The sequence below is a fragment of the Acidobacteriota bacterium genome, assembly GCA_016184105.1.
GTDB lineage: Bacteria > Acidobacteriota > Vicinamibacteria > Vicinamibacterales > 2-12-FULL-66-21 > JACPDI01.
The window spans coordinates 57672-113597 of sequence record JACPDI010000009.1 but is presented as its reverse complement, the minus strand read 5'-3'; the positions used below and the strand labels follow the sequence as shown (position 1 = coordinate 113597).

Annotated in this window: 44 protein-coding genes (1 of these 44 cut by a window edge); 11 read left to right on the top strand and 33 right to left on the bottom strand. The window is 68.7% G+C overall.

Annotation, left to right across the window (positions count from 1 at the left end; all coding sequences use genetic code 11):
* Positions 1–117: 117 nt before the first annotated feature.
* The 5 genes from HYU53_02900 to HYU53_02880 form a co-directional block, all read right to left on the bottom strand.
* On the bottom strand, positions 118–1347 hold the full coding sequence (locus HYU53_02900) for a c-type cytochrome (GenBank protein MBI2220137.1): 1230 nt from the start codon (positions 1345–1347) through the stop codon (positions 118–120).
* A gap of 1 nt (position 1348) precedes the next feature.
* Positions 1349–2695, bottom strand: coding sequence for a cytochrome b N-terminal domain-containing protein (locus HYU53_02895; protein ID MBI2220136.1), 1347 nt, complete (start codon positions 2693–2695; stop codon positions 1349–1351).
* A gap of 8 nt (positions 2696–2703) precedes the next feature.
* Positions 2704–3264, bottom strand: coding sequence for a Rieske 2Fe-2S domain-containing protein (locus tag HYU53_02890; GenBank protein MBI2220135.1), 561 nt, complete (start codon positions 3262–3264; stop codon positions 2704–2706).
* A complete protein-coding gene (locus HYU53_02885) occupies positions 3257–5221 on the bottom strand; it encodes an FAD-dependent oxidoreductase (GenBank protein MBI2220134.1) in 1965 nt (654 codons plus the stop codon). The genes HYU53_02890 and HYU53_02885 overlap by 8 nt, the downstream gene beginning before the upstream one ends.
* A 119-nt stretch (positions 5222–5340) precedes the next feature.
* Positions 5341–6030, bottom strand: coding sequence for a Crp/Fnr family transcriptional regulator (locus HYU53_02880; GenBank protein MBI2220133.1), 690 nt, complete (start codon positions 6028–6030; stop codon positions 5341–5343).
* Positions 6031–6133: 103 nt separating this feature from the next.
* Between HYU53_02880 and HYU53_02875 the strand changes: the two genes are divergently transcribed.
* Positions 6134–6514 (top strand): hypothetical protein, encoded by a 381-nt coding sequence (locus HYU53_02875; GenBank protein MBI2220132.1) that lies wholly within the window; start codon positions 6134–6136, stop codon positions 6512–6514.
* Positions 6515–6581: 67 nt separating this feature from the next.
* On the opposite strand, the gene HYU53_02870 is transcribed toward HYU53_02875, so the two are convergent.
* The 3 genes from HYU53_02870 to HYU53_02860 are packed head-to-tail and all read right to left on the bottom strand — an operon-like array spanning position 6582 to position 9062.
* Positions 6582–7955 carry a hypothetical protein gene (locus HYU53_02870; protein ID MBI2220131.1) on the bottom strand — a complete coding sequence of 458 codons (1374 nt, stop codon included), beginning with the start codon at positions 7953–7955 and terminating at the stop codon, positions 6582–6584.
* On the bottom strand, positions 7952–8467 hold the full coding sequence (locus HYU53_02865; protein ID MBI2220130.1) for a hypothetical protein: 516 nt from the start codon (positions 8465–8467) through the stop codon (positions 7952–7954). The genes HYU53_02870 and HYU53_02865 overlap by 4 nt, the downstream gene beginning before the upstream one ends.
* Positions 8468–8510: 43 nt before the next feature.
* Positions 8511–9062: a sigma-70 family RNA polymerase sigma factor gene (locus HYU53_02860; GenBank protein ID MBI2220129.1), complete on the bottom strand. Its 552-nt coding sequence runs from the start codon at positions 9060–9062 to the stop codon at positions 8511–8513.
* 83 nt (positions 9063–9145) lie between these two features.
* On the opposite strand from HYU53_02860, the gene HYU53_02855 reads away from it, so the two are divergent.
* Together HYU53_02855 and HYU53_02850 are read left to right on the top strand one after the other, a co-directional pair.
* Positions 9146–10438 (top strand): amidohydrolase family protein, encoded by a 1293-nt coding sequence (locus HYU53_02855; protein MBI2220128.1) that lies wholly within the window; start codon positions 9146–9148, stop codon positions 10436–10438.
* Between the two features lie 10 nt (positions 10439–10448).
* Entirely contained in the window at positions 10449–10781 is a 333-nt protein-coding gene (locus tag HYU53_02850) for a hypothetical protein (GenBank protein MBI2220127.1), read from the top strand.
* A gap of 10 nt (positions 10782–10791) precedes the next feature.
* Here HYU53_02850 and HYU53_02845 read toward each other — a convergent pair whose 3' ends face one another.
* From HYU53_02845 to HYU53_02780, 14 genes are all read right to left on the bottom strand, one after another.
* On the bottom strand, positions 10792–11730 hold the full coding sequence (locus HYU53_02845) for an RluA family pseudouridine synthase (GenBank protein ID MBI2220126.1): 939 nt from the start codon (positions 11728–11730) through the stop codon (positions 10792–10794).
* A 61-nt stretch (positions 11731–11791) separates the two neighbouring features.
* Complete coding sequence (locus HYU53_02840; protein ID MBI2220125.1) at positions 11792–12937, bottom strand: hypothetical protein; 1146 nt, start codon at positions 12935–12937, stop codon at positions 11792–11794.
* Positions 12934–13512 carry a cytochrome c gene (locus HYU53_02835; GenBank protein ID MBI2220124.1) on the bottom strand — a complete coding sequence of 193 codons (579 nt, stop codon included), beginning with the start codon at positions 13510–13512 and terminating at the stop codon, positions 12934–12936. Before HYU53_02835 ends, HYU53_02840 begins: the two co-directional genes overlap by 4 nt.
* Positions 13509–14045 (bottom strand): DUF3341 domain-containing protein, encoded by a 537-nt coding sequence (locus tag HYU53_02830; GenBank protein MBI2220123.1) that lies wholly within the window; start codon positions 14043–14045, stop codon positions 13509–13511. Before HYU53_02830 ends, HYU53_02835 begins: the two co-directional genes overlap by 4 nt.
* A complete protein-coding gene (gene nrfD, locus HYU53_02825) occupies positions 14042–15496 on the bottom strand; it encodes a polysulfide reductase NrfD (GenBank protein MBI2220122.1) in 1455 nt (484 codons plus the stop codon). The genes HYU53_02830 and nrfD overlap by 4 nt, the downstream gene beginning before the upstream one ends.
* A complete protein-coding gene (locus HYU53_02820) occupies positions 15489–18434 on the bottom strand; it encodes a TAT-variant-translocated molybdopterin oxidoreductase (GenBank protein ID MBI2220121.1) in 2946 nt (981 codons plus the stop codon). Before HYU53_02820 ends, nrfD begins: the two co-directional genes overlap by 8 nt.
* A gap of 6 nt (positions 18435–18440) precedes the next feature.
* Positions 18441–19094, bottom strand: a complete 654-nt coding sequence (locus HYU53_02815; GenBank protein ID MBI2220120.1) for a cytochrome c3 family protein — start codon at positions 19092–19094, stop codon at positions 18441–18443.
* 1 nt (position 19095) lies between these two features.
* Positions 19096–20421, bottom strand: a complete 1326-nt coding sequence (locus HYU53_02810; GenBank protein MBI2220119.1) for an MFS transporter — start codon at positions 20419–20421, stop codon at positions 19096–19098.
* The gene (gene narI, locus HYU53_02805) at positions 20418–21101 is read right to left on the bottom strand and encodes a respiratory nitrate reductase subunit gamma (GenBank protein MBI2220118.1); all 684 of its coding nucleotides are present in this window, start codon (positions 21099–21101) and stop codon (positions 20418–20420) included. The genes HYU53_02810 and narI overlap by 4 nt, the downstream gene beginning before the upstream one ends.
* Complete coding sequence (locus tag HYU53_02800) at positions 21094–21609, bottom strand: hypothetical protein (GenBank protein ID MBI2220117.1); 516 nt, start codon at positions 21607–21609, stop codon at positions 21094–21096. The genes narI and HYU53_02800 overlap by 8 nt, the downstream gene beginning before the upstream one ends.
* A complete protein-coding gene (gene narH, locus HYU53_02795) occupies positions 21609–23099 on the bottom strand; it encodes a nitrate reductase subunit beta (protein MBI2220116.1) in 1491 nt (496 codons plus the stop codon). The genes HYU53_02800 and narH overlap by 1 nt, the downstream gene beginning before the upstream one ends.
* Positions 23100–23110: 11 nt before the next feature.
* Positions 23111–26746 carry a nitrate reductase subunit alpha gene (locus HYU53_02790; GenBank protein ID MBI2220115.1) on the bottom strand — a complete coding sequence of 1212 codons (3636 nt, stop codon included), beginning with the start codon at positions 26744–26746 and terminating at the stop codon, positions 23111–23113.
* The gene (locus HYU53_02785) at positions 26746–27588 is read right to left on the bottom strand and encodes a c-type cytochrome (GenBank protein ID MBI2220114.1); all 843 of its coding nucleotides are present in this window, start codon (positions 27586–27588) and stop codon (positions 26746–26748) included. The genes HYU53_02790 and HYU53_02785 overlap by 1 nt, the downstream gene beginning before the upstream one ends.
* Positions 27585–28019, bottom strand: coding sequence for an Rrf2 family transcriptional regulator (locus tag HYU53_02780; GenBank protein ID MBI2220113.1), 435 nt, complete (start codon positions 28017–28019; stop codon positions 27585–27587). Before HYU53_02780 ends, HYU53_02785 begins: the two co-directional genes overlap by 4 nt.
* A 176-nt stretch (positions 28020–28195) precedes the next feature.
* Here HYU53_02780 and HYU53_02775 point away from each other — a divergent pair, with 176 nt between their 5' ends.
* Entirely contained in the window at positions 28196–28381 is a 186-nt protein-coding gene (locus HYU53_02775; protein MBI2220112.1) for a PspC domain-containing protein, read from the top strand.
* 142 nt (positions 28382–28523) lie between these two features.
* Here HYU53_02775 and HYU53_02770 read toward each other — a convergent pair whose 3' ends face one another.
* A complete protein-coding gene (locus HYU53_02770; GenBank protein ID MBI2220111.1) occupies positions 28524–29120 on the bottom strand; it encodes a TetR/AcrR family transcriptional regulator in 597 nt (198 codons plus the stop codon).
* 128 nt (positions 29121–29248) lie between these two features.
* Here HYU53_02770 and HYU53_02765 point away from each other — a divergent pair, with 128 nt between their 5' ends.
* On the top strand, positions 29249–30844 hold the full coding sequence (locus HYU53_02765; protein ID MBI2220110.1) for an alpha,alpha-trehalase: 1596 nt from the start codon (positions 29249–29251) through the stop codon (positions 30842–30844).
* 61 nt (positions 30845–30905) lie between these two features.
* Here HYU53_02765 and HYU53_02760 read toward each other — a convergent pair whose 3' ends face one another.
* Positions 30906–34313, bottom strand: a complete 3408-nt coding sequence (locus HYU53_02760; protein MBI2220109.1) for a TonB-dependent receptor — start codon at positions 34311–34313, stop codon at positions 30906–30908.
* A 133-nt stretch (positions 34314–34446) separates the two neighbouring features.
* Between HYU53_02760 and HYU53_02755 the strand changes: the two genes are divergently transcribed.
* A complete protein-coding gene (locus HYU53_02755; GenBank protein MBI2220108.1) occupies positions 34447–37152 on the top strand; it encodes an amylo-alpha-1,6-glucosidase in 2706 nt (901 codons plus the stop codon).
* On the opposite strand, the gene HYU53_02750 is transcribed toward HYU53_02755, so the two are convergent.
* From HYU53_02750 to HYU53_02735, 4 genes are read right to left on the bottom strand one after another with little or no spacing between them, the layout of a single operon-like run.
* On the bottom strand, positions 37136–38872 hold the full coding sequence (locus HYU53_02750; protein MBI2220107.1) for a CRTAC1 family protein: 1737 nt from the start codon (positions 38870–38872) through the stop codon (positions 37136–37138). The two genes, HYU53_02755 and HYU53_02750, sit on opposite strands and share 17 nt — an antisense overlap.
* Entirely contained in the window at positions 38869–39921 is a 1053-nt protein-coding gene (locus HYU53_02745; protein MBI2220106.1) for a tetratricopeptide repeat protein, read from the bottom strand. Before HYU53_02745 ends, HYU53_02750 begins: the two co-directional genes overlap by 4 nt.
* On the bottom strand, positions 39918–41669 hold the full coding sequence (locus tag HYU53_02740; protein ID MBI2220105.1) for a CRTAC1 family protein: 1752 nt from the start codon (positions 41667–41669) through the stop codon (positions 39918–39920). Before HYU53_02740 ends, HYU53_02745 begins: the two co-directional genes overlap by 4 nt.
* Positions 41657–43096 carry a tetratricopeptide repeat protein gene (locus HYU53_02735; protein MBI2220104.1) on the bottom strand — a complete coding sequence of 480 codons (1440 nt, stop codon included), beginning with the start codon at positions 43094–43096 and terminating at the stop codon, positions 41657–41659. The genes HYU53_02740 and HYU53_02735 overlap by 13 nt, the downstream gene beginning before the upstream one ends.
* 199 nt (positions 43097–43295) lie before the next feature.
* On the opposite strand from HYU53_02735, the gene HYU53_02730 reads away from it, so the two are divergent.
* Positions 43296–44117: a hypothetical protein gene (locus HYU53_02730; protein ID MBI2220103.1), complete on the top strand. Its 822-nt coding sequence runs from the start codon at positions 43296–43298 to the stop codon at positions 44115–44117.
* Positions 44118–44278: 161 nt separating this feature from the next.
* Here the strand turns inward: HYU53_02730 and HYU53_02725 are convergent, their stop codons facing one another.
* A complete protein-coding gene (locus HYU53_02725) occupies positions 44279–44755 on the bottom strand; it encodes a hypothetical protein (GenBank protein ID MBI2220102.1) in 477 nt (158 codons plus the stop codon).
* 346 nt (positions 44756–45101) lie between these two features.
* On the opposite strand from HYU53_02725, the gene HYU53_02720 reads away from it, so the two are divergent.
* From HYU53_02720 to HYU53_02710, 3 genes are all read left to right on the top strand, one after another.
* Positions 45102–45647, top strand: coding sequence for a CHRD domain-containing protein (locus tag HYU53_02720; protein ID MBI2220101.1), 546 nt, complete (start codon positions 45102–45104; stop codon positions 45645–45647).
* A 331-nt stretch (positions 45648–45978) separates the two neighbouring features.
* Positions 45979–47655 (top strand): c-type cytochrome, encoded by a 1677-nt coding sequence (locus HYU53_02715; GenBank protein MBI2220100.1) that lies wholly within the window; start codon positions 45979–45981, stop codon positions 47653–47655.
* Positions 47652–48773, top strand: a complete 1122-nt coding sequence (locus HYU53_02710; GenBank protein ID MBI2220099.1) for a hypothetical protein — start codon at positions 47652–47654, stop codon at positions 48771–48773. Before HYU53_02715 ends, HYU53_02710 begins: the two co-directional genes overlap by 4 nt.
* Here HYU53_02710 and HYU53_02705 read toward each other — a convergent pair.
* From HYU53_02705 to HYU53_02690, 4 genes are all read right to left on the bottom strand, one after another.
* Positions 48770–49252, bottom strand: coding sequence for a hypothetical protein (locus tag HYU53_02705; GenBank protein MBI2220098.1), 483 nt, complete (start codon positions 49250–49252; stop codon positions 48770–48772). The two genes, HYU53_02710 and HYU53_02705, sit on opposite strands and share 4 nt — an antisense overlap.
* Positions 49249–51060: a glycoside hydrolase family 15 protein gene (locus HYU53_02700; GenBank protein MBI2220097.1), complete on the bottom strand. Its 1812-nt coding sequence runs from the start codon at positions 51058–51060 to the stop codon at positions 49249–49251. The genes HYU53_02705 and HYU53_02700 overlap by 4 nt, the downstream gene beginning before the upstream one ends.
* A 139-nt stretch (positions 51061–51199) precedes the next feature.
* Complete coding sequence (locus HYU53_02695; GenBank protein ID MBI2220096.1) at positions 51200–53224, bottom strand: PKD domain-containing protein; 2025 nt, start codon at positions 53222–53224, stop codon at positions 51200–51202.
* Positions 53225–53457: 233 nt separating this feature from the next.
* A complete protein-coding gene (locus HYU53_02690; protein ID MBI2220095.1) occupies positions 53458–55632 on the bottom strand; it encodes a carbohydrate binding family 9 domain-containing protein in 2175 nt (724 codons plus the stop codon).
* A gap of 203 nt (positions 55633–55835) precedes the next feature.
* Here HYU53_02690 and HYU53_02685 point away from each other — a divergent pair, with 203 nt between their 5' ends.
* On the top strand, positions 55836–55926 hold the 5' portion of the coding sequence (locus HYU53_02685) for a hypothetical protein (GenBank protein MBI2220094.1). 503 nt of this gene lie beyond the right edge of the window; 91 of the gene's 594 nt are visible here — the first part of the coding sequence; it begins with the start codon at positions 55836–55838; the stop codon falls past the right edge of the window.

Sequence of the window (55926 nt, the reverse complement as noted above, 5' to 3'; positions counted from 1 at the left end):
CACGCCGCCGTCCGCGTTCGGATGAAACTCATACGCCTCTCCACAATCCCGGCGCGAGGATGAAACGGCGGGTGCGGGCAGGCCGGGGGATGCCCGCACGGCCGATGCGCACACCGCTCAGTGGCTGACGGCGAGCGGATCCTGCCCGCCGGCCTTCAACCGTTCGTACTCCGCGAAGGCCTGCCGCATCCTGGCGACGGCGTCCTTGCGCTGCTCGGTGTTGAGGATGATCTGGCGCGACAGCACGACGGACATCGTCCCCGTCGGGTTCATGAAGAAATCGTCGAGCGTCCGGCCGAAGCGCGACTGCACGTCGGCGGCCGCGATCGACAGGTCCGGGCCGATCTGCGCCGGGCTCTTCACGCCGTAGACCGAGATCGAGTGACACACGAAGCAGCCGGTCCTGACGAACCAGCCGCCCGGGCCGGACAGCATCTTGTCTTCGGCCTCGCGCTCCTCGGCGGTCTGCGGTTCGGTGCGCGGCGCGCCCGGCACGTACGCGGCCGGCAGCTTCACGTCGCGCCACGAGAGCACGAGCATGGAGAGCGCCTGGGCGTCCTTCGTGGACAGGTGGAAGTTCGGCATCACCGTGTCCTGCACGAGCGCGCGCGGGTCCTTGAAATGCGCCACGTGCCAGGCGAACGCGGTCTTCTGCGCGGACAGCCGGCCGTACTCGTACTGCTCCGGCGCCTTGTCCCCCACCGCGGTCAGGTCCGGCCCGATCGTGCCCCCGCGCCCGTTGATCACGTGACACGCGCGGCAGCCCTTCTCCTGGACCAGCGCCTTCGCGCGGTTGATCATGCCGGCCCCCTTCGTCTCCCGGTCGTACCGGTGGCAGACGTTGCAGTTCATCTGCAGGAAGGCGCTCTTGTCGTCGACGAGCGAATACTCTTCTCCGAGGATCGATCCGAGCAGCGGCTCCTCCCAGTGCGCCAGTTCGCCGTGTGCTTCGTCCACGTCAATCGCCCAGCCCTGGCCGCCATGACAGGCGGAGCAACCGAACTTCTCGACGGGATGGTTCTTCAGCGGCTCCGGAGGATGCGTGCGGAACGGCTCCTCGGCCCCTTCGAGCCCCTTCCAGGCGGTCGCCTGGTGGCACGTGATGCAGCGGTCCGCGCGCCCGAGGTCCTTGACCCACACCTGCTGGATCCCGGTGCGCACGCCGGCCGCCTGCTCGTGACCGAACTTTTCTTCGACCAGGTTCCTGAACGCGTACTGGTAGTACTTGTAGTCGTGCTGCCGGTCGCTCCACGCGAAGAACGCGGTCGAGGCGACGAGCACCAGCCCGATCACCGCCAGCACGGGACGGTCGAGTCGTGGATAGGGAGAGTCCGTCCTCTTTTCCATCTCAAATCCTCGCGGGAATCTCGGGCCACGCTTCCCACGGCCAATAGAAGTTCCAGTACGGGCCGCGCAGGTACGTCCCGACGATGGTGAGCGCCAGGATCGCGAGCAGGACGGCCAGGAAGACGAGGGTCTGCCGCCGCCGCTCGCGCGCGAACCACACGCCCACCACGTCCGCGCTCGTGCGGTCCAGCCACGGCCAGGCGGTCAGCACGCCGACCAGCAATCCAGGGAGAATCACGCCGCCGATAAAGGCCCCGTTGATCGTGAACGACCGGAGCTTGATGGTGGTGTCGGTCACGATCTCCTGCAGCCAGAGGAAGTACCAGGGCGCCTTGGCCGGGTTCGGCGTGACCAGCGGATTCGCCGGCTCCTCCAGCGGAGAGGCAATCAGTGACGCCAGGATGCTGACAAGCGCGAAGGTGCCGAGCGTCACGATGATCGCGCGGCGAGTCAGGTCCGGAACGGCGTTCACGCTGGCGCCGGGGACCTCGAGCGACGATGACGTGATGGCCGGCGCCGTGCCGCGCGCGACGCCGAGCAGCGTGTAGGTCTTGGTTGGCGTGGCAGGCTCGACGCGCGGCAGCGGCAGCAGCGCCTCGCGGTCTGCCTTCGCCAGGCCCCCGTCCTTGCGGACGCGCCACATGTGGTAGGCGAAGAGCACGCCGAGCGCGCCCGGCAGCATGATGCAGTGCAGCACGTAGAAACGGATCAGGGTGGCCTGCTCGATTTCGCGCCCGCCGATCATCAGCTCGCGCATCTGCGGGCCGACGTACGGAATGGACGAGGCGATGTTGGTGCCCACGGTCACCGCCCAGTAGGCGAGCTGGTCCCACGGCAGCAGGTAGCCGGTGAAGGAGAGGAACAGCGTCAGCAGCAGCATGACGACGCCGAGCACCCAGTTCCATTCGCGGCGCTGGCTGCGTCCGATGCCGTTCCGGTACGCGGCGGTCAGGAACACGCGCACGAGGTGCAGCGCCACCGCCACGACCATCAGGTGGGCCGAGATCCGATGCACCGCACGGATCCACCATCCGAAGGTCACGACGTATTCGATGTCCTTGACCGATGCGTAGGCTCGCTCGACCGAGGGCACGTACAGAAACAGGAGCGGCAGCCCGGACAGGATGAGCAGGAAGAAGAGCGCCGCCGATGCCGTTCCGAGCCAGAACGAATAGGTCCAGTCGAGCGACGGCTTGTACACCTTCGCCGGAAACCAGTGGAGCAGCAGGTTCGAGACGATTGCGTCGCCCGCTTCGCGGTCGGACTGCGGCCGATAGCTCCACAGCGCCTGCGGGTGGACGCCAGGGGCGGACGGCGTGGACGGCGTTCGTTTCAGCGCAAAAGCCATGGCAGTCCTCAGGCAAGCGTCAGGCGAAAGTCACGATCGACTTCGTCTGCCAGGTCGACGACGAGCTGCCCGTCGTCGGGCGCGACCGACAGGCGGTACCACGCAAGCGGCCGCGGCGCCGGGCCACTCGAGTTCACGCCGTCGCCCGAATACGTGGATCCGTGACAGGGGCAGGCGAAACGATGCGTCAGGCGGAGCGCCGAGCCGCCGACCTCGCGCGTTTCCGGCTGCGAGAGCGCCTCGGCGCGCACCGTGCACCCGAGGTGCGTGCAGACGGCCGAGATCGCGTGGTACGTGTTCCCTTCGCGAAACACGTACAGCCGCTGATCGGGCAGGAACTTGAGGCCGTCGGGAAACTCCCGCGCCGCGCCAAGCTTGACGGTCGTCGGCGCGTCGTAGGAGACGTTGGGCACGAGCGCCCGCAGTGACGCCGCGCCCTGCGCGCCGACGGCGACGACCCCGGCGCCAATCCCGAGCCTCAGCAGGAAATCCCGCCGATCGGGTCTGGCATCGCGGCTGTCCGTTTCCGGCGCCGTGGGTGACGGGCTGTTTGGATCGGTATCAGACATGGCCTTCGCCTCTCGACACAACGGTCATCACGGCCGGCGCCAGGCGCTCCGTGATCGTGAATCGCTCCATCGTCATGGCATCCGTGGGACAGCGGATGGCGCACAGGCCGCACCGGATGCACCGCTCGTCGTCCTTGAGCATCGCGGAGAGCGGCAGCCCGTTCGCCCCGGCGCGTCCCTGCAGGGCCGCGCGCGTCGCATCATCCAGGTCGAGGTCTTCAAGGGGGACGAGGTAGAGGCAGTACTCCGGACAGATGTCCACGCACCGGTTGCAGAGCACGCATTTCTCGGGGTCGTAGATCGTCTGCACATGGCAGACCAGGCAGCGGGCCGCCTGGATGCGCGCCGCCTCCTCGTCGTACCCGGTTTCCACCTCCGCGATGCCGGTGCGGCGGCCGACGTCGAGCGTGGGAGGCGCCACGCGGTCGGACTTCTCGAAGCCGGCGATCATGCGGTAGTGCGGCGTGTGGATCTTCTCGATGTCGATGGCGGCGCGCAGTTGCGGCCGCTGCGGCGACAGGTACTCGTGGATCGATCGCGCCGCGCGCTTGCCGTTGGCAACCGCTTCGATCAGATTGCGCGGCCCGAACGCCACGTCGCCGCCGGCGAACACGCCCGGCGCCGTGGTGGCGAGGGTGGCCGGATCCACCTTGATCGTGCCGCCGGGCGTCAGCGCAACGCCGTCGCCGGGAGCAAGGAACGAGAGATCCGCCTTCTGGCCGATCGCGAGGATGCAGGCGTCGGCGTCGATCGTGACCACGTCCGAGTCGTCGTAGGCGGGCGCGAACCGGCCGTCGGCGTCGAACACCGACAGCACCTTGCGCAGCTCCACCTGGCGCAGGCGCGAGTCCCCGATGAAGCGCCGGGGACCGCGGCGCGTCACGAAGGCGATCCCTTCCCGCTGCGCTTCTTCGAATTCCTCGTGCCCCTGGGTCGTTCGAAGGACGGGCATCTCGTTGAAGTTCTCGAGCGACACGATGGTCACTTCGGCGGCGCCGCCGCGCAGCGCCGCGCGCGCCGAGTCGAGCGCCTCCTTGACCCTTGCGTCGGCGGCGCCCGCCCGCTCCTGCAGCTCGCTCAGGTCGTCCTCGCGGTGAACGCGCAACGCGGTCCGCGCGGCGTCGAACGCGACAAATCCGCCGCCCACCACGACGACGCGGCGGCCCAGCTCCATGCGGTAGCCGCGATTGATGTTCAGGAGATAGTCGACCGCCTTGACGATGCCGTCGAGTTCGATGCCCGGCACCTGGATGTCGCGCCCGGCCCAGACGCCGACCGACAGAAACACGGCGGCAAAGCCGTCGCGCTTCAAGGAGGCAAGCGATCGGTCGGACGTGAGCGGCGTGTTCAGCCGCAGCGTCACGCCGAGCGCAAGGATCCGGTCGATTTCCGCGCGGATGACGGAACGCGGGAGTCGATACTCCGGAATGCCGTACCGCATCATGCCGCCCGGTTCAGGTCCGGCTTCGAAAACCGTGACGTCGTACCCGAGGAGCGCCAGATCGTGCGCCGCGGACATCCCCGCGGGGCCGCCGCCCACCACGGCGACTCGTGCTCCGCGCGCGGCCGCCTCGGACTCGGCACGGCCGGCAATCGGCTGGTGCCCCGCGTATCGGTTGCCTTCGGAGCTCAGGGAACCGCGCAACCGGTCTTGCGTGTCGGGGTGGATCGACTCGACGCCGTACTGCTCGGTGACGAACCGCTTCAGGCCGCGGATGGTGATGGGAGCGTCGATGGAGCCGCGGCGGCATGCGTCCTCGCAGGGGGCCGCGCAGACGCGGCCGCAGACGGACGCAAACGGGTTCGGCGCGCGTGCGACGAGATACGCATCCTCGTCGCGCCCCTCAGCAATGAGCTGGACGTAGCGGCCCGCGTCAGTGGCGACCGGGCATCCGGCCTGGCACTTGACCTGGGCCTTCCAATCCTCGAGCTGGGGCAGCTTGACGCGAACGGACATGTGCCACTCCTACAAGCCCCACGGTTCCGGCAGGACGTGCAGACGCGGCAACTGTAACGTTGCGGGACGGGACGACCCATGATCTACATCATACGGATGGCGGTGTCCACCATCGCGCCCTACTCCGCGCAGAGCGCCTCCAGCGCTTTGCGGTCGACAATCACGAATCCGTCTTTCTCGGTGTGGACGACGTTCTGCTTCTGCCACCGGCTCATGACACGGATGGCCGTCTCGATGGTGGTTCCCGTCAGGTCCGCCAGCTCCTGGCGGGAGAGCACCGCCGGCACCAGTTCGCCGCGGGGATGAGGGCGCCCCATCTGCTCCGCCATCTTGAGGAACAGGCGCGCCAGGCGCGCCTCCACGCGGGTGCGGGTCAGCTCGGCAAGCCGATTGGTCAGTTCAACGAGCCTCGTCGTCAGCCCGAGGAGCAGGCCGCGGACGAGTGTGGGATGGCTTTCCAGGAGGGCAAAGAACTCGCGGCGCGGAATGAGCACGCAGGAAGTGTCTTCGAGCGCAGTGGCGGTCGCCGGAAACGGCAGGTCCTCGTACACCGCCACGGCGCCGAGGGGGTCACCGACGCCGAAGATCTCGAGGATCAGCTCGTTGCCGCCCGGCGTCATTTTCGAAATTTTCACGCGCCCGGCGGTTACGACGTAGAAACAGGCGGCCGGATCCCCCTCGTTGAAAATCACATCACCGCGCGAGAAGGTCGCCACCCGGGAGACCTGCGCGATCCGCTCGCGGTCCTCGGGTTTGATCCTCCGGAAGATGGGAGCCCGCGCGAGCAGTTCGGCAGCCTGTGGCGGCATGCGGAGATCATAGCTGAGTCGGTACACCTCGTCGTCGGCGGGCCTTCGTATGATCCCCCTCATACGCAGCCGGGCACGGCGGCGTTACCGTGCGACATCTGCCATGGACCGTCGGGCGGAATGCGTGTCGATCGTGCGGCGATTGTTGGAGCCCCCCGGCGAGTCGTTCGCCGCCGAGGTGGCTGGCGTGGCCAGGAGCGGGCTGCCGCCGGAAGCGGCCGAGCAGGTCTCGCGCTTCAGCGAACGAATCGCCGACCTGTCGCCGGAAGAACGACGGGAGCTGTTCGACGAGACGTTCGGCCGACCGGCCGCCGCCGACGACCGGCGGCGCCTCGTGTCGCTGCTCGACGGCTCAGCGCCTCCCGAGGCCGGCGCCGAGGTGTGGGCCCTGATCGATCGGCTTGGCACGGCGCTGATGCGGGATCGCAATCCCTATCATCATTTGATCGCCGCGCTTGGAGTGCTCGCGCCGCGAGGCGGATAAGTGGGACAGTCACACTTCCGGAAGTGGGACAGTCGCCCTTCCGGAAGTGTGACTGTCCCACTTATCCCTACTCTGCCGCCACGGGCGGCGGCGCGGCGGGGGGCACGGCTCGCGCCGCGCGCCGCGCCTGCCAGCCGGCAAAGGTGTTGGTCAGCACGGCGCCAAAACCGCTCGCCCACGCGAGGTACTCAATCGCAAATCCCACCGCCAGCAGCAGGAATGCAAACGGCCCGGCCGCCCAGCCGCCCAGACCGACGAACCGCCCGACCAGCACCGGCAGCACGATGAGGGCGACGCCGACGGCCAGGTCAGCCCACGCACCCTCCGTGCCCAGCGAGAACCGCCGGCGCGCCCACTGCCCCACGGCCGACGCTGTGCCGGCAAAGCCGGCGAGCGCCATGAGCACCAGGAAAAGCACGGCGAAGGGCACCAGCAGCAGCAAGGGAATCCCGATCAGCGAAATCGCGAGAACGATGACGGTGAGCACGAGCATCGGCAGCAGCAGCAACTGCGCGACGACGCCCACGACCGTGGACTTGAGCGGCTCGTCGGCGACCCGCTGCGCGGAGCGCTCGACGGTCGTTCGCGCCAGCAGGAGCGCGAGCGACGCGAACAGCAGCAGAAGGGCCACGCGGACCATCGAGAGCACCAGCCGCGAGACGCTGCCAGAGGTGCCGAAAAACGGCCACGGCCCCCATCCGTGAGACCAGGCCCGCCGGCGCACGTCCTCGGCGGACACCGCGCCGCCAAGCGCCACCTCCGTCACGCCGCCGCGCACCTGGGCGCCGGGCGCGCGCCGCACGCGCCCGCCGACGCTCACGATGTCGCCGTGCACGATCGCCTCGGGCCCCAGATCCACGTTGCCGAGCACGGCGACGACCTGGTCGCCGACTTCCCCGTCGATGCGGGCGGAGCCAATCACGGCCACCACCTGTCCTTCGACGCGCTCGTCGCGGTCCACGTGCACCCCGCCGAAAATGCGCACGCGATCGCCGCGCGCGCGACGCCTGCGGAAGGAATCCGCCGGCGCGGCCGGCGGCTCTGGCGCCTTCGGCGGCTCGGGCGCTTGGACCGCCTCCCGCTCGGGCGTGGACACTTCTTCGGCTTGGCCGAAGAGCGCGCGGCGTTCGGCCGCGTCAAGATACGAGAGCCGGAGCACGAGGTCGGCGCCTTCGCCGAGGCGCTCGCGAAGCTCGCGACCGGTGAGGGCGGCGCCATTCACCGCGATGCCGCCCTCGCTCACCTCGATCAGCCGTACGTCGCGGTTCCGCGTCTTCGGGCTGAGCGCGACGCCGTCGCCGAGCGGCACGATGACGTAGCGCTCCTCGACGCGGGCGCGCAGCGCGCGCGCCTCGTCGGGACTCAGTTGCCCGGACGCCCCGGCGGGCGCGGCCGCGGCGGCAAGGCACAACGCGAGAAGGACTGCGGCCCTGGCTCTCATTTGAACGTCTCCCCATCTGATCCCAGCAGGCGCTGAAGGGCGAACAGCGCCGCCGCCGCGATCCCCTGGATCGCGATCAACATGAACGTCACTCTCGGGTCCGACACGAACGCGGCCGCCGCGCGGCCGAGGCTGCCGATCACCGTCCATGCATCGCCGCCGCGCTCGATCACGGTCGCGGCGCTCACGACCGCGCCGATGAGCACATTCAGGGCACCGACAAACGCGGTGGACAGTGCCGACGCCAGCCAGCCTGCGCCGTAGTAGGCGGCCGCCGCGCCGCCGATGACGCCGCCGGCCATCGCCGCCGCGCGCGTCCGCCGGGCCCGCCGGGCGTCCCGCGCCGCCGTCTCGGCAATCGCGCGCATCGTCCGCGCGGCGAAGTCGAGCGAGGCCGGACGGTCCGGCACTGCGGCAAACACCGCCTTGAACGCCGCGTCCGCCTCCTCGTCCTGGCCGGCCGACTCGGCCGCGCGCCAGCGCGAGTAGCGATGAAGCAGGTCCTCGTCCATTCCTCTAATGAGTCTTACGCAAGCCACGCTCCCGGCGTTGCACTCATCGCGAGGGCTCCCACCCGGCGTCCGAGAGGCGGCGCGCCAGCTGTTTGCGGCCGCGGTGCACGTGCGTGCGCGCGGTGGCCTCGGGAATCCCCATCACGTGGGCGATCTCCTCGTACGACAGCCCCTCCTCGTACCGCAGGCCGATGGCCACCCGCTGTTCGGACCGGAGTTCCCGCAAGGCGCTCTCGAGCGCCCGTCCAAGGCTCTCCCGCTCCACGGGATCCGCAGCGGGGGGCAGCCTCAGCGCGGGATCGGCACCCGCCTCGTCGAGGGGCACCTGCCGCCCGCGCCGGCGCCGGAGCGCGTCGACCGCGGTGTGATGGGCAATCCGGAAGATCCAGCTCGAAAGCCGCCGCCTCGTGTCGAACGCGGCGAGGTTGCGGAACGTCTTGACGAAGGTCTCCTGCGCGAGGTCCTCGGCGAGCCCGGGGTCGGCCACGATGCGCGCGATCAGGTTGATGACCGGCCGCTGGTACCGCCGGACAATCTGCTCGAACGCAGGTTGCGCGCCGGCCAGGGCCTGTGCGACGGGCCGGGCCTCGGTCACCGTTTCGAGGTCGATCGGAATGGTGAGGTCCTCTCCAACGCCTTACGTGGAACGGCGCGAATCCGTTCACTACAATGCCACACATGGGTTTCAAGCATTTCGCCGCATTCGCGCTCGCGGCCGCGTCCGCTGCCGCGCTCGGCGCCCAGGCGCCCGCCGCGCCTGGGCCCGCTACGACCACCGTTCTCAAGCCGGCACGTGTATTCGACGGCACGGGCGTGCATGAGGGATGGGCGGTCAGCATCCGCGGGGATCTCATCACCGCCGTGGGGACCGCCGCCGACATCCCGACCACCGGCGCGACGGTCATCGATCTGCCCGGCACGACGCTGCTGCCCGGACTCATCGAAGGGCATTCGCACGTGCTGCTGCATCCGTACGATGAAACGTCGTGGAACGACCAGGTGCTGCACGAGTCGCTCGGGGTGCGCGTCGCGCGCGCGATGAATCATCTGCGCGCGACGGTGCAGGCTGGCTTCACGACGATCCGCGATCTCGGCACCGAGGGGGCCGCGTATGCCGACGTGGAACTGAAGCAGGCGGTCGAGCAGGGAATCGGCCCTGGCCCGCGGATGCTCGTCGCCACCCGCGCCATCGTGGCCACCGGCAGCTACGGGCCGAAGGGGTTCGCGTTGCAGTGGGCCGTGCCGCAGGGCGCCGAGGAAGCCGACGGCGTCGACGCGCTCACGCGGGTGGTCCGCGACCAGATCGGGCACGGCGCTGACGCGATCAAGGTGTACGCGGACTACCGCTGGGGCGCCCGCGGCGAGGCGGCGCCCACCTTTTCGCTCCATGAACTCACACTCATCGTCGAAACCGCGCGGAGCAGCAATCGTCCAGTGGTGGCGCACGCGAGCACGCCGGAGGGAATGCGCCGATCGGCGCTGGCCGGTGTCCACACCATCGAGCACGGTGACGGCGGCACGCCTGAGGTGTTCCGCCTGATGGCGGAGCGCGGCGTGGCCTTCTGCGCGACGCTGGCCGCGGGGGACGCGACGGCGCAGTACGCGGGGTGGAGGAAGGGCCAGCAACCGGAGCCGCCGCACATCAGCGCGAAGCGCGCGAGCTTCACGGCCGCGCTCGAGGCCGGGGTCACCATTCTCAACGGCAGCGACGTCGGCGTCTTCACGCACGGCGACAACGCGCGCGAGATCGAGATGATGGTGGACTACGGCATGCCCGCGATCGACGCGTTGAAGAGCGCGACCTCGATTGCCGCGCGCGTGCTGCACGTGGACGATCGCGTCGGGCAGATCAAGCCCGGGCTTCTCGCCGACCTGGTGGCGGTGGATGGCGATCCGACGCGGACCATCTCGGCCCTTCGCCGCGTGCGCCTCGTGCTGAAGGGGGGACGGAAACCGGTGCCGGGCCAGTAGGAGCCTCGCCATGCTCGAAGTCCGCAACCTCACGAAGCGGTACTACGGCGTGACCGCGGTGAGCCACGTAGCTTCGTTTCACGTGCGCGTATGCCGCGGGCGCGGGAACCTGAAGGCCTGGTGGCCGGTCTATCTGGCCGCCTTCGTCGCGTATACGAGCGGCTTCTCCTCCATCGAACGGATGGCGTTCGCGCTGCCACGAGGCGCGGCGGTGCTGGCATTGGCACTGGCGGTCACGCTCGCCGCGGCAATCGCGCTGCGCCACGTCCGGCGCCCGCGGCTCCGCGCGCTCGAAGTCGAGGAGGAAGCCGAAGCGCCGCGGGCGCTGGGGCTGAGCGGCTGAATGGCGCTCGCTAACTCCGCGCCTGCCGGAGCTTGCGCAGCAGCCCGGCGAAGTCGGCCGGCAGCGGCGCCTCGAAGGCGAGCGGCCGATCGTCGGCCGGATGGCGCAGCGCGAGCCGCTGCGCGTGCAGCGCCTGCCGCGGGAACGCGACGGGCCTGATGGTTTCGGGCCCGAACACGTACCGTTTCTCGCCGACGAGCGTGTGCCCGCGCAATCGGGCCTGCAACCGGATCTGGTTGCGCTTGCCGGTGCGGAGGCGCACCTCCACGAGCGATGTGGCGCCAAACGCCTCCAGGACGCGATAGTCACTGATCGCCTCCGCGGCGCGCGGATCCTTCGGGTGCGTCTGTTTCTGGATGAGCGCGTCCTTGTCCCACGCCAGATGATCCCGCCAGGTGCCGGAAGCAGGGTCGGGACGCCCGTAGACGACGGCCCAGTAGACGCGCTCGGGCTCGCGGCGCCTGAACTGATCCTTCAGCCGCTTCTGCGACAGCGGGTCCTTGGCAAACATCACCAGGCCCGAGGTGTCGCGATCGATCCGGTGGACGACGAACACCCGGCGCTTGCGGCCGCGCGAGCGCAGGTACTCCCCGAGCAGCTCCTGCACCGAATTGATTTCGCGCTCGTCCGGCAGCGGAACGGTGAGCAGCCCCGGCGGCTTGTTCACGACGACGATCTGGTCGTCCTCGTAAAGAAGGTGCAGGTCGCCGACGTGCCGTTCGCGCGGGCGCGGCTTCGAGCTGCCCGGCCGGTCCATCCACACCTGGACGACATCCCCCGTCGCGAGACGCGTGGACGCAGCCGCGAGCAGGACCTCGGCGTCGTTCACGAAGACCTTGCCGCGCTCGAGCGCGGCGGCCGCCTTGCCACGCGACGCGAGGCGGTCCGGGTGCGCGAGAAACTTGTCGAGCCGCAGCCCCGCCTCGCTTGCCCGTACGGTCCAGCGCATGAATCCGGCCAACGCGCCATTGTACCGGGAGATTCGCGACGGGCACCGTCCCGTTCGCGCGTCAGCTGTGGTAGGTGATGCTCGCGGCCAGTCGTGGATCCCGAAGCGGAACGGGCGGGGCCTGGCGGAACGCGCGGGCGAACACCAGCACGAACAGCGTGACCGCACCGACGACGGGCGCCACGTCCCCGGCGCGCAGCACCGGAGGACCCGCCGTCACCGACGGCTGGATCATCATGTACAGATCGAGCCAGCGGCCCGCGAGGACCACCACCGCGACGCTCGCCAGCACGCGGGCATTCCGCTTCGCCGGCCGCGAGAGCAGCGCGAGGAAGGGCACGACCCAGTTGAGCACCACGTTCAGATAGAAGAGCGGGAGCCAGCCATCGGTGCGGCGCCGCACGAAGTATCCCGCTTCCTCCGGGATGTTCGCGTACCACATCAGCATGTACTGGCTGAACCAGATGTACATCCAGAACGTGCAGAACGCGAACAGCAGCTTGCCGAGATCGTGCACGTGTTCGTCGGTCACGAACGCGCCGAGCTCGCTCGATCCACGGAGCCACAACAGCAGCAGGATGATGACCGCCAGCGCGGCGGAGAACAGCCCGGCGAAGTTGTAGATGCCGAAGATGGTGCTGTACCAGTGGGCGTCGAGTGACATGATCCAGTCGAAGCTGGCGAGCCAGAAGGTCAACGCAAACACCACGATGAACAGGACCGACCACCGGGTGCCGGTCCGCGTCCACTGCTCGGCCGCCGCAGGGGCCCCGCGGTCCTGCGCGCGCGACGCCCCCACGATCACACGCGTGAACAGCAGCCACAGCGCGACGTACACCGCCGCGCGCCAGAAGAAGAACGGCGTGCTGAGCCAGAGCGCCTTGAAGCCGGTGAAGTGCTGCCCCTCGCCGGTCCACGCGTACAGCGACGGGTGGAGCGCCATGACGAGCGCCACTCCCGCCGCCCCGAACGGCAGGGCCGCCGTCATCGCTTCAGGCACGCGCCGGAACGCCACACCCCAGTCCGCACCGGACGCGTACTGAATAGCGACGAACAGCAGCCCCCCGAGCCCCACCGCCGCCAGCGCGTAGCTGGCCAGCAGGATGCCCGCCCACCCGCGCTGCGGATCCTGGACGAGCGCGAGCGCGGTGCCGAGCACGCTCACCGCGAACAGCGCGACGTACATCCGGACCGCCCGCGGCGTCATGGCCTGGCACTCCGCTGCAGCTGCCGGACGTGCGCGACCGCGCGCCATCGATCGATCTCATCGATTTGCGCGGCGTACGACGGCATGTTGCGCTGCCCGTAGGTAAGGATGTGGAACATCTGCCCGTCCTTCATGGCGACGGCGCGCTCCGCGAAGAGCGACGGCGGCGGCGGGTATCCCCGCGCGACAACGGATCCGTCGCCCAGACCTTTTGCTCCGTGGCACGGAACGCAGAAGGTGGCGTAGACCTGCGCGCCGCGGTCGGACGTTCGGCGGGCCGCGGCGTCCACGACGGGCGGGCTGGCCAGCTCGTTGCCGGCGCGCACGGCGTCCTCCGGGGACGGCGAGTAACGCAGCCGGCTCGCGGTCCGCGCGATCGTTCCAGGCGGCGGTCCCTGGAGCGCGCGGCCGTTGCGGAACGATCGCGAGAGGTCGAACGATTCGGCCGCCACCGGATACATCATCTCGGGCAGAAAATCCCGCGGGGGCGCCGACGGGTCCGCGCGTTCGAGCAGGGCGTTCGCGCCCAGCGTGCCCAGGAGAACGGCCGCGAGCAGGACGTTGAGAACCTTCATCGGCGCGGCTCCCCGGGGTCGATTCGCTCCTGGACGTCCAGAGCGTGGTGCTCCACGAACAGCGCGCGGATCCGATCGCCCGTCATGGCGCCTCCCTCGTCCCGGACCACCAGCGCGAAAGAGTCGTCGGTGACGCGCGGGTGCGGGGCATGCGGCTTTCTCCCGGGGCGCAGCCCGGACACGGCGAGGAAGGCACCCACCGTCGCCAGCCCGGCGAACAACACCATCACCTCGAAGGTGATGGGCACGAACGCGGGCAGCGAGTTGTGCGGCTTGCCGCCGACGTTCAGCGGCCAGTCCACCATCGCCGTCCACAACTCGAACCACAGCTTGAGGACGGCGCCGCTCAGGCCGGCGATCAGGCACACCCACGCCAGCCGCGACGGCGGGAGTCCCATCGCCTTGTCCAGGCCGTGCACGGGGTACGGCGTGAAGACGTCCACCACGCTGAGCCCGGCGCGCCTTGCCGCGGCCGTGGCGGCCACCACGTCCTCGTCACGCGAGAAGAGGCCGACGACCTGGCGCGCGCTCATCGCTGCTCCTCGTAGGCGGCGTGCCGGTGGGCCGCCGCGTGGTGCCGCTCGTGGGCGATCACGCCCTTGACTTCCGCCATGGCGATGACGGGGAGCACGCGGCAGAAGACCAGGAACAGCGTGAAGAACAAACCGAAGCTTCCCACGAGTGTCGCCACCTCGATGATCGTCGGCGAATACCCGCCCCAGCTCGATGGCAGGAAGTCGCGGTGCAGCGACGTGACGATGATGACGAACCGCTCGAACCACATCCCGACGTTGACCAGCAGCGACACCACGAACACGGCGCCCAGGCTGCGCCGCACCTTCCGGAACCACAGCACCTGCGGCACCACCACGTTGCAGCAGACCATCGTCCAGTACGCCCAGCCGAAGGGGCCCATGGCGCGGTTGAGAAACACGAACTGCTCGTACGGGTTGCCCGAGTACGCCGCGGTGAAGAATTCGGTGAGATACGCCAGCCCGACGATCCCGCTCGTGAGGATGACCAGCTTGCACATCACGTCCACGTGCCTGGGCGTGATGTAGTCCTCGAGGTGCATCAGCATGCGCGCGAGGATCATCAGCGTGAGCACCATCGCCATGCCGGAGAAGATCGCGCCGGCGACGAAATACGGCGGAAAGATGGTGGCGTGCCAGCCCGGAATGACCGACGTCGCGAAGTCCCAGCTCACGATGGTGTGGACCGAAATCACGAGCGGGGTGGCGAGGCCGGCGAGCAGCAGGTACACCAGCTCGTAGCGGTGCCAGGTGCGGAACGATCCATCCCAGCCGAAGCTCAGGATGGTGAAGAGCTTCTTGCGCGCCCCTTCGGGGAGCCGGTCGCGCACCGTGGCCAGGTCCGGCATCAGGCCGATGAACCAGAAGGTCGCGGAGATGATGAAATACGTGGAGATGGCGAAGGCGTCCCACGCGAGCGGCGATCGGAAATTGATCCACAGCGAGCCGCGGAAGTTCGGGTACGGAAAGATCCAGTACCCGAGCCACGGCCGGCCCATGTGAATGAGCGGAAAGACCCCGGCGCACATCACGGCGAACAGGGTCATCGCTTCCGCCGCGCGATTGACCGAGGTGCGCCACCGCTGCCGCAGCAGGAACAGGATCGCGGAGATGAGCGTCCCCGCGTGGCCGATGCCGATCCAGAACACGAAATTCGTGATGTCGAACGCCCAGCCGACGGTGTTGTTCAGTCCCCACGTGCCGATGCCGGTGAACAACTGGTAGGTCTCGGCGGCCACCCCCACGGCCAGCGCCGCCGCCGCCACGAGGAACGCGCCCCACCACGCGAGCCCCGGGCGCCGGTCCATCGGGGCGCACACCTCGCGCGTGACCTCGGCGAATGTCTTGTCTCCCTGGATGAGCGGCGCCTGGACGCGGGGGGACGGAAGGTCCCGTCGCTCGACGCGGGGAACGACCCCGTCGACCGCGAGCGCGGTGTCGAGGCTACCCATGGTGCCCGTCCCCCGCATCTGGCGTCCCCTGACGTACCAGCTTCAGGTACCCGATTGACGGTCGCACGTTCAGCTCCTCCAGCACCCTGTAGGTCCTCGCACCGCCCATCAGCCGCGACACGCGGCTCTCCGGATCGTTCAGATCGCCGAAGACGATGGCCTGTGCCGGGCAGGACTGCTCGCAGGCGGTCTTGATCTCGCCGTCGCGGAGCGGCTCGCCGCGGCGCTTCGCCTCGATCTTTCCTTCCTGGATCCGCTGCACGCACAGCGTGCACTTCTCCATGACCCCGCGCGATCGGACCGTCACGTCCGGGTTGAGCATCAGCGTCTCGGTGCCTTCGCCGTGCGGGTACTCGAACCAGTTGAATCGTCGCGTCTTGTAGGGGCAGTTGTTCGCGCAATAGCGCGTGCCCACGCAGCGGTTGTAGACCTGCTGGTTGAGCCCTTCGCTGCTGTGGACGGTCGCGACCACGGGGCAGACGGTCTCGCACGGCGCGTGCTCGCAGTGCTGGCAGAGCATCGGCTGCTGCGCGATGTGCAGCCCGTCGGCGTCCTCCGAGAAGTACCGGTCGATCCGGATCCAGTGCATCTCGCGGTTGCGGCGCACTTCGTCCTTCCCGACCACCGGGATGTTGTTCTCCACCTGGCAGGCGATCACGCACGCGCCGCAGCCGGTGCACGCGTTGAGATCGACGGTCATGCCCCAGCGATGCCCGCTGTACGGGTGATCCGAGGGCCAGAGATTCGCGGCCTCGGCGGCATGTTCCTCCTCGTGTACCGCAAGCGCCGCCAGGGAGATCTCCTGGACGATCGGCCGCCGTCCGCCTCCGGCGGGCGCCAACCTGGCGGGGACGGTCAGCGTGTGATGATCCTGCGTGCAGGCGAGCGGATGCGTGCGGCCGACGCTGGTGATCTGCACGCCGCCGCGCTCGTAGCGCAGCAACCCCCCCTCGAACCGCAGCAACGGCGCCGCGTTGGTGCCGACGCGGCCGTTCGATCCGACCGTGGCGTGGCTGCCGAACCAGTGATGTCCGACGTTCCGGAACCGCTCGGTCATCGCGCCGCCGTAGCCGACCGCAACCGCCACGACGCGGTCGTGCTGCCCGGGTTGAACCAGAACTGGAAGCTCGAGACTGTCGCTGCCGGCGGCAATCCGCACGACATCGCCGTTGGCGATGCCGGCCAGGTCCGCAGCGGCAGGCGACACGCACGCGTAGTTGTCCCAGACCACCTTGGAGACCGGATCGGGCAATTCGTGCAGCAACGGGTTATAGGCGTGCTCGCCGCCGAGAATCGCGGGTTTCGCGTAGAGCACCAGCGTCATGCCGGACGGGCGCGCGGCCACGGGACCGCCGGCCGTCGAAGGGGATGCCGCCCGGCGCGTCACCGGCGCGGGCTCCACGGTGGCGAAGCCCGCGCGGACCGATGCGTCCCAGAACGCCTCGAAGTCGCCGCCGGCGCTTTGCCTCGGGAACACCCGCTCGCGCCACGTGTCGCGGATGATTTCGCGAGCGGAGCGCGGGGCGCCGCTCCACGCCGCGAGCGTTTCGACACACGACCGCGTGTCGCCCAGCGGCGCGACGACGGGCTGGGAAACGCCCACGACTCCCGCCAGCGGTTCGCCGTCGCCCCACGCCTCAAGAGGATGATGGTCGGGGCACACGATACGCGCGGCGGCCGACGTCTCGTCCTGCCGTCCGGCAAAGCTGACGAGCAGCGGCACGCGCGCCAGCGCCTCGGCACCGGGCAGGTCGAACAGCGGGTTCGCGTTCCATACGAGGAGCGCACCGATCTTCCCGGCGCGCGCGTCCGCGATCAGCGTTTCGACGGCGCGGTCGCTCCCCTGCCGCTGCCGTGAGAACACGACGAGGTCCAGCGTGGCGCCGTAGTTGCCGAGCGCCGCGTTGATGCGGTTGCAGAGCACCTGCACGTCCAGGTCCTGCGCTCCCGCGATCACGAGACTGCGAGCCGGGGCCGCGACGAGCCGCGCCCCCAGCTCGCGCGCCAGGTCGCTCCCCGCGCCGCGCCCTTCGACAATCGCCGCGAGGTCGTGTGCGAGCTGCGCGATCTCGTCGGGCGCGGCGGCAATCCGCCGGTCCGCCTTCCCTCCCGTCAGCGACACGCGCGATTCGACCTGGACGTGCCACGACCCGGCGCCACCCTCCGGCCGGCGACGCCGGGCATAGCCCTCCGTGAACCCGCCCGGGGAGATCCATGTTCCGAGGAAATCGGCATCCAAACTGACGATGACCTCGGCGCGATCGAACAGATAGCGCGGCAGCACGCGGGCGCCGTGCGTCAGCTCATGCGCGTCCAGGATGGCGGACGCAGAAAGAGCGTCGTACTCCACGTGCGCGCCATCATCGAACCGCGCGAGAAAGCGCTCGATGGCCGCGCGTGCGGCCGGCCCGTGGACGGTGGACGTCAGCACGCGTACGCCCCGGCCCGCGGCGGCCGCCGCAGCCAGCCGCGACCCAATCTCGCGATCCACCGCCGCCCAGGACGAGGGACGGCCATCGATGAGGGGCGCGCGGAATCGCCGCGCGTCATACAGGCCGAGCAGCATGCTCTGGCCAACGGCGCAGACACCTCCGGCGGACACTGGGTGGGCCGGCGCTCCCTCGATCTTGATCGGACGGCCGTCGCGCGTCTTCACCAGCAGGCCGCATCCCGCCGCGCACCCACCACAGGTCGTGGCGTAGGTTGCCGCCGTCCCGGGCACGAGGCCGTCAGGCTGCGAGAGATACGGAACCGCGTGGCGCACCGGCGCGCGGCTGCACGACGAGGCGAGCGCGCCCGCGGCGCCGAAGCCCGCCAGCTTCAGAAAATCCCGCCTCGACGCGCCCGCGGCCGGTTCCGGGAACTCCGCACTCGCGCGCGCGAGGTACTCCCCGCCGCCCTCGCGCTCCTCGAGACTCTTCCAGAACGTCGTCGACATCGGTCCTCAGTAGTGGCAGGTCGAGCAGTCCGTCGATGGCGCCACTCGCCGGCCGTTGATCCCCTTCGCCGCGGCGTCGCGATGACAGTTGACGCACCAGCCCATGCTCAGGTCGGACACCTGGCGCACCCGCTCCATCGTTTCCACGGGGCCGTGGCACGTCTGGCAACTCACGCCGGCGCCAACGTGGGCTCGATGATCGAAGTACACGAAGTCGGGCAGGTTGTGGACGCGGGTCCACGCGATGGCACGCGGCAGCTTCGACGGGTCGCGCGTCATCCCGGCGTCGAGGCCGAGCGCGTCGTACAGCTTCTGCAGATCGGGCGACACCACCGGCCGCACGGGCCTCTTCTCGCTGGCCGCCGCTTGCTCCTCCGCGCGGATCGCACCGACAGGCGCGGTGACGAAGCGGTGGCAGTTCATGCAGACCGCCGCGGCCGGCACGCCCGCGTGGCGGCTCTTCTCCGCGTTGGAATGGCAGTACTGACAAGCAATCTGCAGCTCCCCCGCGTGGAGCCGGTGCGAGTACGCGATCGGCTGCGCCGGTTCGTATCCCTGGTGATTGGCCGGCAGATGCACCACCGATCGCCGCGCGGCGAGCAGGCTCACGCTGAACGCGAGGCCGGACACGAGCACGATGGTCGTGATTCGACGTCCCATGTCAGTTCCGGACCGGGGCGCGCGCCGCCATCGCGCTCCCGATCGGCGCCGGCGCGTCCGCCATGTACTTGAGGAGCCACGCCATCGTCAGCGAGACGAGCGCGAGGAACACGAAGACGATGAACCCGATCGAGTAGCCTTTCGGGCCGAGGTCCTTGACCGCGAACGCCAGCATCGGCGGGATCGCGAACCCGCCGAACGCGCCAAGGCCCCCTACCCAGCCGGCGGCGCCGCCCACCGCGGTCGGGACCGCCTGCGGGACGATCTTGAAGACCGCGGCGTTGCAGATCCCCATGCCGACGGCAAGGAGCAGCACGCCAGGCAGCGCCAGCTCGAACTCGCGCGCGTTCACCATCACGAGCGCCCCGGCAAGCATGATGAAGAGCGAGAGAATCGCGGTGTTCTCTCCGCCTTCACGGAGGCGATCGGCGATGACGCCTCCCGCGATCCGGACGAGCGAGGTCAGCACCGAATACCCGCCGGTGAGCAGGCCGGCGGCGACGGCGGTGAGACCGTAGTACGAGTGCCAGTAGGTCGGCAGCCACGCCGTCAGCGCGATGAAGCCGCCGAAGCTCGTGAAGTAGATCGTGACGAGCGCCCACGTCTGCCACGTGCGGGCCGACGTGCGGAGGCTCTCGCGGAGGCTGTCGGCCGGGAACAGCTCCTGGCCGGCGCGCGCGGCCGCATCGCGCGCCGCGGCGGCGTCGAGTCCCGACGCGCGGAACTGGAAGTACGGCGAGTTGCGCGCGAGGAGGCCGTACGCGGCGGTGCCGAGCGCGAGCAGCGCGAGCCACGCCAGGTACGACCCGGCGAGCCCGAGCGAGGCCAGCGCGAACGGCAGCACGAAAGAGAACAACCCTGGCGCGAGATTGCCCGCGCCCGCAAACACGGCGAGCGCCCGCCCCTGTTGCGCCCGGGGAAACCAGTACGAGACCTGGCTGACGCCGACAGCAAACGTCGCGATGGCGCTGCCGCAAAGAAGCGCCAGAACGAGCAGCAGAGGGAGGAGCTGCGGCGTCAGCCGGGCCGGATACAGGAACAGCACGACGGCTGCGACGCCGGCCATTCCCACCGTGGAGGTGAGGAGTAGTGCGAGGAACGGCTTCCGCGGGCCGCTGGCATCCGCCCAGGCAGCGCAAGGGATGCGGAGCAGCGATCCGGAGAGGGCCGGCATGGCGACGAGAAACCCGACCGCCATCGGGCTGAGGTGCATCACTTCCTGGAACCGGGCGGCGGTCGTGCCGAACAGGGCCACGGCCGCAAAGCCGATGAAGAACCCCAGGGTGGCGCTGAAGAGCGTGCCCGACGGGCTCCCCTGCGTCGTCATGACGCGGCCTCGGTCCCGCGATACCACCGCACGACCTGCGGTCGGCGCCAGAGATAGGGCAGCGGCGCAACCAGGATGTGCACGAGGCGCGAGAACGGCGCGAAGCCGACCAGCAGCCAGGCGTTGATGATGTGCACCTTGACCAGCCACGGCATCACGCCGACGGAGACGAGATCGGGGTTGAACGTGAAGAGCGACCGCAGGTAGGGCGCGGCAGTCGCCGCATACCACGACGATCCCCACGGATACATGATCGCGACCGCCACTCCGCTCGCAGCCTGGACCAGCAGCAACGTGAGGACGACCCAGTCGGGCCCGCTCGTCACGCGCAGCAGCGCGGTGACACTCACCCTTCGGACGATCGCCGCAACCAGGCCGATGAGCGTCAGCAGCCCGAACGCGATGTAGAGACGCAGCGGGTGACTGTTCCAGAGCAGCACGGAACGCGGCACGAGGAGCGCGACCAAGTGCCCCACCAGCACGACGATGATCCCGTAGTGGAACGGGACCAGCCCCCAGAAGTGCTGCCGGTTCTCGAGGAACTGCGACGACAGGCTCGAGTAGCCGAAGCGCCCGCGCCGATCCCGGTAGCGCGCGATGGTCCCGATGAAAAACAGCGCGAGCGCCAGGTACGGCAGCACGCCCAGGAGGAACAGGTTCAGCGGTGTCGCGTCAGCCATGGCGGCCTCCTGCGGCGACGGCCTCCGCCGGTGCACCGGCCGCCAGCACGTCGATTACGCCGCTCACGAGCGGCGCGAACGTGCCGTCCTTCGGCAGGCCCGTCGCGATCTTCCCGAGGGCGGGAACCAGGAATCGATCGATGAAGGCGCGCGCGTCCGCCGGCGCGAGGCGCGCCACGAGCGGCAGCACGTGAAGCAGGTGGTCCGGCAGCTCCCCCGTCTCCGGAACGCCGGCTTCGCGCAGCCGGCGGCGGATGTCCACCATGAATTCGCCGCGCTCGTACTGCTCGCCGAACAGGTGCCACCCGATTTCGAGCGTCGACGCGGGGTTCAGATCGAACGCCTGGATGAATTGCTCCTGCAATTCGCCGGTGGACAGCCGGGCGACGGCGTCAGCGAACTCCCGGATCGGCGCCGAGCCGGTTTCGGCGGCGCAGCGCCCGGCCCTCGCGGCGTAGGCTTCGTCCGGGTAGCCGAACAGCGGCGCGAACAGATCGATCGCCTCCATCACAACCCCCGCTGCGGCGGCGCCGTGAAGCCGAATCCCACGCTGCCCTTGTGCTCCATCGGATCCTCCAGCATCTGCAGCGCCTCCTCCCGGTGCATCGGGGGGATCACGAACCGGTCGTCGAACGTGCAGAGCGAGGTGAGGCGGTAGATCGCCTCCGCCTGCGCCACATCGCAGTCCGCCTCGCGCAGCATGCGTTCGGCGGTCGCCATGTCGACGTCCCCGACCGTCACCGCGCGGCGGTACCACCGCACCGCCTTCTGCTTGCGAAGCGCGTAGCGCACCTTGCCCTCGTGCCCCGCGCCGAACAGGTTCGCCAGGAACTTCATCGGCACGCGCGCGCTCTCGATGTCGTGGAACAGCTCCTCGGTGGAGCTGTTCGTCACACCGTCGTTGCGGTTCGCCATGACGGGGGCCATCGGCGGCACGTAGAAGAGCATCGGCAGCGTCCGGTACTCGATATGCGGCGGGAGCGCGATCTTCCACACCTTGACGAACTGGTAGACCGGCGATCGCTGCGCCGCGTCGACGACCGACGGGTGAACGCCGTTGGCGATGGCGGCATCGATCACCTTCGGATCGAAGGGATCCAGCACCATGTCGCGCTGCGCCCCGACCAGTTCCTCGGCCGGAAGGGAGGCGGTGGCCTCGATCCGGTCCGCGTCGTAGAGCAGCACGCCCAGGTAGCGGATGCGGCCGACGCACGAGTGGAAGCACGCCGGCGCCTGCCCGGTCTCGAGTCGCGGGAAGCACAGGATGCACTTCTCGGACTTTCCGGTGCTCCAGTTGAAGAAGACCTTCTTGTACGGACAGGCCGCGATGCACGCGCGCCACGCGCGGCAGCGCGTCTGGTCCACGAGCACGATGCCGTCTTCGCCGCGCTTGTACAGCGCGCCCGACGGGCACGCCGCGACGCACGCCGGATTCAGGCAGTGATTGCAGATCCGCGGGAAGTAGAAGAACACCAGCCGCTCCACCGCGAACAGCTGCTGCCGCTGCTCCTCGGTGAGCCCGTCCAGGTTGCGGTCGTGCTCGGCATAGATCGGCGATCCGCCGAGATCGTCATCCCAGTTCGGCCCCGATTCGATCTCGCACGGCTCGCCCGTCACCATCGAAATGGGGCGCGCGGTCGGCTGGTCCGGGCCTTCCGGCGCGGTGAACAGGTGCTGGTAGTCGTACGTCCACGGATGGTAGTAGTCATCCATGGTCGGCAGGTTCGGGTGATGGAAGATGTTCGCCACGCTCTTCGCCTTGCTCTGCGAGCGCAGCCGCAACGTGCCGTCCACCACTTCCCAGCCGCCGTTGAATTGCTCCTGGTCCTCCCACGCCGTCGGATAGCCGGTGCCCGGCTTGGTCTCGACGTTGTTCCACCACATGTATTCGGTGCCCTTGCGGTCGGTCCAGATGTTCTTGCACGCGATGCTGCAGGTGTGGCACCCGATGCACTTGTCCAGGTGAAACACCATCGAGATCTGCGATCGCACGTTCATCGCCGCGCTCCTCACCACACCAGCCGCGGCAGCTTGCGCACCAGGACGTGCGTGTCCCGGTTGCAGCCGGTCGGGCCCCAATAGTTGAAGTGGAACGTGAACTGCCCGTACCCGCCGACCATCAGGTTCGGCTTCAGGCGTGTTCGCGTGAGGCTGTTGTGCCCCCCCGCCCGGCGGTTGTTCCGGAGCGGGGACCGGGGCACCGACAGCGTGCGCTCGGGCGAGTGGTACTGGATGCACACGCCGCGCGGAATCCGCGCGCTCACGACGGCGCGCGTCACCACGACCCCGTTGTCGTTGTGGATCTCGACCCAGTCGTTGTCCGTGATGCCGATGGACACCGCGTCGCGGTCGTTCACCCACAGCGGCTCCACGCCGCGCGACAGCGTCATCATCCGGTGGTTGTCGCCGTACGTCGAATGGATGTGCCATTTGCCGTGCGGCGTCAGGTAGTTGAGCGTGAGCGTCGGCCCCTCCTCCTGGCTCACGTCGATGTCCGCGTAGTCCTTCGGCTGCGGCTTCGGCTTGTAGGTCGGCAGGTGCTCGCCGAAGTCGAGATAGCCGGGATGATCCAGGTAGAAATGCTGCCGGCCGGTCAGCGTGCGCCACGGCACCCGGCATTCCACGTTGTAGGTGAACGGGGAGTACGGCCGCCCGTCGTCAATCAGCCCGGACCACATCGGGCTGTTCACGAAACGCTGCGGCCGGGACTGGAGGCCCTTGTAGTCCACGCGCACGCTGCGTGATTTCTCGGCGAGGTGCGTCAGCGGCAGCCCGACGCGCTCCTCCATGTTCTTGTAGGAGCGGTACGCCAGCTCGCCGTTGGTCACCGACGCGAACTCGAGGATGACGTTACAGGCCTCCTCGTCGCTGCGAATCGACGGGTACGACTGGCCGTCGAAGGTCACGCGAGGACCCCGCGCGACCGCCTGATCGTAGAAATCGTCGGCGGCGTACCGCGTGCCGTGCGCGCCAAGGCCGCCGCTGCGCACCAGCGGGCCGAACGAGACGAACTGGTTGTAGATGTTCCGGTAGTCCCGCGTCACCACCTTCAGCCCGGGCATCGTCTTGCCGGGAATCGCCTCGACTTCCCCGGCCATCCAGTCCCGGATCGCGGGCTGCGCGATTTCCGCCTCGGTGTCGTGCGCCAGGGGGGACGCCACCACGTCCCTGACCGGCCCCGGGAAGTGGTGCGGCGCCAGCTCGGAGACTTTCTTCGCCACCTCGCGGAAGATCTGCCAGTCGCTCTTCGACTCCCACGACGGCGGCACGGCCTGCGACAGCGGGTGGATGAAGCTGTGAAGGTCGGTCGAGTTCAGGTCCGCCTTTTCGTAGAACGTCGCGGCCGGCAGCACGATGTCCGAGTACAGCGCGGAGGTGTCCATCCGGAAGTTCAGATCGACGACGAGGTCCATCTTTCCGGACGGTGCGTGCTCGTGCCAGGCGATCTCCTTCACCGACCCGGCCGCCACCTCGCGGGCGATCTTGTTGGTGTGCGTCCCGAGGTAGTGGTGGAGGAAATACTCGTGTCCCTTGGCGCTCGACATGAGCGCGTTGCCACGCCAGATGAACCAGACGCGCGGCCAGTTCGCCGGGGCGTCGGGGTCGGACACCGCGAACCCGAGGCGCTTCGATTTCAGCTCGCCGACAACGTGCGCGACGATCTCGTCGGGCGTGCTCGCGCCGGCGGCAACCGCGTCGGAGGCCACCTGGATCGGGCTCTTGTCGAACTGCGGGAAGAACGGCAGCCAGCCGTTGCGCACCGCCTGCACCTGGATGTCGGCCGTGTGCCCCTGCGCGAGCGAGCGGTGACCGTTCGGCGGCGGCACGGTGTGGTAGTCGGTGAAGTCGCGCTCGTACCGCCACTGCCCGGTGTGGATGTAGTGCCAGCTCGGCGCGTTCTGCAGGCGCGCGGCCGGATGCCAGTCGCGGCCGAACGCGATCGCCGACCACGGCTCGGCGGGCGCGAGCTTCTCCTGGCCGACGTAATGCGCGAGCCCGCCACCGTTGACGCCGACGCACCCGCAGAACATCAGCGCGTGCATGGCGGCCCGGTACATCAGGTTGTTGTGGTACCAGTGATTGATACCCGCGCCGATGATGACCGTGCACTTCCCCTTCGTCCGGCGCGCGGTGTCTCCCCACTCGCGGGCGAAACGGATCAGCGTGTCCCGCCCCATTCCCGTGTACTTCTCCGACCACGCCGGCGTATACGGCGACAGCTCATCGTCGTAGTCCGCCGGGTACGCGCCGCGCAGGCCGCGGGAGACGCCGTACTGCGCCATCAACAGGTCGTACACGGTGGTGACGGTCGCGACCGTGCCGTCGGCGAGCGCGAGTTTGCGCACCGGCACCTCGCGCCGGAGGACGTGCGCTTCGGAAAAATCGTCGAAGAGGACCGGCGCCGTGTGCTCCCCAAGGAAAGTGAGCGCGGGATCGATCGCCGCGCCCGTCTTGCCGTCCTTCAGCTCGAGGTTCCACTTGCCTTTCTGCTGCGCCCAGCGGAACCCCGCGGAGCCCATCGGCATCTTCGGCTGCGCCGCCGTGGCGTCCCACATCAGGAACTGCCAGTCGCCGTTCTCCACGTCCGAGTACTCCGCCAGGCGGTTGGCACGCAGCAGCTGGCCGGGGCGCCAGTCGCTCCCCGACTTCGTCAACTCGACCAGGAGCGGGGCGTCGGTGTAGCGCTTCGTGTAGTCGAGGAAGTAGGGATCCTGCCGCTCGTGGTGGAACTCCTTCAGCAGCACGTGATTGACCGCCATCCACCAGGCGCCGTCCTGGCCGGCATTGAGCGAGATCCACTCGTCCGCGTACTTCGCCACCTGGTTGAAGTCGGGCGCGAAGACCCACATCTTCGAGCCGTTGTGGCGCGCCTCGGCGGCGAAGTGGCAGTCGGGGGTGCGCGTCATGTTCAGGTTCGAGCCCATGACGGCGAGCAGCTTCGCGTTGTACCAGTCAGCCGACTCCTGCACGTCTGTCTGCTCGCCCCACGCTTCGGGCGATGCCGGCGGCAGATCGCAGTACCAGTCGTAAAAGGAGAGCGACACGCCGCCGATCAACTGCAGGTAGCGCGCACCCGACGCGTAGCTGATCATCGACATCGCGGGAATCGGGGAGAAGCCGGCGATGCGATCCGGGCCGTAGGTCTTGATGGTGTGGATGTTCGCCGCCGCGATCATCTCGAGCGCCGTGTCCCAGTCGAAGCGGCGGAATCCTCCCTTGCCGCGCGCCTGCTGCCACCGTGCGCGCTTCTGCGGGTCCTCGACGAGCGACCGCCACGCCTCCACCGGGTCGTCGTGCTCGGCGCGTGCCTGCTTCCACAGGTCCAGGAGCGCGCCGCGCACGTACGGATAGCGCACGCGAATCGGGCTGTAGAGATACCAGGAATACGAGATGCCGCGCTGGCAGCCGCGGGGCTCGTACGGCGGGATGTCACCCTGCAGCAGCGGGTAGTCCGTCTGCTGCATCTCCCACGTGACGATGCCGTCCTTCACGTAGATCTGCCACGAGCACCCGCCCGTGCAGTTCACACCGTGCGTACTGCGGACGATCTTGTCGTGCTGCCAGCGGTTCCGGTAGAACTCTTCCCAGCTCCGGAGCTGCGCCTTCTCTTCGTCTTTGATCCACCGCACGTTGCGATTCGACATTACGACCTCTTCGCTCGCTCGACGAGCGCCCGGCGAACGCTGCGGAAGCGATGTTTCCACGCGGAATCCATGACGACGAGGCCTGCCGCCGCGAAGCCGAAGCCGAGCACCACGAACGCCGTGAGGCCCGCGCGGTTGTCCTGGCCCCCCTGGCGGGCGCTCTGCTCGAAGTAGGCGACGAGCGGGGCGATCTCGACCTGTGCGAGCGCGCGCGTCGCAAACACCGACCGCATGGTCGGCGTCGCCGGCGCGCCGAGCCAGGCCGTCAGCCCCTGGCGGCCGCCCAGCCGCTCGAAGACCCGCGTCAGGTCCGGTGCGAGCTGGCCGCCGCCAAGCCCGCCAACGCCGCGCACGGTGTGACACGACACGCATGACGGCCCGCGATTCGCCAGGCGCTGCCGCCCCGTGAAGATCGCGGCGCCGGCCGCGACGTCCGCTGGCGTGAACGGGCGCGTGCCGACTTGCGCGCCGGCAGACTGCGACGGCCCCTGCCTTGACTCGGCCTCGATGAAATCGAGCAGCGCCTCGATGAGCGCGGGCGTGAGCGTGGGCAGCGCCGGCATAATGACGCCGCGCGCCTCCTCGACCAGCCTGGCCGCATACGCGTCGCCGCCGTCGATCACGCGCTGCGGGGCTGCGACGAACCGCGCGAGCCAGGCTCGATCCCGTCTCGTCGCGACATCTTTCAGATCCGGACCGGTGAGCCGGCCGTTTCCGATGGTGTGGCAGGCGGCGCAGTTCTGATGGAAATACGCCGCCGCGTCCTGCGCCGCCGCTGGCGGCGCGGTCGCGAGCCACAACCACGTCGCCGCCGCGAAGGTCGTCGACAACCGGGCTTTCACAGGACGCTCCCTCCTTCCGGGCCGCGCGCGGCGTTCGAGACGAGCACCGCGAGCGTCGTGGTCTCCAGGAAATCGGTATAGATCTCCTTGACGTGCTTCCAGTTGTCGTGCGCCGCACAGGCTCTGGCCTCGCCGCACGGATGGTCGGGATCGAGCAGGCACCCGTCGGCGGTGCGCGCCTTGTCGAACAACTCGACGATGTCGATCAGGCGGACTTCTTCCGGCCTGCGCTGCAGCCGATAGCCGCCGTGAGTTCCCCTCGTCGCCGCGATGAATCCTGCGCTGCCGAGCGTCCAGAGAATCTTGGAAAGGTAGTTGGGCGGAATCCCGGCGATCTTTGATAAGTCTCTGCCAAGCAACGATTTACCTTCTGGCATCCCGGCCAGGTTGACGAGGGCGCGGAGTGCGTAACGGGTTGTCGCGGACAGCATTGTTGACTTCTGGATGAAGAAGTATATTCATTGCGTCCCGGCCGTCAAGACCAACGTGTGTCTTGGCCGGGCGGGGGGCCGGAGGTGCGGAAACTTCGGGCGGGAAATGCCGTAGATTCAAGCAGTGGGGCGCGCGGCGATGCGCGCCGCGGGGCTCTGTCTCTGAGGGTGCGGGAATGGCGCTCTACCGATCGCGCGACAGACGGATACTTGGCGGGGTGTGTGGCGGCATCGCGAAGTCGCTCGGCTGGACACCGACGCGCGTTCGCGTGCTGTACGTCATCGTGTCGATTCTCTCAGCCGCGTTTCCCGGCACGATCGTGTACCTGCTGTTGTGGCTGGCCGTGCCGCTCGAGCCGTGACGCCATCCGCGATCCGCGCGTCGGCGGGCCCACCATCAGCCGTCCGATCCGGCCGGTAACGTCCTGCCGAAGCTGCCGCCGTTCCGCCTCCGCCACATCGACGCGCCGCATCGCCGCGCGGATCTATGTTCACTATCATTCGTCACGGGCGCAGGGCGCGCGACAGCACCGTCCATGCCGCTTCGGCGTGCGCCGAGACATCCAGCGCGCCCCCACTCATAAACCACAGAATCGCGGCCGGCTGGATGAGACCCAGGAACATCACCGCCGCCGTCTGGGGATCCAGGTCCGCGCGGATCTCCCCTGCCACCTGCCCCTGCGACACGATGGCGGCAACGCCGTCCAGGTAGCCGCGAATGATGCGATAGATCTTCGACCGGCGCGAGGCGCGCCCGGCAAACGCCTCCTCTGAAAACACCACGCGCAGAACAGCCGCCTGGTTCGACGTCAGCAGCGCGACGTGGCGCTGCAGCAGCACGTGCAGCCGGTTCAAAGCGCCCGCCTGCTCCACGCCGACGGCCCGCACGTTTTCCATCAGTCGGTCGCGTACCAGGTCCAGCGCCGCGTCGACGATGTCGTCCTTGCTGCCGTAGTGGCGGTACAGGGCCGAGGGCACCAGGCCCACCCGCCGTGCCACGCCCGCGACGCTCAGGCCCTGCAAGCCGTGGTGGGCGATGAGGCTCAGCGCCGCAGTCGCAATCTGTTCCTGGCGGATGGCGGTGTCGCGTTTCTCGGTCATCGCACTCTGATAAATGTGAACCTATATTCACATGCTAGCCCGCTTTGCCGGCCCGCGTCAAACCCCGATTCTCGTCCCTCCTTCGGCGGCCTTTCCGGTGCTACACTCGGCTCCTTCCGGAGTTCCTGATGATCACCCTTCACACGCGCGTTCGTGCCTTCCTCGCCGCGGTCGCGGTCGCGGCGGCAGCCGTCGTCGGAGCTCAGACTCTGCCGGCCGAGCAACGGATCTCGACGCTCGCGAAGTACATCAAGAGCAGTTGGACGACGCTCGCGCGGTCCAACAGGACGCTGCACCTGGCCGCTCCCGATCCCAAGATGCACCGTCCGGCCGGCGAGCCGTCGCCGGTCTACGTCGCCCGCGACGAGGATCTCGAGCGGATCCGCAGGGAACTGCGCGCCGCGCTCACACCCCAGCAGCTGCGCACGATCGATCTGCGCCTGCTCCCCGCGCGCCTCGACGCGGATCGGCACGGGCTGCTCTATCTGCCGAAGCCGTACGTGGTTCCGGGCGGCCGCTTCAACGAGATGTACGGGTGGGACAGTTACTTCATCCAGGTCGGCCTCCTCGCCGAGGGCACCAGCGCGGAACTGGAGCTGGCGCGCGGCATGGTCGAGAACTTCGTGTACGAGGTCGAGCGGTACGGCACGATCCTGAACGCGAACCGCACGTATTTCCTCTCGCGCTCGCAGCCGCCCTTTCTCACCCGCATGGTCCTCGGCCTCTACGAGCGCACGCGCGATCGCGCGTGGCTGCGCCGGACGCTGCCGGCCATCGAGCGGTACTACACGTTCTGGACGACCGCGCCCCACCTGGTCGCGGAGCACGGGCTGTCGCGGTACTACGATCTCGGCGAAGGGCCGGCGCCGGAGGTCATCGCGGACGAACGAGACGCGGAGGGGCGCTCGCATTACGACCGCGTGCGCGCGTACTACCGCACGCACGACGTCACCGACTACGACGAGCGGCTTTACTACGATGCGGACGCGGATCGGCTGACCGACCTCTTTTACAAGGGGGACCGGTCGATGCGCGAATCCGGGTTCGACCCGTCGAACCGCTTCGGCCCGTTCAGCGTGGACATCATTCACTACGTGCCGGTCTGCCTGAACTCCCTCTTGTACGGGATGGAGGTGGACGCCGAACGCATCATGACCGAGCTGGGCGACACGGCGTCGGCACAGCGGTGGCGCGAGCGCGCGGGCGCGCGACGCGACGCCGTGAACCGGCTGCTGTGGAACGCGGAGCGCGGGCTGTATTTCGACTACAGCTTCAGGACGCGGCGCCAGCGCGAGTACGAGTTCGCCACCACCTTCTATCCCCTGTGGACCGGCATCGCCACGAAGGAGCAGGCCGCGAAGGTCCGCGCCAATCTCCCGCGGCTCGAGGCCCCGGGCGGACTGCTCACGAGCCTGCAGGTCACAGGCAGCCAATGGGACGCGCCCTTCGGGTGGGCGCCGCTGCAGCTGATTGCCGTGCAGGGGCTGCGGCGGTACGGCTTCAACGAAGACGCCGACCGCCTGGCGGCGAACTTCATCGCGCTCGTCACAAAGGAATTCGAGGAACACGGCACGATCGTCGAGAAGTACGACGTGCGGCGGCGCGAGTCCGACGTGGAGGCCGGGATCAAGTACGGCTACGCCGCGAACCAGATCGGCTTCGGGTGGACCAACGGCGTGGTGCTGCAACTGCTTGCCGAGATGCGGCAGCCGGTGGGGAGATAAGGGGGACAGTCACACTTTCCCGGGCATCAGCCCGGAAAGTGTGACTGTCCCCCTTTTCAGTTCAGAACGTGAACCGCAGCGCGAACTGGAAGTTGCGCATGGGGTCCTGGTTGCCGAAGGCGGTCGACGTGATGCGGCCCGCGTTCGGGTTCGGATTGCCGGGAACACCGACCTCGGAGTCCGGGTTCCCCAGGTTGACGTGGTTGAACAGGTTGACCGCCTCGATGCGCACCTCGACATCGCGTGCGGCACCGAGCCGGAAATGCTTGAACAGCGACGCGTCGGTGCGCCAGTAACCCGGCCCGCGCAGCGCGTTGCGCTTCAAGTTGCCGAACGTCCCCGGCGCCGGCCGCCCGAACGCGCTGCCGGGCGAACCGATGGGCGTCGTGTTGAACCACTGATCCTTGGTCTGCGGACCGTCCGGGTCCCCGATCAGGTCCGGCCTGTTCGGCCCGGTGTCGCGGTCCTGGAACGAGTTGCGATAGCTCACGTTGAACGGCAGCCCGCTGTAGATGAACGTGTTCGTGTTGAACTGCCATCCGCCGACGATCGCATCGACGACGGGGGACACGTTGCCGAGGAACATCCGGTCGCGGCCGAATGGCAGCTCCGCGACGATTGCGAGCACCAGATTGTGGGTCCGATCCCAGTCGGCCGGTCCCCAGTTCAGATCGCGGTCCCAGAAGAAGTAATCGCTCGACTCCTGCTGGGCGCGCTGCCAGGTGTAGTTGATCTGCGCGGAGTACCCGTGCGAGTAGCGTTTCACGAACCGCGCCTGCAGTGAGTCGTACGCGTTCTTCGCGCAGTTGCAGTAGAAGGCGAGGTCCTGCGTCCACCCGAAGGGCCCGCCGAGCGACGCGAACGTGCGGGTGCTGACCGCGCCGGCGAAGAACGGCCGCCGCAGGTCGCGCGGCACGCCCTGGAGGAATCCGTCCAGCGTGGGCGCGTTGGGATTCACGTCCGGCCCGTCGCCCGCGAACACCCGACGGCCGCGGTTGCCGACGTAACCCACCTCCACCGCGACGTCCGCCGTGAGCTGGCGCTGCACCGTGACGTTGAACGCGTCCACCGCGGGCGGGCGCTGCTTCTCGGGCAGGGCGCGCGCAAACACGCCGTTCGGCAGCGGGAACGTGCCGTCGGCCGGCACGTCGGGGAAGGCCGCGGCCGGCGGCCCGTTCCGCAGGTTGAACACCGCCGCGAAGTCGTTCGGCGGGTTGTTCTCCTGCGCCAGCAGCACGGGCAGGTTCTGCGTCACGGTGTGTCCGAACAGGGATCCGAAGACCCCGATGTCGTAGCTGCGGCCGAACCCGCCCCGGATGACCGTGCGATCGTCGAGCTGATAGGTGGCCCCGAGCCTGGGCGCCCAGTTGAGGCTGTTCTCGATGTCGCCGTTGATGCCCACGCCGCCCACGCCCGCGACCTTGATCTCACCGGTCTCGAGGTCCAGAAACCCGCCGTTGCCCGCCTCGTTGAGCGTCTGCGGATTGATGACGTCGAGCCGCAGGCCGTAGTTGAGCGTGAGCTTGTCGTTCACGCGCCACGTATCCTGCGCGTAGTAGAAGTGGCGCCATTGTTCCTCGCGCGCGTCGGTGCTCGAGGAGATGTAGCGGGTGAAGCGGCTGACATCGCCGAGCAGGAACGAGGCGAGTCCCAGCCCGCCGCCCCCGGGCCCGCTCGTGCGAGACGGCCGAAACGACAGCTCGCCCGAGCGGTGCCGATCGCTCGGCACGCGGAGGTTGTGCGCGCGCCGGACGTCCACGCCGAATTTCGCGGAATGGTTGCCGACATACCGCGTCCAGTTCGTGACGAACTGGAACTGCTGCTCGTCCTCGTCCAGCGGGCAGTTGCAGCGGCCGACGTTGTCGCCGAGACCGGACCCGAAGTCGAACCCTCGATCTCCCTCGAGGAAGAACGCCGGCAGGCCAGACGAAAACGTCGTGTCGTTATTGAGCCCTGGAATGCCGGCGTCCCGCGCCGGCGTCGTGCCGAAGTCCGAAGGCAGCACGTTGACGTGATAGCGGAACCAGCCGAAGCGGAAGTCCGCCACCCACTTGCTGGACAACAGATAGTCCACGCCGTAGGCGAGGCTCTGGTTGCGCGCGTCGGACACGCCGCCGAGGCTCACCAGTTCGTCGCCGCCGCCGGCGCCAAACGCCTGCGGCCCGTCCCGCAGGAAGTCGCCGAGGCTGTAGCGCCCGAACGTGTTCAGCTTGTTGCTCAGCCGCCCGTCGATCCGGACGTTGAACGAGTTCTCGTCGAACGTCTCGGAGCCCGACGCGACGAAGTTGTTCCGCGTGCCGTTGTCCAGGCCCGGCGCATTCGGCAGCGGCAGCAGTTTCAGCAGCGCGAGCGCCTGCGGCGACAGCCGCCCGCTCGGAATCACGTTGTTGGCGAACTGCGTCCGCTGGTTCGGGTTGTCGCTCGACGCCGGATCGAAGATCGCGACGCCGTACGCGCTGAGATCGCCGCGGCGCGCCGCTTCGGTCGGCACGGTCAGCAGCTTGGATCCGCCCACGTTGCTGCGCGTCCCCTGATAGTCGCCGAAGAAGAACCAGCGGTCGGAGCGGATCGGCCCGCCGGCCGACGCCCCGAACTGGTTCCGCGTGGTCTCGGGAATGAACCGGTTGGTGAGCGGATCGCGCTGGAACTGCGTGAACGGGTTGCGCGACTGAAAGCTGTCGTTCTGGTGGAACTCGAACGCGCTGCCGTGCAGCGTGTTCGTTCCGCTCTTGGTCTGGATCGACACCACGCCCGCCGTGGCCTGGCCGAACTCCGCGTCGTAGTTCTGCGACGTGATCTTCGTCTCGGCAATCGACTCCAGCGAGGGATTGATGACGATGATGCCGAGGATCGGGTCGCGGTTCTCGGTGCCGTCCAGCTGGTACGCGGTGCCGCTGAAGTGCTGTCCGTTCAACTGGATCTGCGTGGATCCCTGCGGGTTCTCGCTGGCGGCATGCTGCCACTGAAGCTGCTGCGTGCCCGGCGTCAGGAGAATGAACTTGGTGAAGTTGCGATCGAGGACCGGCAGCTCCGTGATCTCCTCGGTCGAGAACCGCGTCGAGACGTCGGCGCGATCCACGCGCAGCAGCGGGCTGCCGCCCGTCACTTCGACCGCTTCGGCGATATCACCAGGCGCGAGCGTGAAATCGATCGGCACCGTCGTGTCGACGCCGACGTTCACGACGGGGACGACGGCGGTCTTGAAGCCGGAAAGTTCCGCCTTGACCTCGTATGTGCCGGGCAGCAGGCGTTCCTTGAGATATCGCCCGCTCTCGTTGGTCACGACGGTATCAACCGTCTGGCGCTGCACGCTGGTGATCGTCACGGTCACGCCGGGAACCACTGCGCCCGACGCATCCTTGACCGAACCACTGATGCTGCCGTAGACCGCCTGCCCGGCGGCTGATGCGGGCGTGATGAGCGCCAGCAGAACACAGAGACACACCCGCACGACCCGAAACAGCTCCATGGACGCCTCCTCGCGGCTTAGAGGTCCTTGCTGCCCCGACAAGCGGCCATCCTAATGATGTGCATCACAGAGATCAAACTGAAATCCCAAGCTCAGCCGCCTTTTCTGCGTTTCTGCGATATAAGACACAGCTGTGCTTCGCCTGAGCGCTCGCCGCGCCGCCGCTGCCGTGCTGTTGAGTCTGGCTGTGCTGCAGGGCGGCCTCTCCGTTCGAGGCGCAGAACGGCCCACTCGTGACGCGCAAGAGTCGAGCGGCCTCACGCTCGCGCGCGCGGTCTCACCCGGCGCGTTCTTCGATGTGGTCGGCCGCCGCGCCGCGGTGTTCGGGTACGAAGATCGCCCGTTCGAAGTGTGGGTCTACCCCCTGAAGGTGCTCGACGACTTCTCCCTCGCGTTTGCGCTCGAGGGGTACCCGCTCGAAATCGCGGGGCGCGACATCATCAGCCGCATCGAGGTGCGCCCGGAAGCCACGACGTTGACCTACTCGCACGCCGCGTTCACCGTACGCGAGACAATCTTCGCGCCGCTCGACGAACCGGGCGTGATCGTGCTGCTCGACGTCCGGACCACGTTACCGATCCGGGTGACCGCCTCGTTCCGCCCGCGGCTCCGGCTGATGTGGCCGGCCGGCTCGATGACCCCCAACACGGGATGGGACGGGCGCCACCAGCGCTACACGCTGACCGAGGAGTCCGGGCGACTTGCGGCTGTCGTCGGATCTCCGGGAGCGCAGGAGGTGTCGCTGATGCCCTACCAGGAAGAGCCGCGCGACGTACCGGTACGGTTCGTCCGCGAGCTCACGCCGGCCGATGCAGAAGGATCGCCGGTGCCGATTGTCGTCACTGCGAGCACCGGCGGCCGGCGCGAGGCGGAACAGACGTACGACCGGCTCCTCGGGGCGGCGCCGTCACTCTACGCGCAGAACGTCCGCGCGTACCGGTCGCTCCTCGAACGCAGCGTCGACGTGCAGGTGCCCGACACGCGGCTCACCGAAGCGTTCCGCTGGGCCAAGGTGGGCGTGGACAAGGGGCTGGCGGCCAATCCTTCGCTCGGCACCGGCCTCGTGGCCGGCTTCCGCACGTCGGGCGAGAGCGAGCGCCCCGGCTTTGCGTGGTTCTTCGGCCGCGACGCGCTGTGGACGGCGTTCGCCATCGACGCGTATGGCGATTTCGCCACCACGCGGACCGCGCTCGAGTTCCTGGCGACGCACCAGCGCTCCGATGGCAAGATTCCGCACGAAATCTCGCAGAGCGCGTCGTTCATTCCGTGGTTCGAGGCCTATCCCTACGCATGGGCGAGCGCCGATGCGACGCCGCTGTTCGTCGTCGCGCACGCCGAACACTGGCGCGCGAGCGGCGACCGCGCGTTCCTCGAGCGATCGTGGAAGGCGATCGTCGGTGCGTACCGGTTTACCGCGGGGACCGACGCCGACGGCAACGGGCTGGTGGAGAACACCGGCGTCGGGCACGGCTGGGTGGAAGGGGGCGCGCTCTATCCGCCGCACGAGGAGATCTATCAGCAAGGCGTGTGGATCGCAGCGCTGGAGGGACTGGCGGAACTTGCCGACACGATGGCCGACGCCGCGCTGGCCGCCGAGGTGCGGGCGCGCGCGCGCCGCACGCGCGAGGCTCTGGAACAGCAATATTGGATGGCCGATCGCGGCTCCTACGCGTTTGCCACCGCCGTTCCCGCCGATCGCGCGCGAGAAGCGGAACCCGGCCCGAACCGGGAGCGGCGGCAGGGGCGCCTGGAGGAGCTGCGCACGGCACGCCTGATCGATGAAGACACCGTGCTGCCCGCGGTGCCGCTGTGGTGGGGACTGCTCTCCGGCGATCGGGCCCAGCGCCAGATCGATCGGCTCGGCGGCGGGGATCTCGCCACCGACTGGGGATCGCGGATCCTGTCCTCGCGCAGCCGGCTCTACGATCCGCTCTCGTACCATTACGGATCGGTGTGGCCGCTCTTCACGGGCTGGGCGTCGATGGCCGCGTACCGGTACGGCCGGCCGCACGTCGGTCTCCAGGCGCTCATGGCCAACGCGCTGCTCACGCGGCAGGGAGCGCTTGGATATGTCACCGAGTTGCTGTCGGGTGATGTCAACGCGGCGTTCGGCCGGTCGTCGCACCACCAGATCTGGTCGGAGGCGATGGTGATCACGCCGGTCGTTCGCGGGCTGCTGGGCGTGGAGGTCCGCGACGGCGGAGCCACCCTCCACGTCCGGCCGCAGCTGCCGGCCGACTGGGATCGCGCCGCGGTACAGCGCATCCCCGCCGGCGGCGCTTTGTTCGATATGAGGATCACGCGCGGGACAGGCCGCCTGGTCCTCGAAATCAGCCGGCGCACGCCTCGGCCGGGCGCGCTCCCGTCCGGCGCCGGTCCCGCGCGGCTGGTCGTCGCGCCGGCGTTTCCGCTGGACGCGGATGTGCGCGGCGCGCGGGTCAACGGGCGCAGCACCCGGATCTCGCGCAGGGACATGGGCGACGTCCAGTTCGCGGAAGTCGGCATCGCGTCGCCGCCCCAGAAGACCACGGTCGAATACGTCGTGCGGGGTGGAAGCGACGTGTATGTCCACCGCGAGGCGCCGGCGCCGGGAGACGAGTCGCGGGGCGTCCGGATCCTGAGGTCGCATGCCGCGGGCGATGGACTGCGGTTGACGCTCGAAGGACGCGGGGGCCAGGCCTACACGCTCGGCCTGCGCACGCCGCGCGAGCTGGCGCCATCAGCGCTGACGGGCGTGAGGATCGAAAGACGCCCGGGAGAAGATCCGCAGCTGCTGGTCACCTTCGAGGGGCCGGTCAAAGAGTACGTGCGCCGCGAGATCCTCATTCCCCTGAAATGACGCCTGTGCCCTCCTTGATCCGCACGACGCGCCGCACGGGGACGTCCGCGAACGTCTGCCGGTGACCGCTGGGCCAGCGCACTTCGACCGCATCGATGCGCTCCGCCTTGCCGAGGCCGAAGTGCAGCCGCAAGTCGTCGTGCGAGTAATAGCTCGACTGGCTGAGGACGGCGCGCGCCTGCGTGCGCCCGCCGGAGGTCACGAGCACCGTGGCACCCAGCGCCGACCGGTTCGACGTCGTTCCCTCGAGCGCGACCGCCACCCACGCATTCCCGCCGCGGTAGTCGTTTCGCAGCAGGGACGGCGGCTCGTTCATGTTCATCACCAGGACGTCGACGTCGCCGTCGTTGTCGAAATCGCCGAACGCCGCCCCCCGGCTCGAGTGCGCGGCTGACAGCGCGGGGCCGCTCGACGCGGTCACATCCTCGAAGCGCGCCCCGTCGACGTTGCGGAACACCACGCGCGGGCCGCGGTGAGGGTATTGAGGCAGCCGGCGCTCGACCTCCGGATACACGTTGCCGGTGACGTAGAACAGGTCGGGACGCCCGTCGTTGTCCAGGTCCGGCATGCCGGCGCCCCACTGGACGTGGCGGTTCTGCACGGCAAGCCCCGCGCCGGTCGCCGCGTCCTCGAACAACATGCGGCCCAGCCCCCGATACAGCGCCGGCACGTCGTCGGCAAAGTGCGTCTTGAACAGATCGAGGATCCCGTCCGTGTTGTAGTCGCCGACGGCCACCCCCATGCCGGCCTGCGGGTTGCCGTCTTCGCTGTACGCCGCGCCGCTCTCGACGGCGACATCGGTGAACGTGCCGTCGCGGTTGTTCCGGTACAGGATCGCCGCCGTCGAATCGGCTGCCACGTAGAGGTCCGTCCAGCCGTCGCCGTCGAAGTCGGCGGCGGCCGCGGTCATCGGGTACCTGCCGGTGACGCGCGAGATGCCGGAGGCTTGGCTGACGTCGGTGAACGTGCCGTCGCCGTTGTTCCGGTAGAAGAAATTGGTGTCGGTCGGCAGCCCCTTCGGTCCGCAGTTGACCGGAATGCCTTTCCAGTGGCAGTTCGCTCCCTGTCCCGGTTCCTGCGCCGCCGCGAGATCGAACACCAGGTAGTTCGCTACGAACAGGTCGAGATCGCCGTCGCGGTCGTGATCGATGAAGCTGCAGCCGGAGCCCCACCGCGTGCGCCCCGATGCGAGCCTTGCGGCGGCCGTCACGTCCTCGAACCGGCCGCCGCGGTTCCGCAGCAGCACGTTCTGACCGTAGTACGTCACGTAGAGGTCGGTCGAGCCGTCGCTGTCGTAATCGCCCGCGCACACCCCCGACGCCCAACCCACCTTGTCGATTCCCGCACTCCGCGTGACGTCCTCGAAGGTGCGGTCGCGGCGGTTGCGGTAAAGACGGCTGACGGGCGCGCGCGCCGGCGGAAACGTCGCGTCGACGCGCGCCCCTTCCTTCAAGCGCGTGCCGCTCAGCACGAGCGCGTCGAGCCAGCCATCGTTGTCGTAGTCCAGGAACGCCGCCCCGGCGCCATTCGTCTCGATGATGAATCGCTTCGTGTCCTCGCCGCCGTACACGGACGGACGCACGAGACCGGCGCGCGAAGCCACGTCCACGAGCGACACCTCCCAGGGCGGCGGCGCGGCCGGCTGCGCGCGGCCCCGTTCGGGTGCGGGCACGCCCAGGAGCAGGAGGAATGCCGCCGTCGCAGCCGTCGCCCGTCTCATCGCAGCCGCGCCCCCTGGAGGCGTTCGGCGATCTCGAACTCCCGCCTGGCCTCCTCGACGCGCCCCAACTGCTGAAGGAGCTGCCCGAGCAGATAATGCGCCGTGCGGTTGTTCGGATCGTACTGAACGGCGCGGCGCAACATCGCTTCAGCCGTCGCCGGCTGCCCCTTCCGCGTGTAGACCTTTCCAAGAAGGATGTACGGGCCGCTGTAGAACGGGTTCAGCCAGAGCGATCGCTGCAGCGCACCGGCGGCCGCGTCCCAGTTGGACTGGCGCACGTGGACGTCACCCAGCTGGTAGAACGCCATCGCGTCGCCTGGATTGAGCGCGATCTCTTTCCGCGTCAGCGTCGCGCTCTCCTCCAGCCGGCCGCGGAACATGGCAATCTGCCCGAGGAGCAGGTTCGCCCGCGGCAGATCCGGCTGCTTGTCCAGCGCCCGCTTCAGCTCGGCCTCCGCGAGCGGCTCGTGCTCCAGGCGAATCATCACCTGCGCCGCGAGCACGTGAGCGGCGGCGGAGGCGGGCGCCACGCCGAAGACCGCGGCCAGCGTTTCGCGCGCGCGGTCCGCCTGCCCCACCTGGATGTACGCCTGGCCGAGCACGTGTCCCAGCTCGAGGTTGTCGGCGGCCCATCGCCGCGTCGCCTCCAGGTGCGGCACGGCGTCGGCGAAGCGCCCCGTGAGGAACAATGACAAGCCGAGCACCTGCACGGCTTCGCGATGCTCGACGGAGCCGGCGGGCAGCGCGCCGACCACGCCGGTGAGCGTCGCGATCGCACGCGCGAAATCGTCCGCGTGATAGGCCGCCACGCCGAGCAGGTGCGCCACGGCGGGCGCCTCCGGCGTCCCGAGCGCTTCGAGGCGGGCGATCGCGTCGCGGGGCCGCCCTTCGTGAATCGCGCGCCGCGCCTCGGAGAGGGCGCGCGCGCGATCGAGCCGCCCCGCTTCTGCCGCGTCGGGCCGCGGCGCGGGCTGCGCCACGACGGCGACCGGAATTCCGAGCACCATCACGATCGCCGCCACGGCCGGCAGGCGCCGCGATCGGCTCACGGCCGTCCGCCTTCCGCTGCGCGCCCGGTACCTTCCTCGAGCGTCACGATTCGATCCGCCGCCAGTCCTGTCCACATTTCCGTGAGCCCCCCGGGCCACCGGACTTCCAGGCGATCCACCGCCGCGGCATCGGCCAGGCCGAAGTGCAGCCGGAGATCGTTCTGCGAATAGTAGCTGCCGCCGCCGCGCACCTCATCGATCTGCGTTTCGCCGCCGGCCACGACCGTCACGCGCGCGCCAATCGCGCTGCGGTTCGACGTCACGCCCACCAGCTTCACCGTCACCCAGTGCCGCCGGTTCCGCGAGTCGAGCCTGAACAGGTCCGGCGTATCGTGAACGTTATTGATGACCACGTCAGGATCGCCGTCGTTGTCGAGATCGCCGAACGCCGCCCCGCGCCCGGCCTTGGGCGTCGTCGCCGGCGGCCCGAGGCGGTCGGTGATGTCTTCGAACCGCCCGGTGCGCAGGTTGCGGTAGACGACCTTCCGCTGCCGGTACCCCGCCTCCGTCCGCAGCCCCTCGACTTCCGGATACACGTGACCGTTGACCAGAAACAGATCCCGCCAGCCGTCACGATCGAGATCGATGAACCCTACGCCCCAGCCGAGCCACCGCGTGTTGAGGCCGATGCCCGAGGCGAACGTGCGGTCGTCGCAGAACCCGTCGCCCGTGTTCGCGTAGAGCGTGGAGGTGTCGCCCGCGAAGTTCGTCTTGAAGATGTCGAACGTGCCGTTCCGATCGTAGTCCCCGACCGCCACGCCCATGCCGGCCTGCGGCTTGCCGTCCTGGCTGTACGCGCACCCCGATCGGATGCCGATGTCCGCGAACGTGCCGTCGCGATTGTTGCGATACAGCGCGCTCGGGTTCGAATCGTTGGCCACGTACACGTCCGTCCAGCCGTCGCCGTCGAAATCGAGCGTGCTGACGCCCAGGCCGTACGTGCCGCTCGCGCGCGAGATCCCGGAAGCATCCGAGACATCGGCGAAGCGTCCCTCTCCTGCGTTGCGGTACAGCACGTTCTTACCCCCCTGCAGGCCGGGAGGGCCGCACGCCACCTTCAGCCCCTTGTACAGGCACAGGCCGCTGTCAGGCACGGGCGCCGTCTTCAGATCGAGGTCGATGTAGTTCGCCACGAACAGATCGAGGCGCCCGTCGCGGTCGTAATCGAGGAACGCGCAGCCGGCGCCCCACCGCTCGCGCCGATCCAGCACGCCCGCCGAGGCGGTCACGTCGCTGAACGTGCCGTTGCCGTTATTGCGATAGAGGCGGTTCGGCCCGAAGTAGCTGACGAACAGGTCGGTGTCGCCATCGTTGTCGTAGTCACCGGCGCACGCCCCCTGGCCCCAGCCGCTCGCGGCGAGTCCCGCTTTCCCGGTCACGTCCTCGAACGTGCCGTCGCGGCGGTTGCGATACAGATGATTGGTGGGCTCCTGCCCCGGCGGGAAGCCCTCAAGGGTCGTGCCGTTGACCAGGAAGACGTCCAGCCAGCCGTCGCCGTCGTAGTCGAGCAGCGCAACGCCGCAGCCGGTCGTCTCGAGCAGGTACGTGTTCGACGCCCGGCCTCCGTACACCGTGGCCGCCGTGAGCCCCGCTGCGCGCGCCACATTGGTGAAGGCGAATCCCAGGTCTGCGGCGGGCTGCGGCGGCGCGCCCGCGGCGGGGATGCCCAGCGCGACTGGCGCGAGCGCCAGCGCACCGCACGCGGCACGAACGACAGAGAGACGGAGCACCGCGCTCAGTGCCTCCACCGCAGCCGCGGATTCAGCCGGCGCGCTTCAGCGAGGTGCGCCTGCGCCTCGTCGCGCGACCCCAGCTGCTCGAGCGCCGCGCCCAGGTGGAAATGCGCCTCGGGATAGTCGGGCGCCAGGCGCACCGCCTCGCGGAACTGCGCGACGGCTGCCGCGACGTCGCCGGCGCGCAGGCGTTCCACGCCGACGCTGACCGCGAAGGTGGCGGCCTGCGCGTCCGCCTTCCGCTTGTTCAGCCGCTCGGCCTCGGCGAACTCCGCCGCCGCGGCCTCGCTGTCGCCGCTCCGCTGCAGCAGTTGCCCGACGCTCAGGTGCGCCTCGGCGAAGGTCGGCTGCAGCGCAATGGCGGCGCGGAACTCGGCGAGCGCCTCGTCTGGACGACCGAGCTGGCGAAGCACGGTGCCGAGCATGTAGCGCGCGTCGGCATAACCGGCGCGCGCCGCAATCGCGCGACGGAAGCCGTCGGCGGCCTCTGCCGGACGCGCCGTCTGCCACAGCACGACTCCCAGCGTGAAGTGCGCCTCGGGCAGGCCGGGATCGAGCGCCGCCGCGCGACGGAGCGCCGCTTCGGCCTCGGGAAATCGATCCTGCTGCTTGAGCGCGAGGCCGAGGTTGTAGTGCGCCCCCGCGCCGGCGTCTGGTTGCTGCACCAGCTCACGATAGACGGCGACCGCGCCGTTGAGGTCTCCCGATTGCATCAGCGTGCTGCCGAGATTCATCCGGGCCGTGGCATAGGCGGGGTGCTCCTCGACGAGCGCGCGCAGGACCCGAATCGCGTCGGCCGCCCGCCCCCGCTCGCCGAGCGCGAGCCCCAGGTTATTGCGCGCTTCCACGGATCCGCGATCGCGCCTGACCGCCTCCTCGAGATGCTCGATCGCGCCGTCGAGATCACCCGCTTCCCGCAGGGCGATCCCGAGCTGCATCCGCGCGAGCGCGAAATCCGGAGCGGTCCGGACAACCTGCTGAAGGTGGTCGATCGCAGCATCGAGGGCGCCCCCCTGTTTCAGCGACAGCGCCAGATAGTAGCGCGCGTCCGGATCGCCGGGACGCAGGCGCACGGCGGCCTCGAGCGGAGCGCGGGCCGCAACCGGCTGCTTCGTCCACCACAGCGTGGCGCCGAGGTGATACTGCGCGTCGAAGGCGCCTGGATCGATGGCCACCGCGCGGCGGAAGGACGCGATGGCCGCGTCGGTCTGTCCCAGCCTTCCGAGCACGAAACCGAGCCGGTCGTGTGCAGCGGCGAGATCCGGCGCGTCGCGGATCGCGGCCCGGTACGATTCGGCCGCCGCTTCGAGATTGCCGGCCCGCTCGTGATCCACGCCGGCGCGATAGTGCGCCGCGCCCGCTGACGAGGGGGCCACGGGGGACTGCGCGACTGCCGGCGCAGCGCACGCCAACAGCGCCAGACAGACGACGGGGGCGGCCATGCCCATCATTGTACTAATGGCGCACCGAGGCACGAACGAGCCGCCTCCGCGGGGATCTGTGGAGTGGAAGTACTTACTCGATGTCACGGGTGGGCTGGGTCGATTTCGAACACAATTCTGCTAAGCCCATAGCCGCAGCGGCTTACACGGCTCAGCCGGACTGGTATCGCTCTTGCCAAAGCCACGGCTGGAGTGCGTGATGACCAGTCGCACGGGCGTCGCCTGCACAGTCGCCGCGATAGTCGCCGTCCAGTGCGGTGGCGGGCGGAGCGCGCCCACCGCGCCCGCGGCGGTGGGCCCCGCCAACGCGACGCCCGTCGTGCGTTCCGTCACGGTCAGCCGTACGAACATCGACGCGGGACAGGAGGTCACGCTCGGCGCGATTGTCGATGCCGCGGCAAAGTCGTACGAGCAACTGCGGTATGAGTGGACGGTGAGTCCGCGCGCGGGCGTGCTCGTCCCCGACGGCCCGCAGGCGCGGTGGCGCTCGCCGGGCGCAGATCCCGTGCCTGCCTCGTACGTCGTCACGGTCACCGTCGTGAAGCCGTCCTCGCAGGTGGACGCCTCCGGGAGCGCTGTCAGCGTGGAGCAGCGCAGCGTCGGGTCCAGTCCGACCATCATGGTCAACGATGCGCGGCGCGAGATGATGGCGCACGGCGAGACCTTCTTCCAGGACGTGGCAAACGCGGACATCGCTCCGGAGGTGTCGACGCGCAATTTCTCGGACGCCTGCAGCGGCAAGCAGGCGGCGCTCGCGGAGATCACCGCGCAGCGCGCCGCGTACGCGCAGGTGAGTGTCACGTACGCCCTGCAGCTGTACCGCCGAAGCACCGAATGGACACACTGCACGGCGCCCGACGGTGCCGCCCGGTGCGCGCTGATGGTCTACAGCATCGAATGGATGCGAACGCGCCGCGCCGACCTCGTCCAGGAGCGGGCGACCGGCACGCAATACCTCCGCGGCGTCTACGAACAGAACCGCTGGTGGCTGTGCGAGAGCCGGTTCGACGCAGGACAATAATCAACCACACACGTGCGACGTCCGTACGAGTTCGATGCGGCGAGACTGATTGCCGTCGCTACCGTGTGACGCGAAGCGTCGCGCGGTAATCCGCAGGGTCAATCGACTGCGCGCTGAACGGTGATGTGCACCGTGGCATCGCCGCCAAACGGAAGCCTGCGCTAACGCGAGGGCTTCCTCGTCTCCAGGTTGAGTTCGTTCAGCGGCACGTCCCAGTGGGCGACGAGAATGTCGAAGCGTCGCTGCTCTTCCTTCCGGAACGTCGCCTGGTCGGGATACAGCTGCCGCACAATCTCCTCGTCACCCGACGGGCCCGTCATGGCCGCGGTGTCGCGATACGTCAGGGCGACGGCGAACGTCCAGTCGCCACGGCCGTCGCCGTGATAGGTCGGCACGTACGTCCGGATGGACGTGATCCGCCCGCGCTTCTGCTGCTCCTTGAGTACGGGGTAGTGATTGCGCTGGAAGAGATCCAGGAACTCGTCCTGGTAACCCCACTTCACCGTGTAAAAGTACCAGACGGTGCGCTGTTCGCCCGATGTCTGCCCGGCCGGCGCCTGCGCGGAGGCGGCGAAGAGAGGCAGCGCGGCGAGGGCGGCACACACGGACGCGAACGACACGATTCGACGAACGGTCATCAATTCTCCTTCCCTCATTCGGTTCGCGCCATTCTCGTCCGGCCCGTCGCGGTTGTCCACCCGGGTTCTGAGGCTGGAGGCGCTACGGTCCAGGTTACGGACCACGTAAACCACTTACGGTCGCTGAGCGACTGGCGAAACCATGCCGTGGCCGAGCGCAGGCCTCCATCCCATTTCCTCCCTTTTCGGCGCGGCGTGCAGGCAGGCGGTGAACGCTCGCGCCCATGGCATCAAGGTTGCGCCCCGCCGCTCGGAGCAGGCTGTGGAGGTCGGTGATGAGGAGAGTTGTCCTCTCGTGTGACCATCGAGTTCCGTTGATTCGGACCACGCGAGACTGGAGGAGAACGTGAGAAAGCACTGCATCTCGGGGGCCCTGGCCACTGCTGCGGCAATCGCCGTCAGCGCCGTGCTCGCCGCAGCCGATTCCGGCGACAGCGCGAAGCACGTCAAGGCGAGATTGAACGGGTTCCAGGAAAACCCGTCCATCTCCACCACCGGCATCGGAACGCTGGATCTCAGGATCGATGACGAGGCACAGACGATGGAGTACGAGTTGAGTTACGAGGCGCTCGAGGGCGTCGGCACGACGCCGTTTGTGACGGGCGGCGTCGTCCTGGCGTCTCATATCCACGTCGGCGCGCGCGGCGTCAACGGCGGCGTGTCCGCGTTCCTGTGTGGCGGCGGGGGCAAGCCGGCGTGCCCGACGCCGTCGGGCACGATCAGCGGCGTCATCACGGCGGCCGATGTCATCGGGCCTTCGGCCCAGGGGATTAACGCAGGCGAGCCGACCGCCTTCGCCGAACTGGTGCGCGCGATCCGCGCTGGCTTCACCTACGCGAACGTCCACACGACGCGCTGGCCGGGCGGAGAGATTCGCGGGCAGATTCACTAGGACTCAGGGTTCAGGGTTCAGCTCTGAACCCTGACTCCTTACTCACTCTCACTGCACCCGCGGCGAGCCCTCCATCCAGCACCGGCGCGTGCAACGCGTGAGCCCGCGCAACGCTTCAGATGCAAATTGCCGGGGTCTGGCGGGCACGGCGGCCCGTCCGCATCGCGACCTGCGGCAGCCGGACTTTCGACACGTGCCGGTATTCCGGCGCGTCGGGGGAGGCGCGAGACGACAGAACGAGCCACAAGTGCGCGTCAGCGCCCACGTGCTCGTGGCGCCGGGCGGCAGTGCGATTGCAATCCCGGCCTGAACCATTCGCCGGAGCCACGCGATGAATTATCCCATTTGGGATCTTCCCGCCAGCGGCCTGCTGATCGCGTTTGTCGCGATCGTCCACGTGTTCGTCTCTCACTTTGCCGTCGGCGGGGGACTGTTCCTCGTGCTGACCGAACGCAAGGCGCGGCGAGAGGCGGATGCGGCGCTGCTCGAATACGTCAAGGCCCACACCCGGTTCTTCGTGCTGCTCACGCTCGTTTTCGGCGCGATCACGGGCGTCGGCATCTGGTTCACGATCGGTCTGGTCCATCCGGCCGCAACCTCCTCGCTCATCGCGGCATTTGTCTGGGGCTGGGCGATCGAGTGGACGTTCTTCGTCGTCGAGATTGCCGCGGCGATGGTGTACTTCTACGGGTGGGATCGGCTGCCCGCGCGAACGCACATGGCGGTGGGCTGGGTATATTTCTGGGCCGCGTGGCTGAGCCTCGCCGTCATCAACGGCATCCTCACGTTCATGCTGACGCCGGGCGCGTGGCTCGAGACCCGTAGCTTCTGGGCGGGCATCCTGAACCCGACGTACCTGCCGGCGGTTTTGGCACGCACGTTCGGCGCGGTTGGACTCGCCGGCGTGTATGCGCTGCTCACCGCGTCGCGCCTGAGCGACGCGGCGCTCAAGGGGAGGATCGCCCGATACGCAGTCGTGAAATGGATCGCGCCGATGGTTGTGCTGCTGCCGGTGTCGCTGGTCTGGGCGCTCGGGGCCGCGGCCGCTGACGGCGTGCCGGTCCGGGAAATCCTTGGAGCGGCGAACGCGGGGATCCCGGCGCTCGTCGCGGCGGTCTTCGGCGGCGCCGCCACGGGCCATCCTGTCGCGCAGGTCGCGACGCGCGTGCTGTTGATCGCGTCGCTCGCCGGGCTGTGCTTCTCGGCGCTCGTTTTCCGGCGGCGGCGCGAGTACGGGCGGCCCCTCGCTGCTGCCGTGATGGCGTCCACGTTCGTGGCGCTCGGCGCCGCGGAGTGGGTGCGCGAGGACCTGCGCAAGCCGTACGTCATCGGTCACTACATGTTCGTGAACGGGGTGCGACTGCCCGCCCGCGCGGGCACGCCGATCGAGGACCGATTCACCGTCGACGCCTTGAACGAGTCCGGCGTGCTGCCGGCGGCGGCGTGGTCGCGGCTGCCGCAGCATGGTGAAGCCGTATCGGATGTGGCCAGGGGCGAGGAAGTCTTCCGCCTGCTGTGCCGATCGTGTCACACCGTTGATGGGTATCTCGCCGTGCGCCCGCTCGTGCGAAACGCGTCCCTGTCTTCCGCCGACGCGATGCTCGGCCGGCTGGCCTCGCCCGCCAGCGGAGCGGATTGGACGGAACCGCGCCCCGCGCTGCGAACCTGGCGAGGCCGGCGCATGCCGCCGTTTGCCGGAACACGCGAAGAACGGCGCGCGCTGGCGGCCTACCTGGTGTCGCTCGGCGGCGCGCCCGCCGGCGCCTCCGAGCGTGCCGATGCCGGAGCGCGCTTCTTCACCGACAACTGCTCGATGTGCCATGGGCCGGGCGCCGACTTCCCGTTCGACGCGAAGGGACGACCGGCGGACACGTTCTACGAGATGCTCGGACGGCTGCCCGCCATCAACGACGCCATGCCCGCCTTCGAGGGCACGGACGCGGAGCGCCAGGCGGTAGCCGTCTACCTCGCAACATTGAACCACACCGCGAAGGAGGCAGTGCGATGAACCCCGGGATCCCGCAACCCGATCCGTTGCCGCTCGCGGCGCCCCCTGCCGTGTTCCTGCTGCTGCTCTTGCTCACCTTCACGCTGCACCTCCTGCCGATGAACGCGGTGCTGGGCGGGTCGATCATCGGCGCGGTGGCGCGCTGGCGGGGGAGACAGGGGCGCGCGCATCACGCGGAGCTGGCGCGTCTCATCGGCAAGCTGCTGCCGGTCACCATGGCCGCGGCCGTCACCCTCGGGGTCGCGGCACTGCTCTTTCTGCAGGTGCTCTACGGCCGGGTCTTCTTCTCCTCTTCGGTCGTCATGGCGTCGTTCTGGATCGCCGTCATCCCGTTGCTCATCGTCGCCTACTACGCGGCGTACGGCGTCGCCTTCGACAGGCGCGGCGGCACGGGACGGCCCGCGCTGGCCTGGCTGATCGTCGCGATCGTTCTCGGCGTCGCGTTCATCTACACGAACAACATGACGCTGATGCTCAGGCCTGGCGCGCAGCACGCGCTCTACGCCCAGGCTTCACATGGGCTGCACTGGAACAGCGGAGACCCCACGCGGCTGCCCCGCTACCTGCACATGCTGGCGGGGGCCATCGCGGTGGCCGGGTTGTCGGTCGCGCTGATCGGGTTCTTCCGGCGCCGCGTGTCTCCGGAGTTCGGGATCTGGGCGATGGCGTACGGCTGCCGCTGGTTCGTGCTGGCGACCGCCGCGAATTTCCTGATCGGCATGTGGCTGCTCTCGGCGCTTCCGGAGGCCACCATGGCGCTGTTTGTCGGCGGCAGCGGGTATGCGACCGTGGCGCTCGCGCTGGGGATCGTCGCGGCGATCGACGCGCTGGCCTTCGCGCTCGGCGTGGGACAGTCGCCCGAGCCGTCGCGCCTGTTGATTGGGGCGTGGATCGCGACGATCGTGGCCGTCGCGCTGATGGTGCTCTCCCGCGACAGCGTCCGGCGATCGATGCTCGATGCGGCGGGGTTCCAGCCGGTCAACTGGGCATCACCGCAGTGGGGTCCGATCGCCATCTTCGCGGTGCTCCTCGCCGTGGCGATCGTGCTGGTCGCGTGGATGGTCACGGCGCTCGTCAAGGCGCCCTCTCCCCAGGCGCGCGGCGTCGCGCAGGTCTAGGCGCCCGCCAGTCGATACAGCCCGCCGAGAATTGCGCCGTACGCCGCGTGCGCCAGGATGGTCACGATGGGTGTGCCGCGGCCGTAGTGCAGGGCAAGAAATCCGGGAGGCTGCAGCAGCCGGTTCGGGGTCGGGCCGTAGTACTCGCTCACCATGAGCGGATGGAGCCCCGGCAGCACCACCATGCCGACGGTCAGCACGAACAACGCGTGCACGACGCCGGCCCCCGCGCCGAGCAGCACCGTCGCCCGCCCGAGTGCTTCGAACGCCGCGGCGTACGCGAGCGAGAACAGACACCCGTTCAGGACATGCACGGCGACGCCCACCACCATGGCCCGGTCGCGTCCCCGCGTGAAGATGGTGCCCACGAGGAACGGAATGCTCATCCTCGTGTAGCCAAGCCCCTGGCTCGCCGACATCACGGTGGTCAGCACGATCGTGGCGAAGAATCCCGCGACAAGGATGCTGGAGATGTTCATGCCGTCCGAGCCTGCCCCGCCAGCGTGAGCGCGGTGTTGATCAGGCCCACGTGGGTGAAGGCCTGCGGGAAATTGCCGAGCAGCGCGCCGGTCGCCGGGTCGATTTCTTCCGCCATCAAGCCCACGTCGTTCGCGTAGCCCAGGAGCGACTCGAACCAGCGCCGCGCTTCATCGTCACGCCCTTCGAGCGCCAGCGCCTCCGCCCCCCAGAAGCTGCAGATCCCGAACGCCCCCTCGGAGCCGGGCAGCCCGTCATCCATGCGATGGCGGAACAGCAGGCCGTCGCCGGCGCTCAGCGTCTTGCGAATGCGGGCGACGGTCGCCTTCATGCGCGAGGACGATGGAGCGGCGTAGCCCGATATCGCGAGGCGCAGCAGGCTGGCGTCAAGCTCCGCGGTTCCGAACGCTGCGACGTAGCTCGCCGTCGCGTCGCTCCAGCCGTCGCGCTCGACGACCTCACGAATCTGATCGCGCACGCGCGCGAACCCGGCGTCCTGCAACCGGACGTGCCCGGCCTCCGCGAGCTTGACGAGCCGATCGAGCGCCACCCAGCACATGACCTTCGAATGCGTGTGGTGCCGCCGGCCGCTGCGCGGCTCCCACAGTCCCTCGTCTGGAAGCGTCCATAGCCGGCACACGGTCCGCCCGAGATCCACGATGGTGGCGGCCGTCGCGCGATCGAGCCCGCCGCCGCGCTGCACGAACTGGTGCGCCGCTCCCACGACCTCGCCGTAGACGTCGAGCTGCAACTGGCTTTCAGCGGCGTTTCCGACGCGCACCGGAGTAGACGCGGCATACCCTTCCAAGTGATCGAGCGTCCGCTCCGGGTGATGGCTTTCACCATAGACATCGTACAGGACCTGCAGCCGCGGGTGCGTGAGCCTGGTGGCGTGCATCATCCAGGACAGGAAGGACTCCGCCTCCACGCTGAACCCGAGGTCGACGAGCGCGCGCAGCGTCAGTGCCGCGTCGCGCAACCAGCAGAAACGATAGTCGCAGTTCCGTCCGCCGCCGACGTGCTCGGGCAGCGAGGTCGTGGGGGCGGCGACGATCGCACCGGAGGGCGCATACGTCAACAGCTTCAGCGTGAGCGCGCTGCGGAGCACGGCATCGTGGTGATCCCCCGCGTACGTGCACTGCGACGCCCATTGCCGCCACCACTCGATCGAGCCGTCGATCAACCGCGCCCCTTCCCCGGTTTCGCACGGGAGGACCGCCGGCGCGCCGTGCGTGAATGACAGCGCGAGGACGGCCACCGCGCCGGCGCGCATCACCGCCCGTCCCGTTGCGGCGCCGCCGTCCGCCGACACGCGCAACGGAATGTCGCTGCGCAGCATCATCACGGCCGGGCCCCGTTCGATCTGCAGGGTGTGGTGCGGCCGCTCGACGAGGCGTCCGCGCGCGCGCCCGAAATCGAATCGCGGCTCGTAGTGGACGGCCACGTCCACCTCGCCTTCGACGACCTCGAGCCGGCGCAGAATCTCGTGATCGGGCCACAGCTCGCGCGACTTGACGTGCTCGCCGGCGACCGGCATCAGGTCGGTCAGACGAACGCGGCCGCCCGCCGTCCTGAACGTCGTTTCGAGCACGTTGGTCCGATCGAGGTAGCGGCGCGAAACGGACGCGGCGTCGACGGGCGCCACCTGGAAGCGGCCGCCGCGCCGGCGATCGAGCAGCGCGGCGAACACCGACGCGCTGTCGAACCGCGGCCAGCACAGCCAGTCTATCGAACCGCTTCTTGAAATCAGCGCCGCAGAGCGGCAGTCTCCGATGATGGCGTAGTCGCCAATGGGAGAGTAGGCGTCCATCGTGAACCCGATGTCGCCGGACGTAGCAAGAACGGAGCCATCGAGTGGCCGGGCGAAATGCTGGTGCGTCCGTTAACACGGCGGAGGGCATCGAGCTGGCGCATCGACGACCGTCCCTCCGCCGTGTCGTGGACGAGCGCTACGGCTTCGTCTGCCGCGTGGCAGACCCGGCCTTCCGTGCCTTCACGCGCAAGACCATGCTGGATGTGCTGGTGAGACCTCCCACATCCTGCACCACGAGCGTGATCAGGTACTCACCTGCCTGGGCGTACGTATGGCTCGCGTCCTTCGTCGCGGCTGTTGCACCGTCGCCGAACGTCCACTGCCATCCGGTTACGCCGGCATCATCTGTACTCGTGTCGCTGAACGTGCACGCCTGGAACCTGCAGCTGGCGGTAAACGAGGCGGCCGGCGGCGTGTTGGGCGGCGTGACGGTGACGACCTGGCTCGTCGATGCCGTTGCGCCGGCTGTATCGGTCACCGTCAGGGTGACGGAGTACGTCCCGCCCTGCGCGTAAACGTGTTGCGGGTTCTGCGCGCTCGACGTGCTCCCGTCGCCGAAGCTCCATGCCAGGCCCGTCATTCCGCCATCCGCGTCGGTGCTGGCATCCTTGAAGGCGCAGGTCAGGTCGGCGCAGCTGACGGTGAACGACGCGACCGGAGGCACGTTCGCGGGCGGCGGGGGCGGCGGCGATGGCAGCACGCTCGTGGCGAACACGCGTCCCAGGTCAAGACCGTCGAGCGCGGCGCCGCGATACGAGCTGCCGTCGACGAGGGTGTAGTCCGGGTTGAACTGGGCCTGGTGGACGGCCAGCGCGGGCTGCGCCGTGTCGGGCGGATAGCTGTACTCCCAACCCTGCTCGCCGGCGATCACGTTGCGTCGCACGTCGTACGTCAGGGTGTGGTACGTGAGCGCCGGGGTTCCGATTCCGGACGACTCTCCCCAGATCCCGTACGCGCCGTGTTGCATGAGCGAATTGAGCAGCACGAGGTTTCCGATCGCGTACGCGCCGGACCGTGACGTGCCGTCGGCGTTCCGGATCGTCCCGCGGTAGAACTTCATCAGCGTCCCGCCATTCGCCACCGTGTTGTGGTCGAGCGCCAGCTCGCCGACTTCCGCGCCTGCCTGGAGGAAGGTGCCCGCAAGCCGGGTGAACAGATTGTTGCGGAACGTCAGCCGCCGCGCCTGAGACGAGTACCGCTCGTTGTCATAGCCGCTGATATTGATCCCGTGCGGCGTGTCGCTCACGACGTTACGTTCGAAGAGCACATCCTCGACGGCGCTCCAGGAGGCGCGCCCATCCTGGTTGCGGGGCGTGACGACGATGGCCCATCCGGACTGCCCGTCGACCCAGTTGTGCTCCATGCGGTTGTTGCGAACCGTGACCCGCCGCGCGGCCTTCAGCTCGAACAGGTTCTTGACTCCCTTCCCCGTCGTGCCCTTCCAGGCCAGGTTCTTTGTGAGGTGGTTCCCCTCGACGAGGATGTCGGCCGGCATCCGGTCCGGGCTGGACGAGTCCGCACCGCCAAACAGGACGTTCTCGCTCGCGGCCTCGAGGAAGTTGTCCGTGATGGTGAAAGGGCCGGGCCCGTTCCAGGCCGCAAGCGCCTGCGAGTCCTGCCCGCTCCGCCAGATGTTGGCGATGTAGCACCGCATGACGGTGATCGCGCCCGCGTTCATCGCGACGCCGCGTTTCTGTCCCGACGCGCCGCCTTCGATGAGCAGCCGGTCGAGCACGGTGTTCGCGGCCGAGCCGGTGACGCTGATCACGTCGCCGTCGCCGTTGGTGTTCGCGCGGAAGGCGATGCCGACGAGCCGCCAGTTCCGCCCTGTGATTGACACTGCCGGGAGGCTCGAGGTCGAGCCCACGCTGGGCAGCAGCGCGCGGTCGCCCGGAGCAATGCGGCGGTCTGGCAGCGGCGCGCTGGATCGGATGGTGATTGGCGCGCCGTCTCCCTTGTCTCTCAGCGTGATCGACTCGGAGTAGGTCGCACCCGCTTCGAGGACGATTTCATCGCCCGGCAGGGCGATGTCGGCAGCCGCCTGGATCGAGGCGCCCGCGGGAACGTACAACTGCGCCGCCCGGGCTTTCAGCGGCAGAACAAGACAGAGAAGAAGGACAAACGCGCGGCTGCGCACGCCCGCGGCGGTTCTGGGATTCATGGGTTCTCCAGAGCGAAAAATGAGTTGAGTGACGCGCTCGAGAAGCAGAGCGGCGCGTCGCCCTTCCGAAGGGCAAGCGAAGTACCCGTGCGCGTTCGGTCGCCGCGGGCACGAGGCGTGGTATTTTGCGCGCGAATCAGCGGGTGTTGAGAATGGTTGAGGTCCGCGGCCGCTTACAGTTTGGTCGGTGGATCACACTTGCGCGCGAGCGGCGCGGGCGGGCGGCGGCGAGGTCAGAACGCCAGCGTCAGCGTGTACTTGACGATCAGCGCCCGTTGGGGGCTGCCGTCCGGACCGCGCGTCTCGTTCCACACGATGAAGACGTCGCTGAGCGGCCGGTACGTGTAACGGTAGCGGATGTTGGTCGTCCAGGTGCGCGCGATGCTGTTGTACTGGATGAAGCCGTTGAGGAACATCGACGTGGAGAACGAGTAGTTCAACCGGAGTCGCAGAAGCTCCGTCGTGAAGGTGCCCTCGCGCAGCGTGACGGCGTTCCGCGCGTAGCTCGCCGTGGCGGCGAACTTCTCGCTGGCGCGCAGGCGGATTCCCGTATCGAGCCCCCGAATCGTCCCTGACCAGAACTGCCCGCCTGTGTACTTCACGTTCCCCGACAGCCATCGGCTCTTGTCGGAGGAGTAGCTCGGGATGACCTGACGGAAGTAATAGATGCCGGGAGGAATGCTCACGCCGCGATTGATCTCGAACGGCTCGGTCAGGAGCTCGTAGTTCCAGTCGAAGTCGACGCCGAGGCGCCCGCCGTCGGCGAACTCCGCCGACGTGTCGATGCGCGACACGCGGCTCAGGAGGTCGTCCTGCCCGTGATTGCTGACCGCGTCTCCCTCGGTGCCGAGCGTGAACACCCGCACCGGGGCGCGTGCCGTGCGGCGCCGGAAGTTCCACTCGAACTCCCAGCTGGTGAGCCCGATGTCGCGCCGCGGGGTGAACCCGAGGTCGTTGCGGAAGCTGGGAGCCACCGAGGTGTACGAGAGATGCCCGGTGTACTTGTCCTCCTTGATGTTCAGCGCCCCCCGTCCAGCGAGGCCGGGCCCCTCGCCGGGCGATGCGCTGCGGAGCAGGAACCCGTCCACGTCGACGGTCCGGCGGAAGTTGAGGTGCACATCGGCGCCGGCGATGCGGTTGAACGGATCGGTGCCGTCCGATTGACGCCCGAAGTAGAACGCGGACACCGACGAGTTGAGACCGAGGTCGCGGCTGACACGGGCCGCGGTGAAGTTGTCGCCCGGGCGCTCGCCCTCGGCGTCGGTCTGAAGGTTCAGGAATCCGAGGTTGTAGCGCCCCTGCTTGCCGCTCAACCGCGCGCCCCCCACGATCGGCACGAGCGAGCCGTTGTCGCCGACGCCGATGCGCCGGCTGAAGAACGGCAGGAGCGGCGCGCCGCGAGCGCCGGCGGCGGTGTCGATGTCCCCGATCCGGAAGCTCCCCTGGTTCTCGAGGAAGAACTCACGCTTCTCCGGGAGAAAGAGGCTGAAGCGCGTCAGGTTGATCTGCTGGTCGTCGGCTTCCACCTGGGAGAAATCGGTACGGGAGGTCAGATCGAGCGTCAGCGCGGTACCCAGCCCGTATTTGAGATCGAGGCCGGCGTCGCCGTCCCAGAGCCGCGCGCCCGACCGACGGCGTGACGCCTGGGCCGTCACGAACGGCTTGATCCTGAGGTTCCGGCCGGGCTGCACGTGCTGGATGCCGGTGAGCACGCCCGCGTAGGAGACCTTGAACTGCGTGAACTGGCGCGGCACCGGCGCCCACAGCGTAATCTCGTTCTTCCGCCGGATCAGCCGGAAGATGTTGAGGCCCCAGGTCTGCTCCTCGCCGTCGGAGAACCGCAGGGTCTTGAACGGAATGGCCATCTCCATGGTCCATCCGCCGGCGAAGCGCGCGGTCTTCACGTACCAGATGCCGTCCCAATCCGCGTTGTTCTGCCGGCCGTCGTCGTAGGACTGGCTGTCGCGCAGGGCGCCCGCCGGATTGATCATGAAGTTGAAAGAGTTGCGCTGGTCGCGAAACGTGTCGAGCACCAGCGTGATCAGGTCGCCGTCGCGACCGGAAAAGTCGCGCGTCAGCTCGTTGGTGATGCCGCCGTCAGGATGCGTGTCGTGGAACGTGCCGCCGACGTACAGCATGTCCGCGTCGTACAGGAACCGGACCTCGCTGGGTTCGGTCGTCGGCTCCCCCTCGCTCGGCTGCTGCTGGATGAAGTCGCGCGCCACGTCGGCGCGTTCCCACTCCGCCTCGCCGAGCACGCCGTCAATGACGATCGGTTGTTCGATCCGAAGCGCGGTGACGCGCTTCGTGGCCCGGATCGCCGCGTAGTCGATGTCGTCGGCGGCGCCGTGCGCAGGAACGGCGAGCGCGGCCAGCGCGCAGACGGCGCAGGCGAGCCGACGAGGCAACGAACGCGTTCCACGCAGTGTCCAGTGAGCCGGCGCCATGAGCGGACTGTCGTCCGATGTTAGCGGGCGCCATCGGCCGGCGCTGTCATTTCTTGTAAACGGATGTCTCCGAATCGTATCGTCTTTGTGCTCGCCACTTTGGCACCTTGACAACGTGTTCGTGCACTGCGAGGATGCGCCGTGGCCCGTGCCGCGTCACTGTGATGACCAGATTGCTCCGAAGCGCGACGCTGTGGTTCGTGATGGTGCTGGCACTGCTCGCCGGCGTCATCCTGCTGGGCGCAGCCGCGTGGC

What these genes read in the sequence shown, in the direction of transcription:
- HYU53_02855 (MBI2220128.1), top strand. Translation starts at nt 9,146, where the DNA reads ATGGGTTTCAAGCATTTCGCCGCATTCGCGCTCGCGGCCGCGTCCGCT.
- HYU53_02840 (MBI2220125.1), bottom strand. Translation starts at nt 12,937, where the DNA reads ATGACGCCGCGGGCGGTCCGGATGTACGTCGCGCTGTTCGCGGTGAGC.
- HYU53_02700 (MBI2220097.1), bottom strand. Translation starts at nt 51,060, where the DNA reads ATGGACGCCTACTCTCCCATTGGCGACTACGCCATCATCGGAGACTGC.
- HYU53_02845 (MBI2220126.1), bottom strand. Translation starts at nt 11,730, where the DNA reads ATGCGCTGGACCGTACGGGCAAGCGAGGCGGGGCTGCGGCTCGACAAG.
- HYU53_02695 (MBI2220096.1), bottom strand. Translation starts at nt 53,224, where the DNA reads ATGAATCCCAGAACCGCCGCGGGCGTGCGCAGCCGCGCGTTTGTCCTT.
- HYU53_02735 (MBI2220104.1), bottom strand. Translation starts at nt 43,096, where the DNA reads ATGGCCGCCCCCGTCGTCTGTCTGGCGCTGTTGGCGTGCGCTGCGCCG.
- HYU53_02810 (MBI2220119.1), bottom strand. Translation starts at nt 20,421, where the DNA reads ATGACGACGCAGGGGAGCCCGTCGGGCACGCTCTTCAGCGCCACCCTG.
- HYU53_02705 (MBI2220098.1), bottom strand. Translation starts at nt 49,252, where the DNA reads ATGAACATCTCCAGCATCCTTGTCGCGGGATTCTTCGCCACGATCGTG.
- HYU53_02850 (MBI2220127.1), top strand. Translation starts at nt 10,449, where the DNA reads ATGCTCGAAGTCCGCAACCTCACGAAGCGGTACTACGGCGTGACCGCG.
- HYU53_02900 (MBI2220137.1), bottom strand. Translation starts at nt 1,347, where the DNA reads ATGGAAAAGAGGACGGACTCTCCCTATCCACGACTCGACCGTCCCGTG.
- HYU53_02725 (MBI2220102.1), bottom strand. Translation starts at nt 44,755, where the DNA reads ATGACCGTTCGTCGAATCGTGTCGTTCGCGTCCGTGTGTGCCGCCCTC.
- HYU53_02835 (MBI2220124.1), bottom strand. Translation starts at nt 13,512, where the DNA reads ATGAAGGTTCTCAACGTCCTGCTCGCGGCCGTTCTCCTGGGCACGCTG.
- HYU53_02880 (MBI2220133.1), bottom strand. Translation starts at nt 6,030, where the DNA reads ATGCCGCCACAGGCTGCCGAACTGCTCGCGCGGGCTCCCATCTTCCGG.
- HYU53_02765 (MBI2220110.1), top strand. Translation starts at nt 29,249, where the DNA reads ATGATCACCCTTCACACGCGCGTTCGTGCCTTCCTCGCCGCGGTCGCG.
- nrfD (MBI2220122.1), bottom strand. Translation starts at nt 15,496, where the DNA reads ATGGGTAGCCTCGACACCGCGCTCGCGGTCGACGGGGTCGTTCCCCGC.
- HYU53_02895 (MBI2220136.1), bottom strand. Translation starts at nt 2,695, where the DNA reads ATGGCTTTTGCGCTGAAACGAACGCCGTCCACGCCGTCCGCCCCTGGC.
- HYU53_02800 (MBI2220117.1), bottom strand. Translation starts at nt 21,609, where the DNA reads ATGGAGGCGATCGATCTGTTCGCGCCGCTGTTCGGCTACCCGGACGAA.
- narI (MBI2220118.1), bottom strand. Translation starts at nt 21,101, where the DNA reads ATGGCTGACGCGACACCGCTGAACCTGTTCCTCCTGGGCGTGCTGCCG.
- HYU53_02885 (MBI2220134.1), bottom strand. Translation starts at nt 5,221, where the DNA reads ATGTCCGTTCGCGTCAAGCTGCCCCAGCTCGAGGATTGGAAGGCCCAG.
- HYU53_02780 (MBI2220113.1), bottom strand. Translation starts at nt 28,019, where the DNA reads ATGCTGTCCGCGACAACCCGTTACGCACTCCGCGCCCTCGTCAACCTG.
- HYU53_02770 (MBI2220111.1), bottom strand. Translation starts at nt 29,120, where the DNA reads ATGACCGAGAAACGCGACACCGCCATCCGCCAGGAACAGATTGCGACT.
- HYU53_02730 (MBI2220103.1), top strand. Translation starts at nt 43,296, where the DNA reads ATGACCAGTCGCACGGGCGTCGCCTGCACAGTCGCCGCGATAGTCGCC.
- HYU53_02820 (MBI2220121.1), bottom strand. Translation starts at nt 18,434, where the DNA reads ATGTCGACGACGTTCTGGAAGAGTCTCGAGGAGCGCGAGGGCGGCGGG.
- HYU53_02890 (MBI2220135.1), bottom strand. Translation starts at nt 3,264, where the DNA reads ATGTCTGATACCGATCCAAACAGCCCGTCACCCACGGCGCCGGAAACG.
- HYU53_02750 (MBI2220107.1), bottom strand. Translation starts at nt 38,872, where the DNA reads ATGAGACGGGCGACGGCTGCGACGGCGGCATTCCTCCTGCTCCTGGGC.
- HYU53_02760 (MBI2220109.1), bottom strand. Translation starts at nt 34,313, where the DNA reads ATGGAGCTGTTTCGGGTCGTGCGGGTGTGTCTCTGTGTTCTGCTGGCG.
- HYU53_02790 (MBI2220115.1), bottom strand. Translation starts at nt 26,746, where the DNA reads ATGTCGAATCGCAACGTGCGGTGGATCAAAGACGAAGAGAAGGCGCAG.
- HYU53_02715 (MBI2220100.1), top strand. Translation starts at nt 45,979, where the DNA reads ATGAATTATCCCATTTGGGATCTTCCCGCCAGCGGCCTGCTGATCGCG.
- HYU53_02815 (MBI2220120.1), bottom strand. Translation starts at nt 19,094, where the DNA reads ATGGGACGTCGAATCACGACCATCGTGCTCGTGTCCGGCCTCGCGTTC.
- HYU53_02875 (MBI2220132.1), top strand. Translation starts at nt 6,134, where the DNA reads ATGGACCGTCGGGCGGAATGCGTGTCGATCGTGCGGCGATTGTTGGAG.
- HYU53_02865 (MBI2220130.1), bottom strand. Translation starts at nt 8,467, where the DNA reads ATGGACGAGGACCTGCTTCATCGCTACTCGCGCTGGCGCGCGGCCGAG.
- HYU53_02775 (MBI2220112.1), top strand. Translation starts at nt 28,196, where the DNA reads ATGGCGCTCTACCGATCGCGCGACAGACGGATACTTGGCGGGGTGTGT.
- HYU53_02710 (MBI2220099.1), top strand. Translation starts at nt 47,652, where the DNA reads ATGAACCCCGGGATCCCGCAACCCGATCCGTTGCCGCTCGCGGCGCCC.
- narH (MBI2220116.1), bottom strand. Translation starts at nt 23,099, where the DNA reads ATGAACGTGCGATCGCAGATCTCGATGGTGTTTCACCTGGACAAGTGC.
- HYU53_02870 (MBI2220131.1), bottom strand. Translation starts at nt 7,955, where the DNA reads ATGAGAGCCAGGGCCGCAGTCCTTCTCGCGTTGTGCCTTGCCGCCGCG.
- HYU53_02830 (MBI2220123.1), bottom strand. Translation starts at nt 14,045, where the DNA reads ATGAGCGCGCGCCAGGTCGTCGGCCTCTTCTCGCGTGACGAGGACGTG.